Consider the following 51,809-nt stretch of genomic DNA (forward strand, 5'->3'; position numbering starts at 1 on the left):
GGGGGCGGGGCGGGCGCCGCCCCCCCCGGGCGCGGGGGGGCGGGCCCCCCCCCCCCCCCCCCCCCCCCCCGCCCCTCTTCCGTTCGCGGCCGCCGTTCGCCGCCGTTCCGTTCCGGCCGCCGCCGCCCCGGTCTCCCCCCGGGGCGGCGGCCGGCTCACCAGCCGAGCAGGTACGCCCCCCGGCGCAGCCCCGCCAGCACCGTGTCCGCCGTGGCCTCGGCCGCGTCCGCCGCCGGGCCCTCGGCCTGCGGCGCACCGTCGGCCGCGCCGTTTCCGGCCGTTCCCCCGTGGAGCACCACGTAGTGCAGCGCCGCGCCCGTGGCCCGGCTCTCCCGCCGGAAGGCGTCCAGCGCGGTCGGGGCGACCGATCCCTCCACCACCACCTGGTAGCCGCCCGAGGCGAAGGCGAAGGCCGCCTGGGCGGTGGCCGCCAGCGCGGTCGCGTTCTGCCGCCGCGCCTCCGGCCGGTCCGGGGTGACGAAGCCCTGCCGGACCGCCCGCCGGAAGTCCTCCGCGCGCAGGTGGACGCTGGGGAAGAGCGCGTCCGCGACCAGGGGGGCCACCGCGCCGCTCCCGGCACCGGCGGCCGGGTCGGAGAGGACGACCACGCAGCCCGCCCCCCGTCCGCCTCCGAGCTCCGGCCCACCTATGGTCGTACGGTTCACAGCTGCTGATCCCTTCGCGGGCCGGGGACGGACGGGGCCGGAGCGGGACGGGCGGAACACGCGGGGGCCGGCCGGAGTCGGAACACGGGCCGGCCGAATCCGGCAAGGCGGACAGCCGACCGCCTCGTCCCTACGAGTGACTGCTGTCGAGGATCAACCTAGTCCACGGCGCGCCCCGGAGTCCTCCCCTCCCCGGACCTCCCGCCGTCCCCCGGCGGGCCCCGCCGTCCGTTCGGCCTCCCGCTGCGCCCACGCCTACGCCCGCTCCCGCGCCCGCAGCACGATCGGGTTGGTGAGCGCGGCCATCGGGCCCCAGGGGAGGTCCGGGCCCATCGCGTTGCCCCGGCCCGGGGTCCCGTCGGCCCTCGGGTGCCGCACCTCGGCCCGGACGAACGCGGCCAGCGAGGCCGTCGTCCGCCAGACCACCGTGCCCGCGCCGTCGGCGGGCAGCGACTCCTGGTGCAGCTGGCCCTCGTCGGTCAGGAACCGCACCGTGCCGTTCGGCACCCCGGAGACAACCAGCCGGATGTCCACCGGAGCGTCCCCGGGCACGGTCAGCTCCTCGCCGATCCCGGCCTGCCGGCCGTTCCCGGTCGCCGTGAACTCCAGCCGGACGGCCGCCGATTCGGCGAGCCAGCTGCGGCCGGCGCGCAGTCCGTCGAGGATGTCGTCCCGGGCGAGGTCCTCGGCGAGCACCACGGTGTGCGGTGAGCCGATCACCTGCGGGGCGCTGTGCGCGTCGCTGTTGCCGATCGCGGGCAGCCAGGAGCGCCCGTCGCGCAGCGCCACCGCCAGCTGGGCGTCCCAGCCGTCCACGGCCGACTCGTCGTCGTACGTCCACGGGCCGTTCCACACCTCGACGGCGTCGGCGTGCTCGTACCCGAACTTCCACTGGCAGGCGACGTACGGGCAGTACGGGTGCGCGGGCACCACCAGGCCGCCCTGCCGCCGGACCTGGCGGGCGAACCGGGGGAGGGCCTCGTCGCGGGAGCGGTAGCGCCAGTCGACGAACTCGCCCGGGTGCAGGCCCAGCGCCAGCCAGTGGCCGTTGCGGGTGGTGACCTCCTCGCCGAGCAGGATCAGCAGGTCCGGGCCGGCCGACGGGCCCCAGGCGCCGTGCGCGGAGGAGGTGTTGTGGTCGGTCGACACGATGAAGTCCAGCCCTGCCGCGCGTGCCCCGGCGGCCACCTCGGCGGGCTCGCGGCGCCCGTCGGAGTGCACCGTGTGCAGGTGGCAGTCGCCCCGGTACCAGGCCCGGCCGCGCCCCCGGGCGCGCTCCGGCGGGTAGGCGGGGCTGGACTCGCCGCCGGGCTCGCCGAACCGCAGCGTGACGTCGACCTGGTACTCCAGCCCCTGCGGCGCCACTTGGTACGGCCCCAGGACGACGTTCCAGCGCCCAGGGCGGACCGGCCCCGGCAGGTAGCCGGGGGTGGCCTGCTCCCGGCTCACCGTGAAGCCGGTCCGGAAGCCGCCCGACCAGCCGCGGAAGCCCCGGCCGCCGAGTTCGGTGCCGCGCTCGTCGAACAGCCCGATGTCGCAGGAGTTGCCGGGGGTGCCGGGCGGCACGGCCGGCTTGTCGTACCGGTAGGTGACGGCGAGTTCGCGGACGCCGGCCGGGACGTCGAAGGGCAGGTACACGAAGTCGGGTGCGCCGGTCGGCAGCTTCCCGGTCAGGGTGACCGTCCGTTCCTGCGGCGCGGCCGGGGCCGCGGCTCCCTCGGCGCGGGCGGTGCCCGCGCCCGCCACCACGGCGCCGAGCGCGCCCGCCGCGCCCGCGGCCAGGAGCCCGCGCCGGCCCGGCCGGGCCCTCTCCTCGTGCACGTCGTCCGCCATCGGGTGCCTCCGCTCTCGCCGGGGATGCTCGCGGCCCGTACCTACCCGCTGTCCGCTCGCCCGGGTGAACCCCCGGTGAGCCGGGCCCCACCACCGGGCGGCGGTCCCGTGAAGGCGGACCCGGGTTGCGCCGGGGGGCGGGTCGGGCCCTGAATAGGAAGTAGTCAGATCATCTGACAGTCGGGCAGATTCGGAGCGCATTGATGTCACTCAGTCGGCGGACCCTCCTGGTGGCCGCGGCCGGCACCACCCTGGCCGCCTGCGCGCCGACGACGAGCCCCGCGCCGCCCGTCCCCACCGCACCGCCCGTCCCCACTGCGGCGCCCGTTCCCACTGCGGCGCCTGTCCCCACCGCGGCGCCCGTTCCCACCGCGGCGCCGGTGGCCCCCACACCGACCCCGACCGCCACGCCCACGCCCACCGCCGGGGCCACCGCCGAGGTCCCTGCCCCCGCGCCCGCCCCCGCCGCCCCCGCCCCCGCAGCCGTCCCCAGCCGCGCGCTCGTCACCGCGCGCTACGCCGACGCCGCCCCCGCCGCCTGGGGCCTCGACGTCCCCGGAGTGCTCACCGCCCTCCCCAGGTCGGCCGCCCCCGCCATCGCCCTCACCTTCGACGCCTGCGGCGGCCCCGGCGGCTCCGGCTACGACGCCGCCCTCGTCGAGACCCTCCGCACCCACGGCGTCCCCGCCACCCTGTTCCTGAACGCCCGCTGGATCGAGGCCAACCCCGCCGCCTTCGAGAGCCTCGCCGCCGACCCGCTGTTCGAGATCGCCAACCACGGCACCGCCCACCGCCCCCTCTCCGTCACCGGCCGCTCGGCCTACGGCATCGCCGGCACCCGCGACCCCGGCGAGGTCCACGACGAGATCGCGGGCAACCTCGCCAAGCTCACCGCCCTGCTCGGCCACCCCCCGGCGTTCTTCCGCTCCGGCACCGCCCACTACGACGACGTGGCCACCCGGATCGCCGCCGACCTCGGCCAGCGGATCGCCGGTTTCAGCACCAACGCCGACGGCGGCGCCACCCTCCCCGCCGCCCAGGTCCGCCGGGAACTCCTCGACGCCGCCCCGGGCGCCATCGTCATCGCCCACATGAACCACCCCACCGCCGGCACCGGCCCGGGCCTGGCCACCGCCCTCCCCACCCTCCTCGCGGCCGGCCGGACCTTCACCCGCCTCTCCGACGCCTTCCGCTGACCCCTTCCGCTGCCCGCGTCGCACCGGAGAAATCCCGGTCCCGGACCTTCGGAACGAGCCCCAGGCGTGCTGTTCAGGCGTGCCGTTCAGGCGTGCTGTCCCGTGAGGACGGTGATCGCGGTGGCCAGGTGGTCCTCGTGGACGCGCCAGCGGCCGTCCAGGGTGGGGAGCGGGGAGGGGACGAGGAGGGTGGCGGTGAAGGTGCCGTCCGGGCGGAGAGTGAGGTCGGCCTCGGAGAAGTCGAGGAAGGTGCGGGTGAGCGGGAACCAGGTCTTGTAGACGGATTCCTTGGCGCTGAAGAGGATGCGGTCCCAGGGGGTGCCGGGGTGGGCGGCGGAGAGGGCGGTGTCGCGTTCCCGCTCGGCGGGCAGGGCGATGGCCTCGAGGACGCCCTCGGGGAGGGGGAGTGCGGGTTCGGCGTCGATACCGAGGGAGAGCACGTCCCCGGAGCGGGCCACGGCGGCGGCGCGGAAGCCGGCGCAGTGGGTGAGGGAGCCGACGACGCCCTCGGGCCACCCCGGGGCGCCGCGCAGTCCGGGGACCAGGGGGCGGTAGGGGACGCCGAGGCGGCCGAGGGCGAGCCGGGCGCAGTGGCGGACGGTGGTGAACTCGCGGCGGCGGGACTCGACGGCGCGGGCGACGGCCGCTGCCTCCTCGGGCTCGAGGCGGGCCTCGGGCGGGTCGGAGTAGGCGGTCTCGACGACGACGGACGCGGGCAGGAGTGCGCTGATCACTGTTCCCCCGGACAGGACGGACGACAAAGAGGCTGAGCAGTCGGAGGATAACCCGATGATCGGGTTGGCGATCGGCTATTCGAAGGCGGCGGCGGCCTCCCTCAGGGCGCGGCGGCATGGTGGGGCACGACGGGGCGGGGTGCGACGGAGGGCGCACGGGTGCCGCGGTGCGGAAGGACGGCCGGAGTGCGGCCGGAGTGCGGCCGGAGAATCAGCGGGTGAGCGTCCCGCGACAACAACAACAGCGGCGGCGGGCCGGGGCGACACGGTGAACGGTGCGGGTGATCATCGGCCCTCCTTCCGCTCTCTCGGGGCGCTGCGACGGGTGCTGCGACCGGGCTCGGCGCTCATCGTGCTGAAGCCCGCGGCTCCCTGTCAATCACCCGTTCCGCCTGCTGGGAAGGGGTGTTGCGGCCGTATGACGCCGCGTTGCGGGAGACGTTCGGGTGATGACGAGGCTGCTGCGAGGGCGTGTTCCCGCCTGTCGGGGGCGTGTCGGGAGGACTGACTCTCGCAGCGGAAATAACCGAGGCAGCCGAAGGGCCCGCCCGGAGTGTGTCCGGACGGGCCCGAGTGAGGCGAGGGGCGCCGGTGGTGGTGTCACAGAAGTAGACGACGGCCTGGTGGCTGCTCACATACGCCTGGCCGGCCGCGTGGCAGGAGGCGGCGGTCGGGTAGATGCCGACGTAGGTGTAGGTGGCGGCCTGGGCGCTCGGGGCCGCGAACAGGGCGCTGCCCGCCATGATTCCGGCCACGGCCACGCTGGAGAAGGCCTTGCGAAGCGACATGAGTGGTCTTCCTCCCATTGGTGAGCGCCGGGTCCGTGCCCCTGCGCTTCGCCGAGGAGCCTCCTCCGAATGCGAACGCCGGGCAATGGTAGAGACCAATTCCGACCGGAATCCGTGTGGTGTTTCTGTGACGGTGCAGGTCACGGGCTCGCCTGACAGGCTGACGATCATCTTCCGGACAGTTCTTGCACTGTCCGGCACCTGACAGGCGGCCGTCGACGGCTCGCCTCCCGCCCCTATGCCCCCATCAGTCGGGCGAAGTCCAGGCCGAGGCTGCCGAGTACGGGGAGCGCGCCGAGGTCGGTGACGGCGCCGACCGGGATGCTGTAGCCCTGGTTGACCTCCCGGGGCTTCGGCGCGGCGGCGGCCGGGCCGGTCAGGGTGCCGGTCAGCACGGCGGCGAGGGCGGCGAGCAGGGCGAAGGTGCGCAACGGGGCCTCCGAGAACGCGGGAACGGGCGTCCTGCTGAACGCGCGGGAGAGTCGTGCGGTCACGCATCGTCCCCCCGTCGGCCGAGCGGGTAAAGCCCCGCCGCTTGTGTTCATGACAACGTGTCAGATGTCTGTACCAGCTGTGGATGCTCTGCCTACTGTCCTTTCCAACCACCGAACTGGGAGGGCACACATGCGAGTTGTCCTGAACCTCCGGATCCTGGCGGGCGTCCCGCTGGCCGCCGCCGCGCTGGTCGCGCTCACCGCCGGTACCGCGAGCGCCGCGATACCGATCAACAAGCCCATGACCGGCAAGGCCACCTACTACAACGACGCCGGCTACGGCGCCTGCGGCACCCAGATCAACGCCGGCAACCAGCTGCTGGTCGCCGTCTCGCACACCTGGTGGACCAGCGCCAACCCCAACAACGACCCGCTCTGCAAGGGCATCTCGGTCAAGGTCAGCTACCAGGGCAAGACCGTCACCGTGCCGGTCAGGGACAAGTGTCCGTCCTGCGACTCCAGCCACATCGACCTCAGCCAGCCGGCCTTCGCCCGGTTCGCGCCCCTCGGCCAGGGCGTGATCAACGGCCTCACCTGGCAGTTCGTCAAGACCGGATTCGCCGGTGCGAGCATCCCGCTCACCGAGCCGGTCACCGGCTCGACCATCGGCTGAACCGGCACCGCCGCCGCCCGCACCCGCCGCCGCCCGCACCCGCCGCGCTCCCACTGCCGGCGGGTGCGGACGGCCCTCGCCCGCGCCCGCGACACCGCCTTCGACGTGCGCTGCGCCGCCCCCGGGCCCTAGGAGGACGAGCCGGGCCGCCGGGATCCTCGAACGCCTCCTGGTCTGACAGGGTGCAGCGAGGGGGCACCGGATCCTTCCAGGCTGGCGCTGGTTCGCACCCGGGCGGCAGGCGTACCGTCCGGGAAACTGTCGGCGCGAGGTGGAGGTCGGGTTCCGTGGGATCCGGTGGCACGGGTGTGAACGGCACGGGTGTGAACGGCGGAGTGTCATTCTGGTGGGGCCGGCTCGGGATGCCCGAGACCCGGCCCGCACTGCCCGGCAACCGGGAGGTCGACGTCTGCGTGGTCGGCGGCGGCTACACCGGCCTGTGGACGGCCTACTACCTCAAGAAGGCCGATCCGGGCCTGCGGATCGCCGTCCTGGAACAGCGCTTCTGCGGCTACGGCGCCTCGGGGCGCAACGGCGGCTGGCTGTACAACGGCTTCGCCGGCCGCGGCGCCTTCGCCCGCCGCTACGGGCAGGAGCGCGCCGCCGCGATGCAGCGGGTGATGGACCGGGCGGTCGGCGAGGTCGCCGACACCCTCGCCGCCGAGGACATCGACGCCGACCTGGTGCGCGGCGGCGTCCTGGAGGTCGCCCGCACCCCCGCCCAACTGGCCCGGCTGCGCGACTTCACCGAGGCCGAACGCGCCTACGGCGCCGACCGCGTCCAGGCGCTCGACGCCGAGGAGGCCGCGCACCGCCTGAACGTCGCCGGCACCCTCGGCGCCGTCTGGAGCCCCCACGGCGCCCGCGTCCAGCCCGCCAAGCTCGCCGCCGGCCTCGCCGACGTGGTCGAACGGCTCGGTGTCGAACTCTACGAGGGCACCCCGGTGACCGCGATCCGCGGCGGCCGCAAGGCCCGGGCCGTCACCCCGCACGGCACCGTCACCGCCCGGTACGTGCTGCGCGCCACCGAGGGCTTCACCTCGGGCCTCGCGGGCGAACGCCGCACCTGGCTGCCGATGAACTCGGCGATGATCGCCACCGAACCGCTCCCGCCCTCCTTCTGGGAGGAGATCGGCTGGGAGGGCCGCGAGGTGCTCGGCGACTTCGCCCACGCCTACATGTACGCGCAGCGCACCGCCGACGACCGGATCGCCCTCGGCGGGCGCGGCGTCCCCTACCGCTTCGGCTCCCGCACCGACACCGACGGCGCCACCCAGCCCGCGACCGTCCGCCAACTGCGTGAGATCCTGCACGAGTTCTTCCCCGCCGCCCGCACCGCCAGGATCGAGCACGCCTGGGCCGGGGTCCTCGGCGTGCCCCGCGACTGGTGCGCCACCGTCGACCTGGACCGCCGCACCGGCCTGGGCTGGGCCGGCGGCTACGTCGGCAGCGGCGTCACCACCACCAACCTGGCCGGCCGCACCCTGCGCGACCTCGTCCTCGGCCACGACACCGAACTCATCCGGCTGCCCTGGGTCGGCCACAGCGTCCGCCGCTGGGAGCCCGAACCTTTCCGCTGGCTCGGCGTCCACGCCCTCTACGCCGCCTATCACACCGCCGACCGCCAGGAAGCCACCCGCCGCCGCCCCACCACCTCCCCCCTCGCCCGCCTCGCCGACACCATCGCCCGCAGGTAGCGCAGAAGGACGACACCCGACCCCGCCACCACGCCGCCGCCGCCCGCCCGGCAGCCCTGCTACGGGCTAAAGCAAATAGACCTGCTGCCACTCCAAGGAGGTCATGGTCAGCGCGGCCTCGGCGAGTCGGCGGGCCGACGCGCAGCCTGGTCACCGGCCTGCTCCACCGTCTCGGTGGGGCGGATGCCCCCCCGGGCCGGCCGGGTGGTGCGGCCGGCCCCGGGGAGGGCGGGGTCAGGCGCCCACGTAGGAGGCCAGGTGTTGGGCGGTGAGGGTGGAGCGGGCGGCGACGAGGGCGGCGGGGGTGCCTTCGAAGACGATGCGGCCGCCGTCGTGGCCGGCGCCGGGGCCGAGGTCGATGATCCAGTCCGCGTGGGCCATGACGGCCTGGTGGTGCTCGACCACGATGACGGACTTGCCGGAGTCGACCAGGCGGTCCAGCAGGCCGAGCAGCTGCTCGACGTCGGCGAGGTGCAGGCCGGTGGTCGGCTCGTCGAGGACGTAGATGCCGCCCTTGTCGCCCATGTGGGTGGCGAGCTTGAGGCGCTGCCGCTCGCCGCCGGAGAGGGTGGTGAGGGGCTGGCCGAGGCTGACGTAGCCGAGGCCGACGTCGGCCAGGCGGGTGAGGATGCGGTGGGCCGCGGGGGTGCGGGCCTCGCCGGCGGCGAAGAAGGCCTCCGCCTCCGTCACCGGCATCGCCAGGACCTCGCTGATGTCCTTGCCGCCGAAGTGGTACTCCAGCACCGAGGCGTCGAAGCGCCGCCCCTCGCAGTCCTCGCAGGTGGTGGCCACGCCGGCCATCATCGCGAGGTCGGTGTAGACGACGCCGGCGCCGTTGCAGGTCGGGCAGGCACCCTCGGAGTTCGGGCTGAACAGGGCCGGCTTCACCCCGTTGGCCTTCGCGAAGGCCTTCCGGATCGGCTCCAGCAGACCGGTGTAGGTGGCCGGGTTGCTGCGCCGGGAGCCGCGGATCGGGCTCTGGTCGACCGACACCACGTCCTCGCCGGGCGGGACCGAGCCGTGCACCAGGGAGCTCTTGCCGGAGCCGGCCACACCCGTGACGACGACCAGGACACCCAGCGGAATGTCGACGTCGACCCCGCGCAGGTTGTGGGCGGTGGCGCCGCGGATCGGCAGCTTGCCGGTCGGGGGGCGGACGGTCGACTTCACCGCCGCCCGGTCGTCCAGGTGACGGCCGGTCACCGTGCCGGCCGCGCGCAGGCCCGCCAGCGGGCCCTCGTAGCAGACCGTGCCGCCGGCCGAGCCCGCGCCCGGGCCGAGGTCCACCACATGGTCGGCGATCGCGATCACCTCGGGCTTGTGCTCCACCACCAGCACCGTGTTGCCCTTGTCCCGGAGCTGGAGCAGCAGGCCGTTCATCCGCTGGATGTCGTGCGGGTGCAGACCGGTGCTGGGCTCGTCGAAGACATAGGTGACGTCGGTGAGCGAGGAGCCGAGGTGGCGGATCATCTTGACCCGCTGCGCCTCGCCGCCCGACAGGGTGCCGGCCGGCCGCTCCAGCGAGAGGTAGCCGAGGCCGATCTCCACGAAGGAGTCCAGGGTCTGCCGGAGCGCGGCCAGCAGCGGCGCCACCGAGGGCTCGTCCAGGCCGCGCACCCACTGCGCGAGGTCGCTGATCTGCATCGCGCAGGCGTCGGCGATGCTGATGCCGCCGATCTTCGACGAGCGGGCGGCCGCCGTGAGCCGGGTGCCCCCGCAGTCGGGGCAGGCGGTGAAGGTGACCGCGCGGTCCACGAACGCCCGGACGTGCGGCTGCATCGCCTCCCGGTCCTTGGCCAGCATGGACTTCTGGACCTTGGGGATCAGCCCCTCGTAGGTGAGGTTGATGCCGTTGACCTTCACCTTGGTCGGCTCGCGGTGCAGGAAGTCCCGCAGCTCCCGCTCGCTGTAGTCGCGGATCGGCTTGTCCGGGTCGAGGAAGCCGGAGCCGGCGTAGATCCTGGTCATCCAGCCGTCACCGGTGAAGCCGGGGACGGTGATCGCGCCCTCCGAGAGCGACTTGGAGTCGTCGTAGAGCTGGCTGAGGTCGATGTCCGAGACCGAGCCCCGGCCCTCGCAGCGCGGGCACATGCCGCCGGTGACGCTGAAACTGCGCGCCTCCTTGACGGTCTTCCCGGCGCGCTCGACGGTGACCGCGCCGGCCCCGCTGATCGAGGCGACGTTGAAGGAGAAGGCCTTGGCCGAGCCGATGTGCGGCAGCCCCAGCCGGCTGAACAGGATCCGCAGCATCGCGTTGGTGTCGGTGGCGGTGCCGACGGTGGAGCGCGGATCGGCGCCCATCCGCTGCTGGTCGACGATGATCGCGGTGGTCAGGCCGTCGAGCACGTCCACGTCGGGCCGGGCCACGGACGGCATGAAGCCCTGGACGAAGGCGCTGTAGGTCTCGTTGATCAGCCGCTGGGACTCGGCGGCGACGGTGTCGAACACCAGGGAGCTCTTGCCCGAGCCGGAGACGCCCGTGAACACCGTGAGCCGGCGCTTGGGGATCTCGATACTGACGTCCTTGAGGTTGTTCTCCCGCGCGCCGTGTACGCGGATCAGGTCGTGACTGTCGGCGGCGTGCGGCTCGGATGCCTGCGCGCCGGTGCTCCTGGCCGTGCTCATCGTGTCTCCGGTTCCTCTCGCGATGCCCTCGGTTCCGATCCAACCACCCGGGTACGACAAGCGGTGTTTAGGCCGGTCGGCGCCCGTGCGCTGGCGGCGGGCGGGGGCGCGCCGCACGGTGGTGGCGGGAGTCGGCCAGTGGGAGTCGGCCAGCGGGAGCCGGACAGCGGGAGGCGGCCAGGTGCGGGCGAGGCGGGCGAGGCGGGCATGGCGGGTGTGGCGGGCGGCGGCGGGTGCGGCAGCCCTCGTCCTGGGGATCGGCGCGGCCCCGGCCGAGGCCGCCGGACTGCGGCCCACCTGGACGGTGGCCGTGGTCGACCAGGCCTCCCGCCGGGTGCTGGTGCTCGGCGCCGACCGGCCGGCCGCGCTGTCCGCCCTCGCGGGACCGGCCGGGTCGGACGCCGGACGCGGGGTGGACCGGCGGCCGGTGCTCTGGTCGTGGTCCGCGGACGCCGCCCCCGACCTGGCCGACCTCGACCCGGGCCGGACCTGGGCGCTGCCGGACGAGGCCAAGAGCCGGGTCAGGCAGGGCCGTCGCTTCCTGGTCACCACCGCCTCCGGCGGGCTGGCGGCCGTCGTCGACACCACGACCGGCGCCACCGTCTGGGCCGTCGACACCGGATCGGCCAACCCGCACAGCGCCGAACTGCTCCCGGACGGCAATGTCGCCGTCGCCGCCTCGGGCGGCGGCTGGGTCCGGCTGTACGCGGCCTCGCTGGGTCCGCGCAGCACCGCGTACGCCGAGTACCGGCTGCCGGGCGCGCACGGCGTCCAGTGGGACGCGCGCTCCCGGCGGCTCTGGGCGCTCGGGGACGGCACCCTGACGGCCTTGCGGGTGGGCGGCACGGTGGCCGCGCCGACGCTCACCGCCGACCGGTCGGTGCCGCTGCCCGAGCGCGGCGGCCACGACCTGGCCCCGGTGCTGGCCTCGCCGGGCCGGTTCTGGGTGAGCACGGCGGCGCACCTGTGGCGGTTCGACCCATCGGCGGACCGCTTCACCCGGGTCCGGTTGGCGGACGAACGGGCCGAGCGGGACATCAAGAGCGTGGGCGACGAGCCCGGCAGCGGGCGGCTGCTCACGGCCGCCCCGGACCACGCGGGCCCGTGCGCCTGGTGCACCTCGGTGCTCACCCTGCACCGCCCGGACGGCGTCCGGTACCTGCCCGGCGCCCAGCTCTACAAGGCGCGCTGGTGGACCAGTTGGGGGAGCGGGGCATGACCGGCCGGCCGGGGGCCGGTCCGGAGCGGGGGGCCGAACGGGCTGGCATTCGGTGGATGCGGCTGATTTTATGCAACGTCAAACTACTCCAATGGTGGTCAGTTTCCGCTCCTGTTCCGAATACCTCCCGGTAGCGCCCCGGGCTGGGATAGCGTCCATGGCGCCGGGGGGAACACGGACCCGCTCGCCGGGTTCACACATCCAGGAACGCGCATCCAGAAATGCCGTAACCGTTTAGGGAGAGAACTGTGCGCAATTTCGTTTCCGAATCCAGGTCCGAGAACGTCGACGAACTGCGGCTCGCGGTCGACTCGCTCGCGGCCTTCCCGGCCGGCGGCGCGGCCGGCGGGGCGGACGTCCCCGACCGCCTCGCGGCGGTCGCCGAGCTGTGCCGGGCGGTCGACGGCGTGCTCGACAGCCTGGTCGTCCGGGCCGCGGCCGAGGCCGCCGAGGAGGGCTGGACCGCCGCCCGGATGGCCTCCGAGCACGCTGTCTACTACGCGCGGTTGCAGCGGGCACTGCTGCCCACCGGTGCCGCGGCCGAACACCGGTGAGCGCGGCACGGAACCACGAGGCGGACGCCAACGCGCACGTCCTGGCCTGCCCCACCCGGTGGAGCGACGTCGATGAGAACGGGCACATCAACAACGCCCGGCTGGTCTCCTACGTGCAGGAGGGAATTTACGACCTCTTCTGCCACCACTCGACCGCGGTACGGGAATCCCTGTTTCCCTCGGGATTCCTGATCGCCCGGCACGAGATCGATTATCTGGAACAGCTGCACCACGGGCCGGAGCCATTGCTGGTACGGCTGACGGTGGAACGGCTCGGACGCAGTTCCGCGCATGTCGTGGTGAATGTGTGCCGTGACCCGCACACCTTTATGCGGGCGCGGACCGTGGTGGTCGCCCGGGACCGGGCCTCCGGCCGCTCCCGTACGCTCAGCCCGCCGGAGCGGCGGTTCCTCTCCGGTTTCCTGGCCGACGAGGCGGCCGTCGCGGCGCCGCCCCGGCCGGGTGTGAAGTCCCCGCGCGGGGCCCTGGTCGCCGCCTCCGCCGGACACCACCAGCCCCGCCGGCGCCTGCCCGGCCTGAGTGCGCTGACCCGGAGCGTCCCCGTGGGGTCGTACCGGCACCGCGCGCGCTGACCCTTCGGTAGGCCGGGCCGGCCGACGCCCGGCACAGGAAGTCGACTGGGGCTTCTTCCTGTGCGGGGGCGGACGGGCGGACGGATGCGACGACGGTGGGAACGACGGAAGCAACGACGGTAGGAACGACGGAAGCAACGACGGCTGGAAGGGCGGCTGGAACGACCGGGCGGCCGCGTCAGCCGACGGTCGCGCGGTGGAGCTCCGCGCCCGGGCCGTCGAGCCGGACCGGGACGGTGGTGGGCGGCAGGTAGGCGGAGCCGCCCCGGGCGAGGCGCAGGGCCGAGCCGTCGGGGGCGGACAGCCGGGCCTCGCCGGCGGTGCACAGCAGGATCTGCGGGGCGTCCGCGCGGTCGATCCGCACGCCGGGGTCGGCGAGGCGGAGCCGGGAGAGGCGGAACTCGGCCGCGAGGGAGGGGAAGCGGGCCTCCGCGGGATCGCCGCCGGCCGCGGGTGCGGCGGTCAGGACGACCGGTTCGACGGCCTCGGGGACGGTCACCGCGAGCAGTCCCGGAACGTCGATGTACTTGGCGGTCAGACCGCAGCGCAGCACGTTGTCCGAGTTGGCCATCAGCTCGACGCCCAGGCCGTGGAGGTAGGCGTGCGGCACGCCGGCGTCCAGGTGCAGGGCCTGGCCGGGCCGCAGTCGGACGTGGTTCAGCAGCAGCGCGGCGAGCAGGCCCGGATCGCCGGGGTAGTCGCGGGCGGCGCGGGCGTAGGCCGTGCAGGCGGCGGCGAAGGGGCCGCCGGACACCGCGATCCGCTCCAGCGCGGCGGTGACCTCCGTGAGCACGGCAGTATCCGCCGGACCACCCGTACCGCCGCCGCCGAGGGCCTGCCGGAGCAGGGCGGGGAGCACCTCCGCGGCGGGCCGCGCGCGCAGCGTCGAAGCCCAGCCGGCCAGGGCCGGGACCGCCAGCCGGTCCAGCAGCGCGGCCGTGGCGGCGGTCGGGCGGAAGCCGCACAGGGCCTCGAAGTCGCCCAGCGCGCACAGCAGTTCCGGCTTGTGTCCACGATCCTTGTAGACTCGCTCCGGGGCGTCCGGCGGGACCCCGAGCGCCTCCTCGGCGGCGAATCCGGCCTCGGCCTGGGCCCGGGTCGGGTGGACCTGGAGGGACAGCGCCCGTTCGGCGGCCAGCACCTTGAACAGGAACGGCAGCCGGGGGCCGAACCGCCGGACGGTGGCCGCCCCGAGCAGCTCCTCCGGGGCCTCGGCGATCAGTTCGTCCAGCGGGCGCGGCCCGTGCCCGTCGTCGAGCAGGGACGGCGCGGACGGGTGGGCGCCCAGCCACAGTTCGGCCTGCGGTGCGCCGGTGGGCGCGGTACCGGTCAGCGCGGGGATCGCGGTGACCGAACCCCAGGCGTACGGGCGCACCGGGTTGGTGAGCGGGGCGAACAGCGGCATGCGGACGTCTCCCGGGGGTGGTGGCGGGGATGGGTCGGGGACGGGCGGCGCGGCTGCTCAGCGGCTGCTCAGCGGCTGCTCAGCGGCAGAGCGCGGCGGCGCCGATCAGCCCGGCGTCGTTCCCCAGCTCGGCCCGGCGCACGTCCAGCCCGCGCACGTACGGCAGTGCCGCGTAGCGGTCCAGATGCCGGGCGAGCGGCTCGAACAGCACCGGCCCGGCCGCCGCCACCCCGCCGCCGACCACCACCCGCCGCAGGTCGGCCAGGGTGGCGGTGGCGGCGATCCCGGCCGCCAGCGCCTGCGCCGCCCGGTCGAAGGCGGCCAGCGCCACCGGGTGCCCGGCCAGTGCGTCCTCGGCCACCGCGCGCGCCGAGCGGTCCCCGCCCCGGGGCTCCCAGCCCTCGGCGAGCGCCCGCCGGGCGATGGCGGTGCCGCTGGCGATGTTCTCCAGGCAGCCGTAAGAGCCGCACGGGCACCGCTCGCCGTCCAGGTCCACGGTGATGTGGCCGAGGTGGCCGGCGTTGCCGCTCGGACCGGGGTGCACCGCGCCGTTCAGCACCAGGCCCGCGCCGACCCCGGTGGAGACCACCAGGCAGAGCGCGTTCCCGGCGCCCCGGGCGGCGCCGCGCCAGTGCTCCGCGGCGGCCATCGCGACCCCGTCCCCGGCCAGCGCGACCGGGCGGCCGGCCACGGCGGGGTGGGCGGCGACCTCGGCGGTGAGCGGGAACTCCCGCCAGCCGGGGATGTTGACGGGGCTGACCGTGCCGCCGGCGAGGTCCACCGGTCCGGCACTGCCGATGCCGACGGCGGTGACCGCCGCCCAGTCGGGGGCGGCGGCGAGGTGGTCCAGCACCCGGTGCACCACGGCCAGCACCTCGGCGCCGGACTCCTTCGCCGGGGTCGGCAGCTGGACGCGGTGGGCGAGCGTCCCGGCGGAGTCGACGAGCGCCCCGGCGATCTTGGTGCCGCCGATGTCGACGGCGGCCCACACCGGACCGGCGACGAGCGGGCCGACGGGGAGCGGGGTGGTGGACGGCGACGGCGCGGTCATGGCGGAGGGCTCCGGTGGGGTGTTCGCACGGACGGACGGGCATCCGGCCCGCCGCTCCCGGAGGAACCGGGGCGGTGGGCCGGACAGCACGACGTGGACAGCACGACGTGGACAGGACGACACCGACAGCAAACAGGATCAGCCCGCCGGCGTCAGCCGCAGGGTCACCAGCTCGAACGGCCGCAGCGCCAGCCGCACCCCGTCGCCGTCCGCCACGACCTCGCCGCGGGTGCCGTCCCACGGCCGTTCCAGCAGGTCGCAGGGGACCGCGGCGGCCAGCGCGAAGGACGTCGCCAGCCGCCCCCGGGCCCGGCCGCCACCGGACTCGTAGACCCGCACCACCAGGTCGCCGCTGCCGTCGTCGGCCAGCTTGACGGCGCTCACCACCAGCGAGTCCTGGTCCAGCTCGACCAGCGGCCGCACCGCCTCCGCCGAGCCGGTCACCCGGCGCTCGGGCAGTCCGACCGCGTAGCCCTCGCGGACCGCGTCGCCGATCTCCGCGCCCGGCACCAGCGCGTGCCGGAACCGGTGCAGGCCCTGGTCGGTGCGCGGGTCGGGGAAGCGCGGCGCGCGCAGCAGCGAGAACCGGACCGTGGTGGTGGTGCCGCCGTCCGTCGGGCGGACCGCCCGGGTCACGTCGTGCCCGTAGGTCGAGGGGGTGACCAGCGCGACGCCCCAGCCCGGCTCGGCCAGATGCACGAAGCGGTGGTTGCAGGCCTCGAACTTGGCCGCGTCCCAGCTGGTGTTGGTGTGCGTGGGCCGGAACTGGTGGCCGAACTGGGTCTCGGCCGCGTACCGCTCGGTGTGCACGTCCAGCGGGAAGGCGACCTTCAGGAACTTCTCCACCTCGTGCCAGTCGACCTCGGTGTCGATGTCCAGCCGCCCCGAGCCCGCGCGCAGGGTCAGCGTCTGGGTCACCGTGGAGGAGCCGAACGAGCGGGCGACCCGTACCGCGACCTCCGCCGGGCCCTCGGCGTGCACCGCGACCTCGTCGGCCCCGACCAGGTCGGTGACGGTGTTCCGGTAGAACTGGTCGACGTCCCAGGCGTCCCACATGTTCGGGAAGTCGGGGTGCAACTGGAGCAGGTTCGCCCGGGCGCCCGGGGCGACGGCCTCCCGGCCGCTCGCCGCGTCCACCGCCGACACCACCAGGCCGTCGCCGTCCACCACGACCCGCAGCAGCCCGTTGTCGAGGACGAAGCCGCCGCCCTCGCGCGCGGCCACCACGCAGTCGCCCGGACCGGCCGCCGCCACCGCCGCGCCGGCCGCCACCGCCGCGCCGCCCGCCGGCACCGCCGACCGCCCGTGCGGAGCACCGTTGAACACCAGCTCGCGCCCGCCCGCCGGATCGCCCGCCAGGGCCTGCTGGGCGGCGCCGATCAGCTCCTCCAGCTCGGCCGCCAGGCCCGCGTACGTCGCCTCCGCCTCCCGGTGCACCCAGGCGATCGAGGAGCCCGGCAGGATGTCGTGGAACTGGTGCAGCAGCACGGTCTTCCAGATCCGGTCCAGCCGCTCGTACGGGTAGGCCAGGCCGGTGCGCAAAGCCGCTGTGGCGCACCAGAGTTCGGCCTCCCGCAGCAGGTTCTCGCTGCGCCGGTTGCCCTGCTTGGTGCGGGCCTGGCTGGTCAGGGTGGCCCGGTGCAGCTCCAGGTACAGCTCGCCCACCCAGACCGGTGGCTCCGGGTACTCGGCCTCGGCCTTGGCGAAGAACTCGGCCGGCCGCTCCCAGCGCACCGTGGCCGAGCCCTCCAGATCGCGCAGCCTCGCGGCCTTGCCGACCATCTCGCGGGTGGTGCCGCCGCCGCCGTCGCCCCAGCCGGTCGGCGCCAGCGAGTGCCGGGCCACCCCCTTGTCCTTGAAGTTCCGGGCCGCGTGGGCGATCTCGGAGCCCTTCATGGAGCAGTTGTAGGTGTCCACGGGCGGGAAGTGGGTGAAGATCCGGGTGCCGTCGATGCCCTCCCACCGGAAGGTGTGGTGCGGGAACCTGTTGACCTGGCTCCACGAGATCTTCTGGGTCAGCAGCCACTTGGAGCCCGCGTTGCGGATGATCTGCGGCAGGCCGCCGGTGAAGCCGAAGGTGTCCGGCAGCCAGGCCTCCTCGTTCTCGATCCCGAACTCGGCGAGGAAGAACCGCTTGCCGTGCACGAACTGACGGGCCATCGCCTCCGAGGAGGGCATATTGGTGTCCGACTCCACCCACATGCCGCCGGCCGGGACGAAGCGGCCGTCCGCCACCGCCTTCTTCACCCGGGCGTACACCTCCGGGCGGTGCTCCTTGATCCAGGCGAACTGCTGCGCCTGGGACATGGTGTAGAGGAAGTCCGGTTCGTCCTCCAGCAGCGCGGTCATATTGGCGGCGGTCCGGGCGACCTTGCGGACCGTCTCCCGCAGCGGCCACAGCCAGGCCGAGTCGATGTGCGCGTGGCCGATCGCGCCGATCCGGTGCGCGGACGGCGCGGCGGGCGCGGCCAGCACCCCGGCCAGGTGCGAACGGGCGTCCTCCGCCGTGCCGTTGACGTCCTGGAGGTCGATCGCGTCGAGGGCCCGCTCGACCGCGCGCAGCAGCTCCCAGCGGCGGGCGCCGTCCACCGGCAGCTCGGCCATCAGCTCGCCGAGCACCTCCAGGTCCAGCACCAGCTGCCACACCGTCTCGTCGAAGACCGCGAGGTCCATCCGCGCCAGCCGGTACTGCGGCTTGTCCCCGGCGGTCTCCCGGTCGCCCAACTCGGTGGGCAGGAAAGGGTGGTAGTCCAGGATGACCGGATTGGCGGCGGCCTCGACATGCAGCAGCACCGGCTCGCCGCCGACCGCCGGGGCGGCGATCCGCACCCACTGGTTCTGCGGGTTGAGGCCCTTCACCGGGGTGCCGTCGGGGCGGTACACCAGGCCCTCGCACTGGAAGCCGGGCATATTGGCGTCGAAGCCGAGGTCGATCAGCGCCTCCACGGTCCGTCCGGCCCAGGACTCGGGCACCGTCCCGGAGACGGTGATCCAACTGGTGCTCCACGGCGCGCCCCAGGCGTCCCCGACCGCGATCGGCGAACGCGGCGCGGCCAGGCCCTCGGCGACCGGGACGGGCTCGCCCGGCGCGGTCCAGACCGAGACGGCCAGCGGGACGGACTCGGGGTACACCGCCGGGCGGACGCGCTCCTCCAGGACGCGCTTGAGGCGGGCTTCGACGAGCGTGCGGTCATCGTGCATGTCAGCGGACTCCGTTGGGCGACTGGGCGAGGGGGAGGGAGGGTCGGCGGGGTTCGTCCGGGTGGACGAGCTCGGTGATGCCCCGGGCGGCGAGGTGGGCGGCGTCGCCGGCGCGCTCGGCCAGTACCGCGGTCGGCCGGGCGCCGTCCGCGGCCAGCCGCATGAAGGTCTCGAACACCGCGCCGCCGGGACCGCAGACCGAGCGGCCCGGCGCGGTCACCTCGTCCCCGGCGGCGACCACCACGGCGGTGCGGCGCGGCGCGGGCGCCCGCCACTCGGCGCGCGCGGCGGCGACGGCCTCGGCCAGCCGCTGCCCGGCCGGCTTGACCTGCCGCTCGCAGGTCAGCAGGCCGAGGCTGTACTCCAGCTCCGGGAAGTCCGCCAGCGAGCGGTCCACGTCGTGCGAGCACCACCAGGTGACGCCCCAGAGGTCGGGGCAGTCCAGCACCGCGGCCACGGTCGCGCCGGTGAACCGGGCGGCGTCCGCGGCGGTGATGTGCGGGGCCGGGGCGCCGACCTCCTGGAGCCAGACCGGGCGGTGCGGGTCCCCGGCCCAGGCCTTGGACAGCTCCACCAGGTAGGCGGCGTGCTGGTCGCTCGCGGTGGAACGGGCGCCGTAGCGCTGCGCGGTGCCGTTGAACACCCAGGAGTGCACGGCGGTGGCCGCGCCGATCCGGGCCGAGTGCCAGGGCGTGAACGGATGTCCGTCGAGGTACCAGGCGGCGTCGTAGGAGGCGTGCAGGTGCAGCCGGCCGGGCGCGCCCCGCTCGCAGGCGTCGACCATTCGGCGGAGCCAGGCGCCGGCCTGTTCGGAGGTGGCCCGGTGCGGGTCGGGGTGCGGCTCGCCGGAGAACTGGTTGACCTCGTTGCCGACCGTCATGCCGAGGAAGTTGGGGCGTTCGGCGAGGGCGGCGGCGAGGGTGCGCAGATAGGCGGCCTGGCCGTCGACCACGTCCGGGTCGGTGAACATGTTCCGGCGGTGCCAGGTCCGGATCCAGGCCGGTTCGAAGTCGAAGCTGGACAGGTGGCCCTGGAGGCCGTCCACGGCGACGTCGAGCCCGCGCTCCCCGGCCGCGTCCACCAAACCCACGAGCTGCTCGACGGCGCGTGGGCGGATCAGGGTCCGGTTGGGCTGGAACAGCGGCCAGAGCGGGAACACCCGGACGTGGTCGAGACCGAGCGCGGCGACCGAGTCGAGGTCGGCGCGGACGGCGTCGAGGTCGAAGTCGAGCCAGTGGTGGAACCAGCCGGCGGTGGGCGTGTAGTTGACGCCGAAGCGCGGGGCGGTGGTCCGCGGAGCGGTGGTCATGGTCGGTGGCTCCCTGGGAGGAGGAACGGCGGTGCGTCCGGTGCGTCCGGTGCGGCGCGGTGCGGCGCGGTGCGGTGCGCCCGGTGCGGTGCGGTCCGGTGCGGGGTTCAGCCCTTCACGGCACCCTCCTCCACTCCCTTGAAGAAGAAGCGCTGGCACACCGCGAACACCACCACGATCGGCAGGAAGGCGATCATGGTGCCGGCCGCGATCAGCCGGGGGTTGGCGCTGAAAGTGCCGTTGAGGTACTGGAGACCCACCGTCAGGGTGTACTTCTGCGGGTCGTTGAGCACGATCAGCGGCCAGAGGAAGTCGTCCCAGGCGCCGATGAAGGTGAAGATCACGATCACGCTGAGCATGCCGCGCACGTTCGGCAGGCCGATGTGCCACAGCCGCTGGCGGACGTTGGCGCCGTCCACCAGCGCCGCCTGCTCCAGCTCGGGCGGGACGGCGGCGAAGGCGGTGCGCATCAGCAGCACATTGAGCATGGACAGCGCGCCGGGCAGGGCGACGCCGGTCAGGGTGTCGGCCAGGCCGAGGCTGCGCACGGTGACGTACTGGGACACGATGGTCGCCTCGCCGGGCAGCACCAGGGTGGCCAGCAGCAGGCCGAACACCAGCCGGACGCCCCGGAAGCGCAGCTTGGCGAGCGCGTAGCCGGCCAGGGTGCAGCCGACCACGTTGCCGAGGATCGCGATGGCCGCGACCACCAGCGAGTTCGCGGCGTACGTCCAGACCGGGATGGTGTCGGCGACCTTGAGGTAGTTGTCGACGGTGGGGTGGTCCGGGAGGAAGTGCGGGGTGGCGGACCAGACGTCCTCGGTCGGGCCCTTGAGGGAGGTGGAGAGCTGCCACAGGAACGGCCCGACGACCAGCAGCAGGACGAGCAGGAGCAGCAGGTAGCGCAGCGCGGTCTCGACGGGGGAGGGGGTGTTGAAGCTGCGGGAGCGCCTCACGGGTCAGGCCGCCTTCCGGTTGAGGCGCGTCAGCAGCAGCATCGGGCCGAGGGTGATCAGGAACAGCAGCAGGCTGAGCGCCGAGGCGTAGCCGAGGTGGCCGGTGAAGCCGCGGCTGTACATCTGGATCAGCATCACCACCGACATGTCCCGGCCGCCCGGGCCGCCGGTGCCGTTGGAGAGCACGTACAGCTCGGAGAACACCCGCAGTGAGGAGACCGAGATCAGCACCGAGACCAGCACCATGGTGGGCCGCACCCCCGGCAGGGTGACGTGCAGGAACCGGCGCAGCGTGCCCGCACCGTCGACGGCGGCGGCCTCGTGCAGCTCCCGGCCGACGTTGGCCAGCGCCGACAGGTAGATGACCATGTAGTAGCCGAGGCCCTTCCAGGTGGTCAGGGCGATCGCGCTGAGCAGCAGCAGCCAGCGGTCGGTGAGGAAGGGGACCGGCGAGTCGGCGAGGCCGGTCTGCCGCAGTACGCCGTTGACCAGCCCGCGGTCGTTCAGGGCCCAGCCCCAGATCAGGGCGACCACGACGGCGGAGGCGACGACGGGGGTGTAGAAGGCGGTGCGGAAGAAGGTGATGCCGGGCAGTCTGCGCTGGACCAGCAGGGCCAGCAGCAGCGGCAGCACGGTCAGCAGCGGCAGGCAGATCAGCAGGTAGATCACGGAGTTGAGCAGGGCGTCGGCCAACTGTTCGTCGCTGAAAGCGCGTTGGTAGTTGTCGAGGCCGGTGAACCGCCCGCCGCCCAGGGGCTTGGCGTTGGTGAACGACAGGATCACCGTGTTGGCGGCGGGCCAGAGGTTGAAGACGGCCAGCCAGATCAGTGCGGGCCCGGCGAGCAGCCAGGGGGTGAACCAGCGCCGGTGGGTCATGCCGTGCCTTCCTGGGGCGGGGGTCGCGGGTCGTCCCGGTGGGCGGCGGCTCCGTGGGGGCGGGGCCGCCGCCCCAGGGTCCTAGCCCTTGAGGAGCTGGTTGCACCGCTCGACGGCGGTGTCCAGGGCCTGCTTGGAGCTGGTGTCGCCGCTGATCGCGAGGGTGAACTGCTGCTTGACGATGGTGCTCATCGCGTCGTCCACCTGGACCGGCTGGAGCATCTTCGCCCTGGCCAGCGAGGTGAAGGCGACGACCTTGGCGTCGCCGGCGTTGCTTCCGTCCGACGTGCTGAACAGCGGGTCGTTCGCGGAGGCCTTGGTGGAGGGGAAGATGCTGGTCAGCCGGGAGAAGGCGGCCTGGTTCTCCGGGCTGGTGACCCAGCGGGCCAGGGCCACCGCGGCGGCCGGGTTCTTGGTGTTCTTGGGCACGGACACGCCCTGGACGTAGAGCGGCGGGGTGCCCATCGACGGGGAGGAGACGATCTTCGGGGCCAGGGTGGGGTTGTCGGTGGCGACGGAGGTGATGAAGTTCGCCCCGGCGGTCGTCCAGGCCGCGGTGCCGGCGGTGAAGAGCTTGGAGTTGCCGGCGTAGGTGTCGGTCAGGACGTCGTTCGGCAGCAGCCCCTCCTTGAACGCGGCGCGGTACTTGTCCAGTACGGCCGCGGCCGCGGGGGTGTTGAAGGTGAACGACCTGCCGTCCGCGGCCATCACCTCGACGCCCGCGTCGACCAGGTCGCCGAGGCCGGGCTTGCGGCTCATCAGGTAGACCGAGCCGCCGGCCTTCTCCTTGAAGGTCCGCGCCTGGGCGATGAGTTCGTCCAGGGTGGTGGGGAGCTTCTTCGGGTCCAGGCCGTACTTGGCCAGCAGTTCGGCGTTCCAGTAGTTGACGTCGGTGTTGAGGTACCAGGGGTAGCCGAAGGTGCCGCCGAGGCCCGCGAACCGGTAGGCGTCCAGGCCGCCGGCCACGTACTCCTCGGCGACCTTCGGGTCGGCCTTGGCGACGTCCAGCAGCAGGCCCTGCTTCGCCAGCGGGAGGGCGAAGTCCGGGGGGAGGTTGACCACGTCGGGCAGGGTGCCGGCGGCGGCCTGGCTGAGCACCTTGTCGGAGTAGCCGTCGCCCGGCTGGTCCAGCCAGTCGACCTCGACGCCCGGGTACTTCTGCTTGAAGCCGTCGATCACGCCCTGCACATAGGCGGTGAACTTCGGTTTCAGCGCCCAGGTCTGGAGCGAGACCCGGCCCTTGACCTCGCCGGTGGCGGCGGCGCTCGCCGCGCTGTCGCCGCTGCCGGAGCCGCCGTCGGAGCCGAGTCCGCAGCCTGTGGCCAGGGTCGCGGTGAGTACCGCCGTCGTCACTGCCGCCCGGATTCTACGCATGAGGGTTCTCCCGTGGTGGGTGGGGGAGGGGATGCATCGGGGATTGCGCGCGGTTTCGGAACCTGTCTTACTAAACCGGTCTAGCTGTTGCAGGGACTATGCTCCGGCCTAAACTTGGCTGTCAAGAGAGGAGTCGGAACCCGTGGGCAGACCGACCATCGCCGACATCGCCCGTCGGGCGGGCGTCTCCAAGGGCGCGGTGTCCTTCGCGCTCAACGGCCGCCCGGGGGTGAGCGAGGCGACCAGGGCCCGGATCCTCCAGGTCGCCGAGGAGATGAACTGGCGGCCGCACAGCGCCGCCCGCGCCCTCGGCGGGGCCAGGGCGGACGCGGTCGGACTGGTGATCGCCCGCCCGGCCAGGACCATCGGCGTCGAGCCGTTCTTCGGCCAACTGCTCTCCGGCCTCCAGGCGGTGCTGTCCGCGCACTCAGTCGCCCTGCACCTGATGGTGGTCGAGGACACCGCGGCCGAGATCGAGGTCTACCGCCGCTGGACCTCCGAGCACCGGGTCGACGGCTTCATCGTGGTCGACCTCCAGCTGCGCGACCCCAGGCTCGCCGTGCTGGACGCGCTCGGCCTGCCCGCGGTCGTGCTCGGCGGACCGGGGAAGGGCGCCGGGCCGCTGCGGATCTGGGCCGACGACCGCGAGGCGATGCTCTCCATCGTCGACTACCTGGCCGCCATCGGGCACCGGCGGATCGCCCACCTGGCCGGGCTGCCGCACTTCCAGCACACCCAGCGGCGGATCCGCGCGCTGCGCGACGCCTCCCGCCGGCTCGGCCTGGAGGAGGCGCTCTCGGTGCCGACCGACTTCAGCGACGCGGAGGGCGCCGCCGCCACCCGCACCCTGCTCTCCCGGCCCCGGCGGCCCACCGCGATCGTCTACGACAGCGACGTGATGGCGGTGGCCGGCCTCGGCGTGGCGGGGGAGATGGGCGTCGCGGTGCCCGGGGAGCTGTCCATCGTCTCCTTCGACGACTCGGTGCTCGCCCGGATCGTGCACCCGCCGCTCACCGCGCTGAGCCGGGACACCTTCGCGCTCGGCGAGCAGGTGGCGCGCAGCCTGCTGGCGGTGATCGACGACGCGGGGCCCGGCCGTGACCTGCAGATGCCGACCCCGCGGCTGACCGTGCGCGAGTCCACCTCGCCACCGGCCGGCGGTTCGCCCGCGGGGGCGAACTCCACCGGCACCGTTGACAGCGCCTCTGAACCGGTTTAGCCTCGCTGGCGCCGAGCGGGCCCCGCTCGGCGCAGCACCGCGGGGCCGGAGTCCGGCGAGGCGCCCGCGGCCGTCCGGCCGGCCCGTTCGCACCCGGGCCCGCACCGGTTCCACCGCGTCCGCGCGCCGCACCCGGCCCGGAGCCCGCGCCACCGCACCGCACCCGCCGCACCCGCCGTACTCGGCACACGCCGTACCCCGCACCCGCACACGCCGTACCCGCACATGCACCCCGGGCCGCGCCCGCCCCGGGCGAGGCCCGCCCCCACCCTCCTCCGCCTTCCGCGCGAACGGAGCCAGCGCATGTCACGACGACGGATCCCCCGCCTGCTGGGCGCCGCCCTCGGCGCAGCCGTCCTGGGCCTCACCCCCACGGTCGCCCGGGCCGCGCCCACCCCCGCCGCCCCGTCCCCGGCGGCCGCCCCCGCCACCGGTACCGGCACCGCCGCCACCGGCACCCAGCCCTACGCCTCCTACTGGTACCCGAACACCATCCTCGGCTGGGACCCGGCCACCGACCCGGACGCCCGGTTCAACCGCGCCCGCGTCCCGCTCCAGCCCCGCACCGCCGACCCGGCGCTCAAGGCCAACCCCAACGCCCGGGCCGGCGAAGGGAGGATCGCCTCCCTGGTCTCCTTCGGACCCACCTCCAACAACCCGTCCCAGGGCTCCGCCGACCCCAACTACTACGCCTTCGGCTACTGGCAGTACGTCGACAAGCTGGTGTTCTGGGGCGGCTCCGCCGGCGAGGGCCTCATCCTCGCCCCCAACCCGACCGTGATCGACGCCGCCCACCGCAACGGCGTCAAGGTCTACGGCACGGTCTTCTTCCCGCCCGCCGCGTACGGCGGCCAGCTCCAGTGGGTGCGCGACTTCGTGCAGAAGTCCGGCAGCCGCTACCCCGTCGCCGACAAGCTCGTCCAGGCCGCCCAGTACTACGGCTTCGACGGCTGGTTCATCAACCAGGAGACCGGCGGCGGCGATTCGGCACTCGCCGGCCAGGTCCGCGACCTGATGCAGTACACGAAGGCGCAGAACGCGACCGAGTTCATGTGGTACGACGCCATGACCGAGTCCGGCGCCGTCAGTTGGCAGAACGCCCTGACCACCGCCAACGACACCTTCCTCCAGGACGGCGCCAGGCGTACCTCCGACTCGATGTTCCTCAACTTCAACTGGTCCTCCGGCGGCCTGGACTCCTCCCGTACCCTGGCCCGGGGCCTCGGCCGGGGCGAGTACGAGCTCTACTCCGGCATCGACACCGAGGCCAACGGCTACAACACCGGCGTCGACTGGAACGCGCTCTTCCCCGCCGGCAGGCCGCACACCACCTCGCTCGGCCTCTACCGCCCCGAGTGGACCTGGAAGTCCGCGACCGACCGGGCCGACTACCTTGCCAAGGACGCCCGGTACTGGGTCGGCGCCAACAACGACCCCTCCAACACCTCCACCTCCTCGTCCTGGAAGGGTCTGGCGAGCTACGTCGCCGAGTCCACCCCGGTCACCGCCAAGCCCTTCGTCACCAACTTCTCCTCCGGCGAGGGCGACTTCTACAACGCGGCCGGTACCCGGGTCGCCACCGGAGGCTGGAACAACCTCTCGCTCCAGGACGTCCCGCCCACCTACCACTGGCTGGTGGAGTCCACCGGCAGCAAGGTGACCCCGTCCGTCGACTTCGCCGACGCCTACGAGGGCGGCTCCTCGCTGCGCCTCACCGGGACGCCGAGCGCCGCCAACACCGTGCGGCTGTACCAGAGCAGGCTTCCGGTCGCCGCCGACACCGAGCTGTCGGTGGTGCTGAAGACGCCCACCGCCGGGCCCGCCCGGCTCGCCGCCGCGGTCTCCTTCACCGACGCGCCGACCACCTTCACCACCCTCGACCTGGGCGCCACCACCGGCACCGGCTGGGAGCGCAAAACCGTCGACCTGTCCGCCTACGCCGGCCGCACCATCGCCCAGATCGGCCTGCGGACCACCGGCACCGGCTCCGCCTACGATCTGCGGATCGGCCAACTCGCCGTGTACGACGGCGCGGTGGACGCCCCGGCGGCACCGTCCGGGCTGACCGTGCTCGGCGCGGCCGACGTGGTGGCCGGGACCAGCCAGTCGCTGCGGCTCGCCTGGACGCCGTCCGCCGGCGGGAACGTGCACCACTACGAGCTGTACCGGCGCAACGCCGACGGCACCCGGGGCTACCTGGGCGCCACCCCGTCCGACGCCTATTTCGTCAACCGGCTCGACCGGGCGGGGACGGAGGCGAGCACCACCGTCGAGGTCGAGGCGGTCTCCACCGAGTACGGCCGCTCCACCGTCGCCACCACCACCGTCCCCTGGACCGGCACCCCGCCCGTCGGCACCGACCTGGCGCTCGGCCGCCCGGCCACCGCCTCCGGCCAGTGCAACACCGACGAGGGCCCGGCGAAGGCCGTCAACGGCACCGTCAACGGCGGCAACGGCGACAAGTGGTGCACCCTCACCAGTGCCAAGTGGCTGGAGGTGGACCTCGGTTCGGCGAAGCAGCTGACGAAGTTCGTGGTCAAGCACGCCCAGGCGGGCGGGGAGAGCGCCTCGTACAACACCCGGGACTTCTCGGTCCAGGTCCGCTCGGCCGCCACCGACCCGTGGACCACCGTCGCCACCGTCACCGGCAACACCGCCGCCGCCACCACCCACCCCGTGACCACCACGGCCCGGTACGTCCGGCTGGTGGTGACGAAACCGACCCAGGGCACCGATCCGGCCGCCCGGATCTACGAGTTCGAAGCCTGGGGCGCCTGACACCCGGTCGCCCCCGGACCGTCCCTTCCTGAAAGGACCCTCCCCGTGCCGGTCACCCTCACCGCCGTCGAGAGCACGGACCTGTTCACCGGCCCCGAGCACGCCCCGCGGCAACTGCTGCGGGTCACCCTCGACGGCCCGCCCGCCACCCGGATCACCGTCTCCGGCCCGGGCGTGCGCGGCGAGGCGGCCGGCACGGGGGAGGTCGAAGTCCCCCTGGAGATCACCGGCGCCGCCCCGGGCGCCCGGCTGCCGGTCACCGTCGAGGCCGGCGGGGCCCGCGCCGGGGGCGTCGTCGAGGTCGCCGAACCCGGCTGGACGATGTTCCTCGTCTCCCACTTCCACTACGACCCGGTGTGGTGGAACACCCAGGCCGCCTACACCTCCCCCTGGGAACTGCTCTCCGCCGACGCCACCACCCGGCCGCTGTGGGAGCGCAACGGCTTCGCGCTCGTCGACGCCCACCTCGACCTCGCGCTGCGCGACCCGGTCTACAAGTTCGTACTCGCCGAAGTCGACTACCTGAAGCCCTACTTCGACCAGCACCCGGAGCGCCGGGAGACCCTGCGGCTGCTGCTCGACCGGGGCCAGGTGGAACTCGTCGGCGGTACCTACAACGAGCCCAACACCAATCTCACCGGCGCCGAGACCACCATCCGCAACATCGCCTACGGCATCGGCTACCAGCGCGACATCCTCGGCGGCGACCCGCGGACCGCCTGGCAGCTCGACGTGTTCGGGCACGACCCGCAGTTCCCCGGCCACCTCGCCGCCGCCGGACTCACCGGCAGCGCCTGGGCGCGCGGCCCGTTCCACCAGTGGGGCCCGATCCAGAAGAACTTCCGGGAGGCCAAGGACGACGCCCGGGTGATGCAGTTCCCCAGCGAGTTCGAGTGGATCGCCCCGAGCGGCGAGGGCGTACTCACCCACTACATGCCGCACCACTACTCGGCCGGCTGGTGGATGGACTCCTCGGCCGACCTCGCCACCGCCGAACGGGCCGTGTACGCGCTCTACCGCAAGCTCAAGCCCGTCGGCGCGACCAGGAACCTGCTGCTGCCGGTCGGCACCGACTACACCCCGCCCAACAAGTGGGTCACCGCCGTCCACCGCTCCTGGGCCGCCAAGTACCTGTGGCCGAGGTTCGTCTGCGCCACCCCCCGCGACTTCCTGGACGCGGTGCGCGCCGAACTCGCCGCGACCGGTCGCCGGCCGAGCCCGCAGACCCGGGACATGAACCCCGTCTACACCGGCAAGGACGTCTCCTACATCGACACCAAGCAGGCCCAGCGGGCGGCGGAGACCGCCGCCGTCGACGCCGAGAAGCTCGCGGTGCTCGCGGAGGCGCAGGGTCTGGGCCGCTACCCGGCGGCGGCGCTCGACAAGGCGTGGCGCCACCTCGTCTACGGCGCCCACCACGACGCGATCACCGGCTCCGAGTCCGACCAGGTGTACCTGGACCTGCTCGGCGGCTGGCGGGAGGCGTACGATCTGGCGGTCGACGTCCGGGACCGGGCGCTGGACGCGTTGACCGCGCGGATCGGCACGGCGGTCGGGGAGGGCCTGGCGCTGGTCGTCACCAACACGCTCTCCTTCGACCGCACCGACCTGGTGGCCGTCCCGCTGCCCCCGGAGGCGACGGCCGGCGGGGTGCGGGTACTGGACGACGCGGGGGCGCCGGTGCCCTGCGCCCTCGACCGGGGCACCCTGCGCTTCCTGGCCGAGGACGTGCCGGCGCTCGGCTGGCGGACCTGGCGGCTGGTGCCCGGAGCCCCGGCCGCCACGCCCTGGCACCCGGCCGAGGGCCTCACCGTCGCCAACGCCCGCTACCGGGTCACGGCCGACCCGGCCCGCGGCGGCGGCCTCTCCTCCGTCCAGGACCTGCGCCACGGCCGGGAGCTGATCCGCCCCGGACTGGTCGGCAACGAACTGCGGGTGTACGAGGAGTACCCCCAGCACCCCGACTTCGGCGAGGGCCCCTGGCACCTCCTCCCCAAGGGCCCGGTGACCGGCTCCGGCGAACGCCCGGCCGAGGTGCGGCGCGAGACCGGCCCGCTCGGCGAACGCCTGGTCGTCACCGGGACGGTGGACGGCCTGCGGTTCGAGCAGACGGTCACCCTCTGGCACGGCCTCGACCGGGTCGACTGCCGGACCAGGGTGGTCGACCACCGCGGCGCCGACCGGCTGCTGCGGCTGCGGTTCCCCGTCGACCTGCCGGGGGCGCTGCCGGTCAGCGAGGTGGCGGGCGCCGTCGTCGGCCGGGGCTTCGCGATGCCGGACGTCGACTCGGCCGAGGCGCCGTGGACCCTCGACAACCCCGCCAACACCTGGTTCGGCCTCGGTTCCACCGCGCGGGTCGTGCTCACCGACCCGGCCACCGGCGCGCCGCTCGGCGAACGGGCCGTCGGCGTCGCGGAGGTCGTCGTCCCCGGGCTGGACGCCGCCGCCGACGCCCGCGGCCTGGTCGTCGCGCTCGCCCGGGTCGGCGTCACCGCCACCACCTCCGGCGCCGACTGGGCCCGCTACGGCTGGCTGGACGTCGACTCCAACCTGCCGGACCTGCGGATCCTCCTCGGCGGCCCCGAAAGCAACGACGCCACCAGGGAGTTGCTGGACCGCGCGGGCGAGGAGTACGCGGCCGTGCTCAAGGCCCACGGCGCGGTCTGGGTACCCGCCGCCGCCCCGCTGACCGAGGTCTGGCGCCCCGGCGCGGACCTCCGCGACCTCCGCGACCTGCCCGCGCTGGTCGTCACCGACCCGGCCGCGCTCGCCGCCGACCTCGCGGACGCCCGGATCACTGCCCGCTGTCCGGTGGCCCCGCCCGCCTCCGAACAACTCACCGACCACACCGTGGCGTTGCTGACCTACGGCCTGCCCGGCTTCGCCGTCGACAGCACCGGCGCGCTCCACCTGTCCCTGCTGCGCTCGTGCACCGGCTGGCCCTCCGGCGTCTGGATCGACCCGCCCCGGCGCACCCTGCCCGACGGCGCGTCCTTCCAGCTCCAGCACTGGACACACGACTTCCACTACGCCCTGGTCGGCGGCCCCGGCGACTGGCGGGAGCAGGAACTCCCTTCTCGGGGGCAGGAGTTCAACCACCCGCTGTACGCCCGGGCGGTGCCCGCCGGACAGTCGGGACCGCTGCCCGCCACGCTCTCCTGGCTGCGGGTCGAACCGGCCCGCCGGGTGCTGCTCGGCGCCCTCAAACCGGCCGGGAACCCGATCGCCCACGGCTCCGCCGCCACCGCCTCGGCCCGACAGCTCACCGTCCGCCTGGTCGAGTCGACCGGACTGGGCAGCACCGTCGCCCTCGGCGGCGCGCTGGGCCTGGTCGACCTGCGCCACGCCGACCTGCTGGAGCGGCCCACCGGCCCGGTCGACGGCGAACTCGCGCTGCCCGGCTCGGCGTTCGCCACCCTGCTGGCCCGCCCCGGGGTGGCCGCCGACCCGGCCGGACCCCTCCTCGGCGCCGCCGCCGAGCCCGCCCAGCCCGTGCACGCCCGCTACTGGCTGCACAACCGGGGCCCGGCGCCGCTCGGCTACCTCCCGGTGTCCGTCGGCGCCTCGCCCGGCCTGCTGCGGACGGCCGGGGAGCCCGTCACCCTCTCGGTCGCGCTCTCCTCCCAGCTCCAGGACGCAGCCGTGGAGGGCACCGCCACCGTCCACCCGCCGGAGGGCTGGACGGCCGGCCCCACCGCCCGCCCCTACCGGCTGGCCCCCGGCGGCCACCTCCGCTTCCCGGTCACCCTCACCCCGCCCGCCGACGCCGCGCCCGGCCTGTACTTCGCCGCCGTCCGGGTGGCACACGACGGGCAGGAGATCGAGGACGTGGTCACCGTGGCGGTCGGCGAGCTGCCGGACGTCCTCCCCGTCCCCGGCGAGGCCCCCGAGGACTGGACCGCCGCCCAGGGCACCACGGCCACCGAGGGCCGCGACACCGGCCTCGGCGTCGCCGTGCTCGCCGACACCGTCCGGCTCGCCCCGGGGGAGCGGGGCGTGCTGGCGCTGCGGCTGACCAACCGCACCCGCGGCGCGATCCGCGGCGAACTGCAACTCGTCTCGCCCTGGGGCACCTGGGAGGCCGTCGGCGCCCCCGTCCGCGGCTTCACCCTCGCCGCGGGCGCCGCATCGGTCGAGGAGTTCGAACTCGCCGCCCCGGCCGCGATGGACCCCGGCGCGTACTGGGCCCTGGCCAAGGTGATGTGGTTCGGCCGCTGCCAGTACGCCCCCACCGTCGCGGTGGAGGTCGCACCGTGACCACCCCCGCCGAAGCCCCGGTCCTCGGCCTGCTCGACGGCCGGCCGCTGCCCCGCACCGGCCTCGACCGCCGCCTCGCCGCCCTGCGCACCGGCCCCCGCGCCGCCGCCCTGCCCGCGCCGGGCAGCGGCGAGGACCGCCAACTCGCCCGCTGGGTCGCCCAGGTACTGCTGACCGAGGCGCTCTGCGAAGCGGTCGCCGCCGAACGCGGCCTCCCCGTCCGCCCCGGAGCCGCGCCCGTCCGCCCCGGGGCCGCGCCCGCCCGCCTCGACCAGCAGGCCGCCGTGGAGCTCGGCTCCATCACCGCCGCCGCGTACGAGGGCAGCGCGGCGGTGCGGGCCGTCTGCGCGGAGGTCACCGCCGACGTCGAGCCCTCCGCCGCCGAGGTCGCCCACTACCGGGCCCGCACCGAACGCCCCCCGTCCGCCGCCCCGTGGCGGCTCGCCCTCCCCGACGGCAGTACCTTCGACGCCGCCCCGGACACCCTCCCGCTCGCTCTCTCCGACGCCCTCCGCGCCGCGCCCCCCGGCGGGTGGGTCAGCGCGGCCGGCTGGACCGCCACCCGCCTGGCCACCGACCCCGACCCCGACCCCGACTCCGACCCCGCTCCCGACCCCGCTTTCGACCCGTGGACCGTCCTGCGCGCCGCCGCCCGCCGCGCCGCCTTCGTGCACTGGCTCGACCACGCCCGCGCCACCCGTCTCACCCTCGTCCCCGGCCTCGAACACCCCGGCGACCCGGCCCAGCCCGACAACCACCACCGGCACTGACCCCGCCGTCCGTCCGACGTCCGTCCGACGTCCGTCCGACGTCCGTCCGGGCAGGCCGACTGCCTGTTCGGGCGGGGGCCGGTGCAACCTTTCCGGGCGTCCGGGGTGTCAGGACAGTGTCGGGCGGTGCCCGCCGCCCCGGCCGGTGCCGGTGCGAAAGCCCCGGCGCGGCAATAGAGTTCGTGCACCGATCGCCTGGTCGGCGGCGTTCTCCGCAATTCGTTGCGCGGCTGTGACAATTCCGGGGGAAAACCGGTTCGGACGCCCACGGTCGAGGATTAGCATTCCGGCATGGAATCGAACACCCCCCCGATAGGGAACTCGCCCGAGGACGAGACGCCGCAGCCGGCTCGGAGCTCGCCGCTGCGGCTGGTCCGCCACGGCGCGACCTTCCTGGGCGTCAGCGTGGTGTCCGGGGCGCTGCTGGCGGGCATGGCCCTGCCCGCCGTCGGCGCGCTCGGGCTGTCCGCCAAGAACACGGCGGAGGGGTTCGACGACATCCCGGACGATTTCAGGACGCCGCCGCTCACCCAGGCGACCCAGATCTTCGACGCCAGGGGCGGGCTGATCGCCAAGGTCTACGAGCGCGACCGCACCGTCCTCACCGCCGACCAGATGTCCCCGCTGATGCGGCAGGCGCAGGTCGACATCGAGGACGCCCGGTTCTACGAGCACGGCGCCGTCGACCCGAAGGGCGTGCTCCGGGCGATCAGCAAGAACGCGGAGAGCGGCACCACCGCGCAGGGCGCGTCGACGCTGACCCAGCAGTACGTGAAGAACGTGAACGTCGAGAAGGCCGGCGACGATCCGGCGGCGGTCCGGGAGGCGCAGCGCAAGACCCTGGGCCGCAAGATCCAGGAGCTGAAGATCGCCATCAAGTTGGAGGAGGACCTCTCGAAGGACCAGATCCTCACCAACTACCTCAACATCACCTACTACGGGAACGGCGCCTACGGGGTCGAGGCCGCCTCCCAGCGGTACTTCGGCAAGAGCAACAAGGACCTCACCGTCGCCGAGGCCGCCACCCTGGCCGGCCTGGTGCAGAACCCGTCCCAGTACGACCCCAAGGCGCACCCGCAGGCCGCGCTCAACCGGCGCAACACCGTGCTCGACAAGATGCTGGAGAACGGCCACATCACGGCCGACCAGGCCAAGGAGGCCAAGGCCGCCCCGCTGGGCCTGAACTACCGGGAACCGCAGAACGGCTGCATCACCGCCAAGGCGGGCATGGGCTTCTTCTGCGACTACGTCCGCCACGTGGTCAAGCAGGACCCGGTCTTCGGCGCCACCGCCGCCGAACGCAAGAAGCTCTGGGACCAGGGCGGCCTGAACATCCGCACCACCCTCGACCCGGACAAGCAGGCCGCCGCCCAGAACGCGGTCAGCTCCAACGTGCGGGTCACCGACCCGGTGTCGGCCGCCGCCAGCATGGTCGAGCCGGGCACCGGAAAGATCCTGGCGATGGCCCAGACCCGCCCGTACGGCCTCTCCGCGGGCAAGAACCAGACCGTCGTCAACTTCAACGTCGACGCGGCGATGGGCGGCGGCAACGGCTTCCAGCCGGGCTCGACGTTCAAGCCGGTCGTGGCCGCCGCGGCCCTGGAGGCGGGCCTGACGCCCGTCCAGGAGTACCTCTCGCCGAACAAGCTCGAGTACCCGACGGTGAAGACCTGCGAGGGCACCTGGAAGAACACCACCAAGCCCAAGGCGGTGGTGCCCAACGAGTCGGCGAACGAGCAGGGGCCGTACCAGCTGAAGGAGGCGATGGCCCTCTCGGTCAACACCTACTTCGTGCAGATGGAGCAGGAGATCGGCCTCTGCGCGGTCAAGCAGATGGCCAACAAGCTCGGCATCGCCACCAAGGCGAGCGGCAAGCCGCTGGAGGAGGTCCCCGCGATGGGCCTGGGCGTCGAGGAGGTGAGCCCGCTGAGCATGGCCGGGGTCTACGCGACGTTCGCCGCCAACGGCACGCACTGCGCGCCGCTCGCCGTCACCTCGATCACCACCGTCGACGGCAAGGACGTGCCGGTCCCGCCGGCCCGCTGCGAGACGGCGTTCTCGGCGGACACCGCCAAGGCGCTGAACACCATCCTCAACGGCGTCACCGAGACCGGCACCGGCCGCGACCTCGGCCTGGAGGGGGACCGGCAGATCGCCGGCAAGACCGGCACCTCCGACAAGAAGAAGGCCGCCTGGTTCAGCGGCTACACCCCGCAGCTCGCCACCTCGGTCTGGATCGGCGGCCCCAACGGCGGTGTGGAGATGCGCAACATCACCATCAACGGCAAGTACCGCAAGGAGGTCTTCGGCGCCGACGGCCCCGGGCCGATCTGGCGCGACGCCATGAACCAGGCCCTGCGGGGGACGCCCAAGCAGACCATGCCGATGGCCGACATCCCCGACCCGGCGCCCCGGAAGGACCCGAAGGACGGCGACAGTGCCAGCGGCAGCCCCTCGGGCTCGCCGACCGGTTCGCCGACCGGTTCGCCGACCAACGGAACCCGCGGCGGCCGGACCTCGAGCCCGGCCCGCCCCCCGGCCAACACACCGGCCACGGCTCCTGCGGGCGCCCCGGCCGACGCCGCCGCGAACGCCCCGGCGGGGCAGGCCGACTGACGGTCGATCGGTCTCGCGGCGCACCGTCGGACGGCCGCGTGCCAAGACCGGCGGTGCGGGAGACGCTGAGGTCAGGAACCTGGTGGATGGCGGGACGTGGCACGGTCCCGTGATCCACGGTGGGGGGCGTTCACATCCACCTGTCGCCCGCCGCGCCGGCCATCATGGGCGCGCCGGACGGGCCCGGCCGGTGGACGGATGCGGCCCACCGCTCCGCCGTCCGGGCGCACGTCCCCGCAGGTCGGGACGCGACGGCCGTCCGCCGGCACGTGCCCGCCGTCGTCGCCGCGCCGGCCGCAACGCGCGACGGGGCCGCGGCTGCGCTCGCGGACGACCCGTGGCAGACCCGGGCCCGTCCGCTCCCCCGCCCCGGCGCCGGGCGGCCGCCGGCGCCGGACCCCGGTACTCCTGTCCGAGTCGTCGGTACCTCCCTTGCGCTGCCCGGAAACTGATGCAAAGTCAGTGGTCAGGTGGCATCCTGGCGGCGTTCGGTGACGGTGCGGTCGCCGCGGACGGGCAAGGAGATGCGGGATGGGTGCTTCGGGGCGGATCTGGGCGCTGCGCTGCGTGGTGGGGCTGTGCGCGGCGGGTGCGATCGGTCTGGTCCTGGTCGCCGTGCTGGTGGACCTGGACACGGCGGACCGGGTGGCCAGCGTGGGCGGGGCGGTGGTCGCGCTGGCCGGGTTCGTCCTGGCCCTGTGGCAGTTGCAGCGGCCCGCCCCGGGCCCGCGGACGGTGGTGCGCGGCGGCCGGGCGGGGGCGGTGACGGCGGGCGGTGACATGGTCGGCAACGCGATCGGCGCGCGCAGCCGCGTCACCGGCGCCCCGCCTGTCCCGGCCCCGGCCCCGCAGCCCGGTGCCCCCGCCGGCGGGCAGGAGGTCGTGGGCGGCGGCAAGGGGTCGGTCACGGCGGGCGGGAACATGGTCGGCAACGCGATCGGCGACGAGAGTGAGGTCGGGTGACCCGCAAGTCGGGGCGTCAGCGGAACTCCGGCAGATCCAAGCAGCGTTCGGCGGGGACGTCGGGTCGGCGCCCCGCCGCCGGGACGGACGCCGGCGAGGCCGGCGGGATCCTGCCGCGCCAACCGCCGCCACCGGCGGCGGAAGGCGGCACAGTGCGGGTGGAGGCCGGCGGCGACGAGTCCGTGGCGGCCGGTCGGGATCTCAAGTACAACGCGGTCGGCAGCAATTCGAGCGTCACGGTCAGCAAGACCTATATCGAACGGCAGACCGTCGTGCACCCCGAGGGCGGCGGGTCGGGCCGGGCCGGCCCGCCGGAACTCCCACCTCCGCCGCCCCTGGGTGCCGCCGATCTCACCGGCCGCGCCGCGGAGTTCGCGGAGCTGCTCGCCTTCCTCGACCCGGACGCGCGGACGGCCAGGCCGGGGACGACGACGGCGGTGGCCTCGGTCCAGGGGATGGGCGGGGTCGGGAAGACCTCGTTGGCCCTGGCCGTCGCCCACGCGGCCGTCGACCGCGGCCTGTTCACCGGGGTGCTCTTCCTCGACCTGCGCGGCTACGACGACAAGCCCCTCGACCCGAGCCAGGCGCTGGTCGCCCTGCTGCACACCCTGGGGACGGAACCGGGGCGGATCCCACCCGAGCAGCACGACCGGGCCGGTCTCTACCGGGCACAGCTGGCAGCCCGCGCCCGGGCGGGCGAGCGGGTGCTGGTCCTCGCGGACAACGCGGCCTCGGCCGGACAGGTCGAGCACCTGGTGCCCGGTGCGGGACCGAACCGGCTGCTGGTCACCAGCCGTGACGACCTCTCCGCGCTCGGCGCGCGGCTGTTCGACCTCGACGTCCTCACGCCCGTCGCCGCGGTGGAGCTTCTCGGCGGCGCCGTCCGGGCCATGCTCCCCGACGACGACCGGATCACCGCCGATCCGGAGGGGGCCGCACGGGTCGCGGAGCTGTGCGGGTACCTGCCGCTGGCGTTGCGGCTGGCCGCCGCGCAGCTGGTGACCGACCGGTCGCTCAAACCCGTCGACCTGGTGGCCGAACTGGAGGTCGAGGAGCGCCGGCTGGACGCTCTGGACGACGGCCGCCGCGCGGTGCGGACCGTCCTGGAGACCTCGTGCAGGCGCCTGACGCCGCCGCAGGCCGAGCTGTTCCGCCTGCTGACGCTCAACCCCGGCCCGGACATGTCCACAGCCGTCGCCATGGTGCTCTCCGGGACCGGGAAGCGCAAGGAGGTCCGCGCCCGGCTGATCGCGCTGGCCAGGGCCAGCCTGATCAGGCAGGATCCCGCGACGGGTCGCTGGCACATGCATGACCTCGTCCGTCTCTACGCCATCGAGCAGCTCGGTGCCCGCCGGTTCCATCGGCTCCACGGCGGGATGGCGTTCTCGCGGCTGCTCCGGCACTACGTCGACCACACCTTGGCCGCGGACAAGCACGTGAGCCAGGAGGTACTCCCGGGCGAAGGACCGTTCGAAAGTCGCGTGAAGGCACTGGAATGGCTGGACGCCGAGCGGATGAACCTCATCGGCGCCGTGCAGCAGGCCCACGGCGTCAGGCAGTACGAGCTCGCCCAGGTGCTGGCCTCCGGCCTGAGCAACTACTTCAATCTGCGCCGGTACCTGACGGACTGGCTGGCAGTCGCCTCCACCGCCGTGGACAGCGCCCGTGCCCAGGGGGACCGCCGCGACGAGGCCCGGGCCGGGACCGTACTCGGCAGCGTCCTGTACGAGCTGCGACGCTTCGAGGAGGCGGAGGAGAAGGAGCGGACGGCACTGGCCCTGCTGCAGGAGTTCGACGACCGGGAGGCGCGGGCGTCCGCGTGGACCGTCCTCGGGCAGGTGCTCGGCGAACAGCGGCGTTTCGGCGAAGGGGAGGATGCGTTGCGGACCGCGCTCGACCTGCTCCGGGAGGTCGGGAACCGCGAGGCCGAGACCACGGTCTGGAACAACCTGGGCCAGAACCTGCAGAAGGCACGGCGTTTCGTGGAGGCGGAGGAGGCGCTGCGAGCCGCGCTCGCCGTGCTGCCGGCGGGCCACCACCGGCAGGAGGCCACCATCTGGACCAACCTCGGTGTCGTCCTGCAGGACCTGGGGCGCTTCCCCGAGGCGGAGGAGGCGCAGCGGACCGCGCTGAGGATCGCCCAGGAGGTCGGCGACGGCCCGCGCGAAGGTACCGCCCTGAACAACCTCGGCCAGATCCTCCAGGACCTGTGGCGCCTGGCGGAGGCGGAGCAGGCGCAGCGGGCCTGCCTGGAGATCTTCGAGCGGCTCGGCGACCGGTTCTACGAGGGCACGGCCTGGAGCAATCTGGGCAGCACCCTCTCCCTGCTGCGGCGTTTCGACGAGGCGGAGGAGGCCGTGCGCACCGCGATCGCCGTCCTGCGGGAGGTCGGCGACGGCCAGCGTGAGGGCACCGCGTGGAGCAATCTCGGCCGGGTGCTCGGTGAGTTGTGGCGCTTCGAGGAGGCGGAGGAGGCGCAGCGGACCGCGCTGGAGCTGCTCCGGGACATCGGTGACCGGCGGGGCGAGGCCACGGCGGCGAGCAACCTCGGTGTCGCTCTGCACGAGCTGCGACGCTTCGAGGAGGCGGAGGAGCTGCAACGGGCCGCCGTGCGCCTGTGCGAGGAGGACGAGGATCCGCGCAACGAGGCGATGGCCCGGAGCAACCTCGGCCAGGTCCTCCTGGAGCTGCGGCGGTTCGAGGAGGCGGAGGAGGCCCAGCGGACCGCGCTGGAGCTGCTCCGGGACATCGGTGACCGGCACCGTGAGAGCACGGCGCGGCACAATTTCGGCGCCGTCCTGTTCGGACTGCGGCGGTTCGAGGAGGCGGAGGCGGAGCAGCGGGCCGCCCTGGCGCTCGTCCAGGAGGTCGGTGACCGGCACGGTGAGGGCGGGGTCCGGAACAACCTGGGCCACACGCTCCAGAAGGCAGGCCGGTTCGAGGAGGCGGTGGAGGTGGGGCGGGCCGCCCTGGCGATCTTCCAGGAGACCGGCGACCGGCGTGGCGAGGCTGTCGCGACGAACAGCCTGGGCGTGATCCTGCTGGCGTCGGGCCGCTTCGACGAGGCCGTGGAGGCGGAGCGGAGGTCCTTCGCCCTGCACGAGGAGATCGGTGACCGGCACCGCGCGACGGTCGCCCTGATGAACCTCGGGTCGGCGCTACGGGCCCAGGGCGACCCGGTGGCCGGGACGGCTGCCGTCGAGCGGGCGGTGGAGCGGTTCCGCGAGGCGGCGGACGCCTACCGCGAGGGCGAGGCGCTGCGGGAGCTGGCGGCCTGTCTGGCCGCGCTGGGACGTGACCTGGAGGAGGTCGCACGGACGCGGGAGGCGGCCGCGGCGGCGTTCCGGCGGGTCGGGGCCGAGGAGGAGGCCGGGCAGGTGCTGGCGCCGGTGGACTGAGCCGGGGCGTCGCCGCCCTCCATGTCCGCCCGCGCGCCGCGGGCGGACACGGAGGGCCGCAGCCGGTCAGGAGGGGAAGGGCCAGACCGGGCACCACGGCGGGATGACCTGGCCGGGGTAGGGCGGGCCCCACGGCGGGCACGGCGGCAGCTGGGGCGGCGCGGAGGTCCACAGGACCTTGCCGTTCAGCTCGACCGCGATCGCGCCCTCGTTGTAGATGGTCAGCTCGGCGCCCCACTGGCCGCCGGTCCGGCTGTTCCACAGCGGGGTGCTGTCACCGGCGTACACGACGAGGTTGCCGTCGCCCTGGATCACCAGGACCTCGCCGCGGGGCATGGCGCCCTGGGCGACCCAGATCGCCGTGCCGTCGCGGTACAGCACGACGTTGCCGTCGCCCTGCATGGCGAGCATGACCCTGCCGTTCGGCGAGTACCAGGCCTGGTTGCGGCCGATCGAGGTGTTCCCGGGGATGCGGGTGGGCGGGGTGAGCGCGGCCGTCGCGAGGGCGGGTGCCCCGGCGGTCGCGGGAGCGGCGGGGGCCGGGGCGGCGGTGGCCGTGCCGGAGGCGAAGGTGGCGAAGCCGATCGCGGCGACGGCCGCGAGGGCCGCCGCTCTGGTGCGAAGACTGGTCATGGCGGGGTTCGGGATCCTTCCGGACGGGCGGCGCGGCCCGGTGGGGCCGCTGTCCTGACGGCGCGTCAGTTCGTTCCGGTGCGCCGGGCGCCCAGGTTATGGCCGCCGGAACGGAAGGTGGCGGCAGATCGACCGGCAGCTTCCCGGCACCCCCGGTGCGTGGGCGCTGCCGTTCGGCGGCCACGGAGTCGGCGCACGCCGGGCCCGGGTGCCGGGTGCGGGCGGTCAGCGCGGGGTGTCGGTGCGGTGGTCAGTGCTGGAGCGCCAGGCGGAGGGCCAGGGCGAGGACGACGAGGTTGCCGGTGAGGCCGGTGAGGAGTCGGCCGCGGGGGCCGGTCAGGAGGCGGCGGAGCAGGGCGCCGCCGGTCGCGAGCAGGGCCTGCCAGCTGGCCGAGGCGGCGAAGGCGGCCAGGACGAACACCAGGCCGGGCCCGAGGCTGCCGGGGCCGGTGCGGCCGCCGAGCACCAGGGCGCTGAAGTAGACCACGGTGAGCGGGTTGAGGAGGGTCAGGCCGAGCAGCGAGGCGTAGGTGCGCCAGGGGGAGGCGGGTGCCGGGGGAGGGGTCCCGGCCGGGTCCCGGTCCGTCCGGTGGGTGCGGAGGGTGGTGCGCAGCCCGTGTGCGGCGAGGAGGACGAGGACGGCCGCGGCGGCGAGTTCGAGGGCGCCGGCGGCCGGTGCGAGCAGCGGGGCGAGCGTCGCGCCGCCGATCAGCGCGAGCAGGGCGTACAGGCCGTCGGCGGTGGCCACGCCCAGGGCGGCGGCCATGCCCCGGGCCAGCGAGACGCGCGAGGCGAGGGTGACGACCAGGACGGAGATCGCCCCGACCGGCACGGCGATGCCGTAGCCGGCGAGGAGCCCGGAGAGCAGGGCGTCGGTCATGGGGGGGGGTCCGGTTCGGGCGGGGCGGTCGGGGGGTGGTGGCCGGGAGCGTAGTGCGCGACCGCCGGGCCGGGCCACCGGTTTGTCGGGACCGACCCGGGCGCGGTACCTGGCAGGAGGCGGCTCCTGGCCTGAGGCGCGCCCCGGGCGCTCAGCCCACCGCCGTGAGCACCACCGGCGTCGGGCCGTCCGGGCGGACGGTGATGCTGTAGACGGCCCCGGCGGGCCGCTCGAGGAAGCGCACCGTGAAGGCGGGCAGCAGGAGTTCGAGCACCGCGACGGACTCGCGGAGCGCGAACTGGGTGCCGAGGCAGGCGCGGGCGCCGAGGCCGAACGGGAGGTAGCCGCCGAGCTGCGCGGGGCGGGTGCCGTCCGGGCCGAAGCGGGTCGGGTCGAAGCGCTCGGGGTCGGGCCAGAGCGCCGGGTCGCGGTGGGTGAGGTAGGGGCAGACCAGCAGGTCGGTGCCGGCTTCGACCCGGTGGCCGGCGAGGGTGTCGTCGGTGAGCGCGTGCCGGGGGAGGATCCAGGCGGAGGGGTAGAGCCGGAGTGTCTCGGAGACCAGTGCCAGTACCGCCTCGCGCCGCTCGGGCGAGCCCTCGGGGCCGGCGTCGAGGGCCCACCGCCGGGCGCCGGGTTCGCGGTCGAGGAGCAGGTACAGCCAGGTGAGGGTGGTGGCGGTGGTCTCGTGGCCGGCGACGAGCAGGGTGACGAGCTCGTCGCGGATCAGCCGCTCGGTGTACTCGGGGTGCTGCTCGGCCGCGTCGAGCAGTACCCGCAGGACGCCGGGGCCGTCGGGGCCGTCCTCGTGGCAGCGGGCGGCGGCGATCGCGGCGTGCGCCACCGCGTCGATCCGGGCCAGGTCCTCGGCGACGGCCTCGCCGGCCTGCTCGCCGTCGGGGAGCTGGGGGAGGGCGGCGACGACGGTGGCGATGCGGTCGAGTTCGCGCTCGGTGGCCGGGTCGAGGGGGTGGCCGGTGAGTGCGCGCCAGATGGTGTCGAGGGCGAAGTGCCGCATCTCCGCGCCGAGGTCGATCTGTTCGCCGGTGCGCGCGTAGCCGGCCCAGCGGTCGGCGGCGCGACGGGCCGCGGCGGCGATCCGCTGCTCGTAGCGGCGCATCCCGGGGCCGGTGAACTGGGCCTGGAGCATCCGCCGTTGGCGTTTCCAGGCGTCACCGGTGGCGGTCAGCACGCCCTCGCCGGCGAGCATCCGGGCCCGGTGCGAGCGCTTGACGTACCGCTCGGGGTGGCGGCCGAGGACGTGCTGCACGGCCTCGGGGTCGGTGACCAGGACGGTGGGGCGCGGGCCGATCCGGAACGCGGCGACGCCGCCGAGGCGCTGCCGGGTGCGGGCCAGCAGGTCGATCAGCTCGGCCTCCTCGGTGCGCCACTCCTCGACGGCCTCGGGCGGCAGTTCGGGGACGGGCGGGACGGCGGGGGAGGGGCCGGGGTTCGCGGCGGTGGTCACGGGGTGCCTCCTCGGTCGGCGGCCGGGAGCCGGCGGCGGTCCGCGCCGACTCTACGTCAGACCGCCGCCGCACATGCGGCGGTGCCGCGGTCCGTCCCCCTCGACGAACCGCGGCACCGCCTTTTTCATCCCGTCCCGGAGACGATCCGGTCCGCTCAGATCGGCTGCCAGAGGGCCGGGACGATCGGCGGCTCCCAGCCCACCTGGGCCGTGTGGCCCTGGAGGCACCGGTAGCTGATTCCGTTGTAGGTGACGGTGTCACCTGTCTGGTAGGTGGTGCCCGCGGCCCAGGTGCCGTTGCCCGGGCCGGGGTCGGAGGTGACCACCAGCGAGTAGGAGCTGGAGTGGGAGACCGAACCGGTGCCGGTCACGGTCAGGTTGTACGTCCCGGACGGGACCGAGGAGGCGACCGAGACGTTCAGCGTCGCGGAGCTCCCGGACTGTACCGAGGAGGGGCTGACGGTGGCCGTCACACCGGCCGGAGCGCCGGAGACCGAGAGGTTCACGGTCTGCGCGGTGCCGGAGGTGGTCTGGGTGTTCACCGTGGCGCTGGCCGACTCGCCCGGCTTGACGCTGCCGGTGGCCGGGTTGACGTTGACCGAGAAGTCGTTGCTCGGCACCGGGCCGCTGCCGACCGAGGTCTTCCACAGCGTGTAGGCGACGCCGTCGGCGCTGCGGTCCAGCACGGTGGCGTTGATGTTGCTGGTGGTGTCGCAGGCCGAGTGGTAGCAGGAGTCGTACGCCCGGCCCGCGGTGCCGCCCCACTTCGCCGCCTGGTTGGCGGTCTTGGTGGCGCTGGCGCCCGCCGCGTAGCCCGAGGTCGGGATGCCGGCGGACTGGAACGAGGCGTCGTCCGAGCGGCCCTGGCCCTCGACGTTCTCCTCCGGCTGGAGGCTCAGCGAGTCCCAGTAGGCCTTCATCGGCGCCGAGGTGGTGGAGTTGACGTTGTTGATGAAGTAGCCGGCGTTGGGCGAGCCGACCATGTCGAAGTTGTAGTAGCCCTTGATGGCGCTGCGCTGGCTGGAGCCCAGCTGGCTCACGTAGTACTGCGAGCCCTGGAGGCCCTGCTCCTCACCGGTCCACCAGGCGAAGCGCACGTGGCGGGTCATGGTGGGGTTCTGCTGGGCCAGGGCGAGCGCGGTCTCCAGCAGGACGGACGAGCCGGAGCCGTTGTCGTTGATGCCGGGGCCGGCGCTGACGCCGTCCAGGTGCGCGCCGAACATGGTGACCTGGTCGGCGGGGCCGCCCGGCCAGTCGGCGATCAGGTTGTTGGCGCTGTAGGTGCAGGAGCCGCAGGTCTGCTCGCTGACCTGGTAGCCGGCGGCCGTGAGCTTGGCCTTCACATAGGCCAGCGACTGGCTGTAACCGGCGGTGCCGGTACGGCGGTTGCCGCCGTTCTGGGAGGCGATGGTGTTGAGCTGGGCCAGGTGCGCCTGGACGTTGGCGACGCTGATGTCGGGCGCCTGCCCGGTGGGGCCGCCGCCGCCGACCGTCAGCGTGTACTGCGCGGTGTGGGTGGTCTGGCCGGTGCCGGTGACCGTGATGACGTAGGTGCCGGGCGCGGTGGTGGCGCTGGTGGCGACCGTCATCGTGGCGTTCGAGCCGGACTGGACCGAGGACGGGCTGAAGCTGACGCTCGCGCCGCTCGGGGCGCCGGAGGCGGTCAGGTTGACGGTCTGGGCGCCGCCCTGGGTCACCTGGGTGACGACCGTCGTGGTGGCGGAGGAACCCGCCTGGACGCTGCCGGAGGCCGGGTTGGTCCCGATCGAGTAGTCCGGACCGGTCGGGCCGTCGCACTTGGGGTCACCGGTCTGGGCGGGCACGCTGACCGCGTCCCAGGCCGCCTTGGTGCGGTTGAACAGGTTGCAGGAGGGGTCGAGGGACTTGGCGGCGGTCAGGGTGGTGGTCCGGTACCTCTTGTAGGTCATGCCGCTGGTCTTGAGCAGCATGCCGCCGTAGAAGACCCGGCCCGCGTCCTTGATGCCGACGCCGGTGACCGCGGAGCTGTTGCAGGTCGGGCTGGTGGGCTTGCCGCCGCCCGGGTTGGAGCCCTCGGCGAGCAGGTAGAACCAGTGGTTCAGCGGGCCGGCGGCCGCGTGCACCTCGGTGCTCGGGATCGAGGAGGAGTAACAGTTGGGGTCGCCGTTGACGAGCGAGGGGTTGGCCATGTTGCGGATCGGGCCGCGGCCGACCAGGTTGATCATCTCGCCGACGGTGTAGTCCGGGTTGTCGTACGGGGAGGGCTCGTTGGCGTAGGCCTCGGTCAGCGCGCCGAAGATGTCGCCGGTGCCCTCGCCCAGGCCGTTCTCGTTGTTGGCGCCGCCCGGGGTGTACTGGTCGATGCCGTGGCCGAACTCGTGGCCGACGACGTCGATCGAGGAGATCCACTCGTTGGCGTTGTTGTGGCCGATGGAGACCGAGGAGCCGTCCCAGTAGGCGTTGACGTCGTTGAGACCGACCTTGACCGGCCAGCTGCCCCCGGTACCGTTGTGGCCGTTGCGGCCCAACCAGTCCTTGAGCATGTCCCATTCCTTCTGCGCCGCGAACATGACGTCGCCGCAGCCGGTCTCCTTGCTGGTGGGGCTGCCGTTGCCCCAGGAGTCCGAGGACTTGCTGAACACCTGGCCGGTCGCGTTGTCGGCGCAGCTCAGGCCGGGCCGGCCCGGGTCGCGCAGCGAGTAGCTGTTGCCCGAGCCCGTGGTGCTGATGGTGACCGGCGACGGGCCGTTCCACTTGCTGTTGAGGGTCCCGGCCCGCACGTCGTCGTAGCTGTCGAGGACCTCGCCGTTGCGGGCGTCGACGAAGACGTGCAGGGTGCTCGGGGCGCTCGCGGTGCGGCCGGTGAGCACGGTCTCCCAGGCGAGCCGCCCGGCGCCGTCCTTGACCCGGACGACCAGCCGGCGGGACTGCACGCCGTCCACGGTGGCCAGCTTGGTGCGGGCGGTGCGCTCCGCGTGGGCGGCGCTGATCAGGGCGGTGGTGGGCACGCCTATCGCGCCGGTGTTGGCGGACTGGGCGCCGTGCACCCTGCCCTGGCCGTCGGCGATCACGACGGCGTCGCCGCCGACCACCGGCAGGCCCTTGTAGGTGCGCTCGTAGGCGACCGAGTAGAGACCGCCCAGCCAGGGGGTCACGGACTGGCGCTCGTAGGTCTCGCCGGGGCCCTTGGCCAGGGAGTCCAGGCCGGCCGCGGCCGCCTGGTCGGCGGCGTTCACGGCGGCGGCCAGCGCGCTGGGGGGTGTCGGCGCGGCCGCACCCGCGGCGGCGCCGGCCTGCCCGACCGCGGTGGCGGTCAGCATGCCGGCCAGGACGGCCAGGGTGGTCCCCGCCGTCAGCAATCTGCGTTTCATTCCGAGGCTCCTCGAACGTGGGGGTGCTCGACCGCGGACGGTGCGCCGGAGAGGCGCTCACCGCAGGACGCTGGGGGGCTCGATCTGTGGGCGTCCGCGCTCGGGTGCCGGAACCCTCACACGCCGACATGCCACGGTCAACGGGCTGGACGCGCGGAACCGGGGGTTGGCAAGTTCCGTCAAGTACCGCCGAGGAGCGTCAAAATGCCTTTGACGAGCGGGAGCTGACGGCGGAAAAGACGTTCGGGCAGGTCGGACCGGTCGGAGAGGTTGAGACCGGTGGCCGGTGAGGTAGAGACCAATAGAGGGGAGAGGTCGAGACCATCGCGTGGAGAGGTTGAGACCAGAGTGCGGAAGTGGTTGAGACCACCTCATGTACGGCGGGGCCCTCGTCCAGTACCGTCCTCCTCAGCGGACCTCTCCCACCGGAGGGCCCGGAACGCACTCGGGAGGGCAGCCCCGTGCACGGCAACCGGGCGGCGACCACGCCCGTCGAGGACCACCTCTGGCGGGCCTTCGGCCTGAGGCTGCGCCAGTGGCGCCGCCGCGCCGGACTGACCCAGGCCCAGCTCGGCGCCGAGATCGGCTACGACCACACCGCCGTCAGCAAACTGGAGCACGGCACCCGCCGCACCAGCCCCCGGATCGCCGACCGCCTCGACGACCTGCTGCACGCCGGCGGCGAACTGCGCGCCGCCTGCCGCCTCGCCGAGGAGGCCCCGGCCCCCGCCGCCGCCGCCGAGGTGCCCCCGGCCGCCGCGCCCGCACCCGCCCCGGCGCCGCCGCCCGGGGACTGGACCCGCCCCCCGCTGCCCGGCCCGCCCGTCGCCGCCCTCGCCCCCGCCCTGCCCCCCGGCCTCGCCGCCCACCTGCCCGACCGCCTCCCCGACTACGGGCTGCTCTGCCCCCTCCACGACGCCGCCGGCTGCGCCGTCCCCGGCCCGGCCGACCTGGCCGCCCTGCACACCGCGTTCCGCGCCGCCGACCCCGACACCGCCGCCCCGGTCGACCCCGACACCGCCCACGCCCTGGCCGGACTGCTCGCCGCCCACCTGCGGGCCGGCGACAGCCCCACCGCCCCCGGCACCGCGGCCGTCGAGGACACCCTGCGGGTCGTGCTCCGCCGCCTCGCCGCCCACCCGGCCGGCCCCGACCGCCGCCCGCTGGCCCGGCTCGCCGGCGAGTACGCCCACGCCGCCGGGGCCCTGCGGATGCAGGACGGCCGCAACGCCACCGCCATGGCCTGCTTCACCCGCGCGCTCGGCTGGGCCGAACTCGCCGGGGACCACGCCACCCAGGTGGCCGCGCTCAGCGACATGAGCTTCCTCGCCCGCCTCGACGGCGACCCGGACGCCGCCCTCGGCTACGCCCGCGAGATCTCCCGGGTGGCGCCCGCCCGGCACTGGGCCGGCGCCATGGGGCAGATCGCCCAGGCCCGCGCCCACGCCATGACCGGCGACGTCCGCGCCACCGTCCGCCACCTCGGCCGCTCCCGGCTCCACCTCGACCACATCGGCATCCACGACGAGTCCGACGCCGCCTGGCTCTCCATCGCCTCGATGCGGCTGCGGGTCGAGGCCGGGGCCGCCGCCGCCCTGCGCGACGCCGCCGCCGCCGTCGACGACCCCCGGCTGGCCCGCCGGGCCGTGCACGCCGCCGAGACCGCGCTGGCCCTGCTCGCCCCCGACCAACTGCCCTCCGCCCGCCTGCTGTTCACCGTCCGGGTGGCCGACTGCCACCTGCTCGCCCAGGACCCGCGGGCCGCCGCCGACCTGCTCGGGCCGGTGCTCGCGGCGGCCGGCGGCGGGGCGGACGGGCTGCCGCCGCTGGTCCGGCGCGAACTCGCCGGGCTGCGCCGCCGGCTGGCCGGGCACGGACTGGCGGGGTGAGGCGCGGCCCGGGCCGCGGGGAACGCCGCCGGGGCCGGGGCGGCCGCACTGTGGCGGGCGTGTTGCGCGACCGTAACGCCCCGTGGCGAACCGGCCGGTGGGCCGGATTCCGGGACCCGCTGCCGATTGACGCGCTCGCCCGGCGCTTCCTAGACTCGAGGGCGGCGAAGAGTGTCAGCCCCAAGGCCCCGGCCGGCTGACCGGCAACCCCCACACTGCGGTGGGGTGCCCCGGGGATAAGCCAGGTGAGGGTGCGTCCGACCGACGGACCGTCACAAGCGCGGTTTTTGGGCCCGGGAGGGCGCGGGGGACGGAGAACGTCGTGGAACAGCGGGCAGGTGGACAGCGCGCCGGTTCGCAGCCGTCGTCGCCCATCGGTTCGCGTACGACGTCCGCCGCCCCGCCGCTCCGTGCCGGCCTCCGCCTGGTCGCCCGCCTCGACGTCGACCTGCTGCGGCGCGCCAGCTCCCTCTGTCGCTGAGCCGGTCGGCCGGCCGGGCGCCTTCCGCCCGCCCCGGTCGGTCCGTCCGATTCCCTCGCCCACGAACCCGCGCGAGGAGGAGCGCCCAGCGGCCCGTCCTCCCGTGCGCCCTGCACCAGGAGAACGGATGTCCCCCCTTCCCGTGTCCCCGCCGTACGATCCGTACGATCCGTCGAGAACCCCGCCGGCCGGCCGCGAGTCCGAGTACCGGCGGCTGCACCACGCCCTCGACCGCTGCTCGGCCGGCGCCGGAAGCGTCATCGTGCTGCACGGTTCCGTCGGCAGCGGCCGCAGCGACCTGCTCTACGCGTTCACCGACACCGCCGCCGAGCGCGGCGTCCAGGTCCTGGTCGGCACCGGCTCGCCGCTGGAACGCGAGTTCCCGCTCGGCCTGGCCCGACAACTCCTCCAGGGCGCCGACCTCGCCCCCGAGGAGGCCGCCACCGCCGAGGCCCTGCTCGCCGAGGGCGCGGCCGGCGGCACCGTCCCCGCCCCGTCCGACCGCCCCGCCGGACGGCTCACCCAGCGCGTCCTGGAGGGCCTGTTCCGGCTGGTCCGCGGCCTGGCCGAACGCGCCCCCGTGCTGATCGCCGTCGACGACCGGCAGGACGCCGACCCGCAGTCCCTGGAGTTCCTGCTCTACCTGGTCCGCCGCACCCGGGGCACCGGCGTGCTCACCGTCCTCAGCTCGCGCGAGACCATGACCCCGGCCCATCCGCTGTTCGAGGTCGAACTCGCCCGCCAGCCGCACCACCAGCACATCCGGCTCGACCTGCACAGCGTCGAACTCGTCGCCGAGGTGCTGCGCACCCGCCTCGGCGCCGCGGCCGCCGAGCGGCACGCCGCCGAGGCGCACACCCTCACCGGCGGCAACCCGCTGCTGGTGCACAGCCTCGTCGGCGACCAGGACCGGGCCGGCAGCCCCGGCACCCTGGTCGTCGGCGAGGGCTACCGGCGCGGCCTCATGCACTGCCTGCACCGGATCGACCCGCTCGCCCTGCACTACGCGCGCGGCGTCGCCGTGCTCGGCACCGGGGCCACCCCGGAACTCCTCGCCGAACTGCTGCTGCTCGCCCCCGACGCGCTGCCCCGGGCGCTGTACCTGCTGCACGCGGCCGGGCTGTTCCGCGACGGCGGCTTCCGCCACCCCACCGCCGCCGGGGACCTGCTCGCCGCGATGCGCCCGCTCGAACTCGCCGCCCTGCACCAGCGGGCCGGCCGGCTCCTGCGCGCCGCCGGCGCGACGGCGGCCACCGTCGACGGGCACGCCAGGGTGGCCGAGGGGCACCTGCGCAGCTCGCTCGGACCGGCGCCCGCCGCCGGTTCCGGGGATCCCGGCGCGGTGCTGCCGGAGTTCGGCGGCGGCGGGGTCTGGGAGGTGCCCGGCCCTGGGGCCGCGGCGGCGGTGGACGTTGCCGGGGAGGACGTCGCGGTGAAGGACGTCGCCGAGGAGGAGGCCGCCGCCACCGGTGGCTTCGGACCGGTACCGGCCCACGCCTTGCAACTGTGGACCGGCCCGGCGCCCGCCGGCCCCGCCGTCGAATGCGTCCCCACCCTCCCCGGCACCGTCACCGACGCCGACACCGCGCTGCGCCACGAACTCAAGCGCCTGCGCCACCACTTCTGGCACGGCCGGATCGACGAGGGCACCGCCGCGCTCGCCCGCTTCGAAGCCGTCCCCGGCCAGGCCGTCCACACCGAGGCCCTGCGGTACTGGCTCGCCTACTGGTACCCCGCGCTGCTCCCCAACCCCGCCCGCCGGACCGGGCCGCAGGACGGCGCCACCGCCGACCGGGGCGACGGCATGCGGCTGCTCGCCGCCCTCCTCGCCGGCACCGTGTCCCCCGAGGACGCCGTGGTCCGCGCCGAACTCGTGCTGCGCGCCGGGCGCCTCGGCGGGGTGCGCACCGAATCGCTCACCGCCGCGCTCACCGTCCTCCTCTACGCCGACCGCGCCGACCGCGCCACCCACTGGTGCGCGCCGCTCGCCGAACGCGCCGGGGCCCGCTGCGGAGCCCACTGGAACGCCCTGCTGGCCGCGCTGCGCGCCGAGGCGGCGCTGCGCCAGGGCGACCTGCGGAGCGCCGACGAGGCCGGGCGTGCCGCGTTCGCGCACGTCCGGCCGGAAGCCTGGGGCGTGGCCGTGGGGCTGCCGCTGGCGACCATGGCGGCCGCCCGGACCGCGCTCGGCCTGCACCAGGACGCGGCGCACTTCCTGGAGCTGGCCACCCCCGCGGGCCTGGAGCACACGCCCGCGGGCCTGCACCACCGGTACGCGCTGGCCGGTCACCGGCTCGCCCTCGGCCGGGCCGAACAGGCCCTCGCCGACTACCGCGCCTGCGGCGACACCATGGCCCGCTGGGGCCTGGACCACCTCCCGGCCATCGCGCCCTGGCGGCTCGGGGCGGCCCGCGCCCAGCTCGCCCTCGGCCGGCCGGGCAGCGCCGCCGCCCTCGCGGACCAGCAGCTCGCCCGGCTCGGGCCGGTCGGCCACCCGAGGATCCGCGGCCTGGCGCTGCGGATCCGGGCGGCGGCGGGCGGACCGGCCGAGCGGACGGAGCTGCTGGAACGCGCCGTCGTACTGCTGGAGGAGGCCGGTGCGGAGTCCGAGCTGGCAGCGGCGCTGGGGGAGTTGAGCGAGGCCCACCAGCACGACGGCGACCCGGGCCGGGCCCGCCGCGCGGACCGCCGCGTGCGCCGGACCCCGGCGCTGGCGGTGGTGCCGGTCCGGCCGCCGGCGCCGGTGCCGGCGCCGGTGTCGTCGCTGCCGGTGTCCCTGCTGCCGGTGGGGGCCGTTCCCTCGGCCGGGGCCGGTGCGCTCCTTGGGGCCTCCCTCCCCGGGGCCGGACCGCTCCCGGTGGCCGTCCCGGCTTCGGAGGGCACTGCCGGAGGGCTCTCCGAGGCTGAGGGGCGGGTCGCCGAGCTCGCCGCGCGCGGCCTGTCCAACCGGGACATCGCGCGCAAGCTCTACATCACCGTGTCAACCGTCGAGCAGCACCTCACCCGGGTCTACCGCAAGCTCGGCGTCCGCCGCCGGGTCGACCTCGCCCGGCTGCTCGGACCGGTCCCGCCGGGCGCCGCCGCCGACGCCCCGCCGCGCCCGGACTTCCCCCGCCGGGCGGACCTGGTCGCCGGCTGAGGACGGCGCGGCCCGCGCGGCCCGCGCGTCGGACCGACGCCCCGGACGCCCCGGACGCCCCGGACACCGCGGACGCCCTGGACACCGCGCCGGGGGCGTCCGGGTCCGCGTGCCCTTTCCCTGACAGCGTCGTTCTCGTCGGCAGGAAGCCGATCATCGCTGTGGTGGATGCCCCCGGGATCTGCTGTTGGCTGATGTGCGGCTGACATGTCCGGTGCCCCGCTTGATGCCGGGGCCCCAGGGCGTGTTGATTCCGGAAGCGCCGGGGCCGGCCCGGCCACGGGCGAAGGGACCCCCATGCAGGACTCCACATCCGTCAACGGCGAGGCGACGGCTCCCACACTGGAAGAAGCCCGGAGCCTGGCCGCCAAGAGTGCGCAGGGCCGTGCCGAGCAGTACGCACTCCTGACCGGCCGGAAGCTCGGGCGGGCGATCAGCATTTCCGAAGGCGAAGCCACCGAGGCCACCGAGGGTGCGCAAGCTCGCGCGGTCGTCTCGGTGACGTACGAGCTTCGGTAGTCCACGCCCCCGGGTCGGCCGGGCCCTACGACGCGGGCCGTCCGCACGTACGGGCGTGCCCTGCGGCTGGTGAAGCACGTTGGGGCACGGTGGCCGGACCGCCCCGGCCACTCCCACCGAATACCAGTCCGGAAAGCGGTCGAAGCGCGTGACAATCCGGCTGTGGCGCTCGCCTTACGGAGCGTTGCGGTGTCCGGGTGCCCGGGTGCCCGGGTGTCCGGGTGTGCGGTCGGGGGGGGGCCCCCCCCGGCGGGGGGCGCCCCCCCCGC

At 74.6% G+C, this 51,809-nt stretch carries 32 protein-coding genes and 1 riboswitch; of the genes, 16 read left to right on the plus strand and 16 right to left on the minus strand.

Annotated elements, in window-relative coordinates:
• Positions 1–155 precede the first annotated feature (155 nt).
• Positions 156–608 carry an ATP-binding protein gene (locus tag SM793_RS28290; RefSeq protein ID WP_320441130.1) on the minus strand — a complete coding sequence of 151 codons (453 nt, stop codon included), beginning with the start codon at positions 606–608 and terminating at the stop codon, positions 156–158.
• 312 nt (positions 609–920) lie between these two features.
• Complete coding sequence (locus SM793_RS28295; protein ID WP_320441131.1) at positions 921–2,498, minus strand: CehA/McbA family metallohydrolase; 1,578 nt, start codon at positions 2,496–2,498, stop codon at positions 921–923.
• A 203-nt stretch (positions 2,499–2,701) separates the two neighbouring features.
• Between SM793_RS28295 and SM793_RS28300 the strand changes: the two genes are divergently transcribed.
• A complete protein-coding gene (locus tag SM793_RS28300; protein WP_320441132.1) occupies positions 2,702–3,694 on the plus strand; it encodes a polysaccharide deacetylase family protein in 993 nt (330 codons plus the stop codon).
• 86 nt (positions 3,695–3,780) lie between these two features.
• Here SM793_RS28300 and SM793_RS28305 read toward each other — a convergent pair whose 3' ends face one another.
• The gene (locus SM793_RS28305) at positions 3,781–4,428 is read right to left on the minus strand and encodes a 4'-phosphopantetheinyl transferase family protein (RefSeq protein WP_320441133.1); all 648 of its coding nucleotides are present in this window, start codon (positions 4,426–4,428) and stop codon (positions 3,781–3,783) included.
• Between the two features lie 1,024 nt (positions 4,429–5,452).
• Positions 5,453–5,710, minus strand: coding sequence for a hypothetical protein (locus SM793_RS28310; RefSeq protein ID WP_320441134.1), 258 nt, complete (start codon positions 5,708–5,710; stop codon positions 5,453–5,455).
• A gap of 130 nt (positions 5,711–5,840) precedes the next feature.
• Here SM793_RS28310 and SM793_RS28315 point away from each other — a divergent pair, with 130 nt between their 5' ends.
• A complete protein-coding gene (locus SM793_RS28315; RefSeq protein WP_320441135.1) occupies positions 5,841–6,323 on the plus strand; it encodes a cysteine/serine endopeptidase inhibitor in 483 nt (160 codons plus the stop codon).
• 362 nt (positions 6,324–6,685) lie between these two features.
• On the plus strand, positions 6,686–8,020 hold the full coding sequence (locus tag SM793_RS28320; protein WP_320441136.1) for an FAD-binding oxidoreductase: 1,335 nt from the start codon (positions 6,686–6,688) through the stop codon (positions 8,018–8,020).
• 234 nt (positions 8,021–8,254) lie between these two features.
• Here the strand turns inward: SM793_RS28320 and SM793_RS28325 are convergent, their stop codons facing one another.
• Positions 8,255–10,645, minus strand: a complete 2,391-nt coding sequence (locus SM793_RS28325; protein ID WP_320441137.1) for an excinuclease ABC subunit UvrA — start codon at positions 10,643–10,645, stop codon at positions 8,255–8,257.
• 181 nt (positions 10,646–10,826) lie between these two features.
• Here SM793_RS28325 and SM793_RS28330 point away from each other — a divergent pair, with 181 nt between their 5' ends.
• The 3 genes from SM793_RS28330 to SM793_RS28340 all read left to right on the plus strand — a co-directional run bounded on the left by SM793_RS28330 (position 10,827) and on the right by SM793_RS28340 (position 13,011).
• Positions 10,827–11,864, plus strand: coding sequence for a DUF6528 family protein (locus SM793_RS28330; RefSeq protein ID WP_320441138.1), 1,038 nt, complete (start codon positions 10,827–10,829; stop codon positions 11,862–11,864).
• A gap of 248 nt (positions 11,865–12,112) precedes the next feature.
• On the plus strand, positions 12,113–12,418 hold the full coding sequence (locus SM793_RS28335) for a hypothetical protein (RefSeq protein ID WP_320441139.1): 306 nt from the start codon (positions 12,113–12,115) through the stop codon (positions 12,416–12,418).
• A complete protein-coding gene (locus tag SM793_RS28340) occupies positions 12,415–13,011 on the plus strand; it encodes a thioesterase family protein (protein WP_320441140.1) in 597 nt (198 codons plus the stop codon). Before SM793_RS28335 ends, SM793_RS28340 begins: the two co-directional genes overlap by 4 nt.
• Positions 13,012–13,189: 178 nt before the next feature.
• On the opposite strand, the gene manA is transcribed toward SM793_RS28340, so the two are convergent.
• The 7 genes from manA to SM793_RS28375 form a co-directional block, all read right to left on the minus strand.
• Positions 13,190–14,416 carry a mannose-6-phosphate isomerase, class I gene (gene manA / locus SM793_RS28345; protein ID WP_320441141.1) on the minus strand — a complete coding sequence of 409 codons (1,227 nt, stop codon included), beginning with the start codon at positions 14,414–14,416 and terminating at the stop codon, positions 13,190–13,192.
• 79 nt (positions 14,417–14,495) lie between these two features.
• The gene (locus SM793_RS28350; RefSeq protein WP_320441142.1) at positions 14,496–15,467 is read right to left on the minus strand and encodes an ROK family protein; all 972 of its coding nucleotides are present in this window, start codon (positions 15,465–15,467) and stop codon (positions 14,496–14,498) included.
• Positions 15,468–15,605: 138 nt separating this feature from the next.
• Positions 15,606–18,668 carry an alpha-mannosidase gene (locus SM793_RS28355; protein WP_320441143.1) on the minus strand — a complete coding sequence of 1,021 codons (3,063 nt, stop codon included), beginning with the start codon at positions 18,666–18,668 and terminating at the stop codon, positions 15,606–15,608.
• A 1-nt stretch (position 18,669) separates the two neighbouring features.
• Entirely contained in the window at positions 18,670–19,977 is a 1,308-nt protein-coding gene (locus SM793_RS28360) for a glycosyl hydrolase (RefSeq protein WP_320441144.1), read from the minus strand.
• Positions 19,978–20,084: 107 nt separating this feature from the next.
• Positions 20,085–20,933: a carbohydrate ABC transporter permease gene (locus tag SM793_RS28365; RefSeq protein ID WP_320441145.1), complete on the minus strand. Its 849-nt coding sequence runs from the start codon at positions 20,931–20,933 to the stop codon at positions 20,085–20,087.
• Positions 20,934–20,936: 3 nt separating this feature from the next.
• Positions 20,937–21,809, minus strand: a complete 873-nt coding sequence (locus tag SM793_RS28370; protein WP_320441146.1) for a sugar ABC transporter permease — start codon at positions 21,807–21,809, stop codon at positions 20,937–20,939.
• A gap of 81 nt (positions 21,810–21,890) precedes the next feature.
• Positions 21,891–23,162 carry an ABC transporter substrate-binding protein gene (locus SM793_RS28375; protein WP_320441147.1) on the minus strand — a complete coding sequence of 424 codons (1,272 nt, stop codon included), beginning with the start codon at positions 23,160–23,162 and terminating at the stop codon, positions 21,891–21,893.
• 163 nt (positions 23,163–23,325) lie between these two features.
• Here SM793_RS28375 and SM793_RS28380 point away from each other — a divergent pair, with 163 nt between their 5' ends.
• From SM793_RS28380 to SM793_RS28410, 7 genes are all read left to right on the plus strand, one after another.
• Entirely contained in the window at positions 23,326–24,402 is a 1,077-nt protein-coding gene (locus SM793_RS28380; RefSeq protein ID WP_320441148.1) for a LacI family DNA-binding transcriptional regulator, read from the plus strand.
• A 303-nt stretch (positions 24,403–24,705) separates the two neighbouring features.
• The gene (locus SM793_RS28385; RefSeq protein ID WP_320441149.1) at positions 24,706–27,180 is read left to right on the plus strand and encodes an endo-beta-N-acetylglucosaminidase; all 2,475 of its coding nucleotides are present in this window, start codon (positions 24,706–24,708) and stop codon (positions 27,178–27,180) included.
• A 45-nt stretch (positions 27,181–27,225) separates the two neighbouring features.
• Positions 27,226–31,437: an NEW3 domain-containing protein gene (locus SM793_RS28390; protein ID WP_320441150.1), complete on the plus strand. Its 4,212-nt coding sequence runs from the start codon at positions 27,226–27,228 to the stop codon at positions 31,435–31,437.
• Positions 31,434–32,207, plus strand: a complete 774-nt coding sequence (locus SM793_RS28395) for a hypothetical protein (protein ID WP_320441151.1) — start codon at positions 31,434–31,436, stop codon at positions 32,205–32,207. Before SM793_RS28390 ends, SM793_RS28395 begins: the two co-directional genes overlap by 4 nt.
• A gap of 291 nt (positions 32,208–32,498) precedes the next feature.
• Complete coding sequence (locus SM793_RS28400; RefSeq protein ID WP_320441152.1) at positions 32,499–34,823, plus strand: transglycosylase domain-containing protein; 2,325 nt, start codon at positions 32,499–32,501, stop codon at positions 34,821–34,823.
• 531 nt (positions 34,824–35,354) lie between these two features.
• Complete coding sequence (locus SM793_RS28405) at positions 35,355–35,786, plus strand: hypothetical protein (RefSeq protein WP_320441153.1); 432 nt, start codon at positions 35,355–35,357, stop codon at positions 35,784–35,786.
• Positions 35,783–39,184: a tetratricopeptide repeat protein gene (locus tag SM793_RS28410; protein ID WP_320441154.1), complete on the plus strand. Its 3,402-nt coding sequence runs from the start codon at positions 35,783–35,785 to the stop codon at positions 39,182–39,184. Before SM793_RS28405 ends, SM793_RS28410 begins: the two co-directional genes overlap by 4 nt.
• A gap of 66 nt (positions 39,185–39,250) precedes the next feature.
• Here the strand turns inward: SM793_RS28410 and SM793_RS28415 are convergent, their stop codons facing one another.
• The 4 genes from SM793_RS28415 to SM793_RS28430 form a co-directional block, all read right to left on the minus strand.
• Complete coding sequence (locus SM793_RS28415; RefSeq protein WP_320441155.1) at positions 39,251–39,817, minus strand: hypothetical protein; 567 nt, start codon at positions 39,815–39,817, stop codon at positions 39,251–39,253.
• Positions 39,818–40,067: 250 nt separating this feature from the next.
• Entirely contained in the window at positions 40,068–40,697 is a 630-nt protein-coding gene (locus tag SM793_RS28420; RefSeq protein ID WP_320441156.1) for a LysE family transporter, read from the minus strand.
• 151 nt (positions 40,698–40,848) lie between these two features.
• Positions 40,849–42,162, minus strand: a complete 1,314-nt coding sequence (locus SM793_RS28425) for a cytochrome P450 (protein WP_320441157.1) — start codon at positions 42,160–42,162, stop codon at positions 40,849–40,851.
• A gap of 155 nt (positions 42,163–42,317) precedes the next feature.
• The gene (locus SM793_RS28430; RefSeq protein ID WP_320441158.1) at positions 42,318–45,512 is read right to left on the minus strand and encodes a M28 family peptidase; all 3,195 of its coding nucleotides are present in this window, start codon (positions 45,510–45,512) and stop codon (positions 42,318–42,320) included.
• 461 nt (positions 45,513–45,973) lie between these two features.
• Here SM793_RS28430 and SM793_RS28435 point away from each other — a divergent pair, with 461 nt between their 5' ends.
• The 3 genes from SM793_RS28435 to SM793_RS28445 all read left to right on the plus strand — a co-directional run bounded on the left by SM793_RS28435 (position 45,974) and on the right by SM793_RS28445 (position 51,540).
• The gene (locus SM793_RS28435; protein ID WP_320441159.1) at positions 45,974–47,401 is read left to right on the plus strand and encodes a helix-turn-helix transcriptional regulator; all 1,428 of its coding nucleotides are present in this window, start codon (positions 45,974–45,976) and stop codon (positions 47,399–47,401) included.
• A 163-nt stretch (positions 47,402–47,564) separates the two neighbouring features.
• Positions 47,565–47,688: riboswitch (SAM riboswitch) on the plus strand.
• Between the two features lie 321 nt (positions 47,689–48,009).
• Positions 48,010–51,021: a helix-turn-helix transcriptional regulator gene (locus SM793_RS28440; RefSeq protein ID WP_320441160.1), complete on the plus strand. Its 3,012-nt coding sequence runs from the start codon at positions 48,010–48,012 to the stop codon at positions 51,019–51,021.
• Positions 51,022–51,318: 297 nt separating this feature from the next.
• A complete protein-coding gene (locus tag SM793_RS28445; RefSeq protein ID WP_320441161.1) occupies positions 51,319–51,540 on the plus strand; it encodes an SIMPL domain-containing protein in 222 nt (73 codons plus the stop codon).
• The last annotated feature ends 269 nt before the right edge of the window (positions 51,541–51,809 follow it).

Origin of the sequence: Kitasatospora purpeofusca, assembly GCF_034043715.1 — a bacterium.
GTDB lineage: Bacteria > Actinomycetota > Actinomycetes > Streptomycetales > Streptomycetaceae > Kitasatospora > Kitasatospora purpeofusca_A.

What these genes read in the sequence shown, in the direction of transcription:
- SM793_RS28430 (WP_320441158.1), bottom strand. Translation starts at nt 45,512, where the DNA reads ATGAAACGCAGATTGCTGACGGCGGGGACCACCCTGGCCGTCCTGGCC.
- SM793_RS28400 (WP_320441152.1), top strand. Translation starts at nt 32,499, where the DNA reads ATGGAATCGAACACCCCCCCGATAGGGAACTCGCCCGAGGACGAGACG.
- SM793_RS28295 (WP_320441131.1), bottom strand. Translation starts at nt 2,498, where the DNA reads ATGGCGGACGACGTGCACGAGGAGAGGGCCCGGCCGGGCCGGCGCGGG.
- SM793_RS28440 (WP_320441160.1), top strand. Translation starts at nt 48,010, where the DNA reads ATGTCCCCCCTTCCCGTGTCCCCGCCGTACGATCCGTACGATCCGTCG.
- SM793_RS28370 (WP_320441146.1), bottom strand. Translation starts at nt 21,809, where the DNA reads ATGACCCACCGGCGCTGGTTCACCCCCTGGCTGCTCGCCGGGCCCGCA.
- SM793_RS28300 (WP_320441132.1), top strand. Translation starts at nt 2,702, where the DNA reads ATGTCACTCAGTCGGCGGACCCTCCTGGTGGCCGCGGCCGGCACCACC.
- SM793_RS28385 (WP_320441149.1), top strand. Translation starts at nt 24,706, where the DNA reads ATGTCACGACGACGGATCCCCCGCCTGCTGGGCGCCGCCCTCGGCGCA.
- SM793_RS28445 (WP_320441161.1), top strand. Translation starts at nt 51,319, where the DNA reads ATGCAGGACTCCACATCCGTCAACGGCGAGGCGACGGCTCCCACACTG.
- SM793_RS28315 (WP_320441135.1), top strand. Translation starts at nt 5,841, where the DNA reads ATGCGAGTTGTCCTGAACCTCCGGATCCTGGCGGGCGTCCCGCTGGCC.
- SM793_RS28350 (WP_320441142.1), bottom strand. Translation starts at nt 15,467, where the DNA reads ATGACCGCGCCGTCGCCGTCCACCACCCCGCTCCCCGTCGGCCCGCTC.
- SM793_RS28320 (WP_320441136.1), top strand. Translation starts at nt 6,686, where the DNA reads ATGCCCGAGACCCGGCCCGCACTGCCCGGCAACCGGGAGGTCGACGTC.
- SM793_RS28415 (WP_320441155.1), bottom strand. Translation starts at nt 39,817, where the DNA reads ATGACCAGTCTTCGCACCAGAGCGGCGGCCCTCGCGGCCGTCGCCGCG.
- SM793_RS28355 (WP_320441143.1), bottom strand. Translation starts at nt 18,668, where the DNA reads ATGCACGATGACCGCACGCTCGTCGAAGCCCGCCTCAAGCGCGTCCTG.
- SM793_RS28325 (WP_320441137.1), bottom strand. Translation starts at nt 10,645, where the DNA reads ATGAGCACGGCCAGGAGCACCGGCGCGCAGGCATCCGAGCCGCACGCC.
- SM793_RS28360 (WP_320441144.1), bottom strand. Translation starts at nt 19,977, where the DNA reads ATGACCACCGCTCCGCGGACCACCGCCCCGCGCTTCGGCGTCAACTAC.
- SM793_RS28405 (WP_320441153.1), top strand. Translation starts at nt 35,355, where the DNA reads ATGGGTGCTTCGGGGCGGATCTGGGCGCTGCGCTGCGTGGTGGGGCTG.
- manA (WP_320441141.1), bottom strand. Translation starts at nt 14,416, where the DNA reads ATGCCGCTGTTCGCCCCGCTCACCAACCCGGTGCGCCCGTACGCCTGG.
- SM793_RS28420 (WP_320441156.1), bottom strand. Translation starts at nt 40,697, where the DNA reads ATGACCGACGCCCTGCTCTCCGGGCTCCTCGCCGGCTACGGCATCGCC.